Source organism: Candidatus Rokuibacteriota bacterium (genome assembly GCA_030647435.1).
In the GTDB taxonomy this organism is placed as follows: domain Bacteria; phylum Methylomirabilota; class Methylomirabilia; order Rokubacteriales; family CSP1-6; genus AR37.
In genome coordinates this window covers 112,377-154,140 of record JAUSJX010000078.1, presented here as the reverse complement: position 1 = coordinate 154,140, position 41,764 = coordinate 112,377, and the positions used below count along the sequence as shown (strand labels likewise).

The 41,764-nt window shown below is 69.0% G+C and carries 42 protein-coding genes; 16 read left to right on the top strand and 26 right to left on the bottom strand.

Annotated elements, in window-relative coordinates; translation table 11 throughout:
* The coding region (locus tag Q7W02_14705; GenBank protein ID MDO8477416.1) for a transcriptional regulator at nt 1–192 on the top strand (192 nt) is incomplete at its 5' end.
* 38 nt (nt 193–230) lie between these two features.
* On the opposite strand, the gene Q7W02_14700 is transcribed toward Q7W02_14705, so the two are convergent.
* From Q7W02_14700 to cofH, 23 genes are all read right to left on the bottom strand, one after another.
* The gene (locus tag Q7W02_14700; protein MDO8477415.1) at nt 231–599 is read right to left on the bottom strand and encodes a CoA-transferase; all 369 of its coding nucleotides are present in this window, start codon (nt 597–599) and stop codon (nt 231–233) included.
* A gap of 2 nt (nt 600–601) precedes the next feature.
* Nucleotides 602–1,636 (bottom strand): zinc-binding dehydrogenase, encoded by a 1,035-nt coding sequence (locus tag Q7W02_14695; GenBank protein MDO8477414.1) that lies wholly within the window; start codon nt 1,634–1,636, stop codon nt 602–604.
* Complete coding sequence (locus Q7W02_14690) at nt 1,633–2,412, bottom strand: 5-oxoprolinase subunit PxpA (protein ID MDO8477413.1); 780 nt, start codon at nt 2,410–2,412, stop codon at nt 1,633–1,635. The genes Q7W02_14695 and Q7W02_14690 overlap by 4 nt, the downstream gene beginning before the upstream one ends.
* A 186-nt stretch (nt 2,413–2,598) precedes the next feature.
* On the bottom strand, nt 2,599–3,645 hold the full coding sequence (locus Q7W02_14685; protein MDO8477412.1) for a PLP-dependent cysteine synthase family protein: 1,047 nt from the start codon (nt 3,643–3,645) through the stop codon (nt 2,599–2,601).
* 79 nt (nt 3,646–3,724) lie between these two features.
* Entirely contained in the window at nt 3,725–3,904 is a 180-nt protein-coding gene (locus Q7W02_14680; GenBank protein MDO8477411.1) for a twin-arginine translocation signal domain-containing protein, read from the bottom strand.
* The gene (locus tag Q7W02_14675; protein MDO8477410.1) at nt 3,901–5,424 is read right to left on the bottom strand and encodes an AMP-binding protein; all 1,524 of its coding nucleotides are present in this window, start codon (nt 5,422–5,424) and stop codon (nt 3,901–3,903) included. Before Q7W02_14675 ends, Q7W02_14680 begins: the two co-directional genes overlap by 4 nt.
* Complete coding sequence (locus Q7W02_14670; GenBank protein ID MDO8477409.1) at nt 5,421–5,852, bottom strand: cupin domain-containing protein; 432 nt, start codon at nt 5,850–5,852, stop codon at nt 5,421–5,423. The genes Q7W02_14675 and Q7W02_14670 overlap by 4 nt, the downstream gene beginning before the upstream one ends.
* A 10-nt stretch (nt 5,853–5,862) precedes the next feature.
* The gene (locus Q7W02_14665) at nt 5,863–6,942 is read right to left on the bottom strand and encodes an LLM class flavin-dependent oxidoreductase (GenBank protein ID MDO8477408.1); all 1,080 of its coding nucleotides are present in this window, start codon (nt 6,940–6,942) and stop codon (nt 5,863–5,865) included.
* A gap of 284 nt (nt 6,943–7,226) precedes the next feature.
* Nucleotides 7,227–9,608: a xanthine dehydrogenase family protein molybdopterin-binding subunit gene (locus Q7W02_14660; GenBank protein MDO8477407.1), complete on the bottom strand. Its 2,382-nt coding sequence runs from the start codon at nt 9,606–9,608 to the stop codon at nt 7,227–7,229.
* A gap of 12 nt (nt 9,609–9,620) precedes the next feature.
* Nucleotides 9,621–10,121, bottom strand: coding sequence for a (2Fe-2S)-binding protein (locus Q7W02_14655; protein MDO8477406.1), 501 nt, complete (start codon nt 10,119–10,121; stop codon nt 9,621–9,623).
* A gap of 8 nt (nt 10,122–10,129) precedes the next feature.
* Complete coding sequence (locus Q7W02_14650) at nt 10,130–10,996, bottom strand: xanthine dehydrogenase family protein subunit M (GenBank protein ID MDO8477405.1); 867 nt, start codon at nt 10,994–10,996, stop codon at nt 10,130–10,132.
* A 13-nt stretch (nt 10,997–11,009) separates the two neighbouring features.
* Nucleotides 11,010–12,260, bottom strand: coding sequence for an ABC transporter substrate-binding protein (locus Q7W02_14645; protein ID MDO8477404.1), 1,251 nt, complete (start codon nt 12,258–12,260; stop codon nt 11,010–11,012).
* 58 nt (nt 12,261–12,318) lie between these two features.
* A complete protein-coding gene (locus Q7W02_14640) occupies nt 12,319–13,059 on the bottom strand; it encodes an ABC transporter ATP-binding protein (protein ID MDO8477403.1) in 741 nt (246 codons plus the stop codon).
* Nucleotides 13,056–13,814, bottom strand: coding sequence for an ABC transporter ATP-binding protein (locus Q7W02_14635; protein MDO8477402.1), 759 nt, complete (start codon nt 13,812–13,814; stop codon nt 13,056–13,058). The genes Q7W02_14640 and Q7W02_14635 overlap by 4 nt, the downstream gene beginning before the upstream one ends.
* Entirely contained in the window at nt 13,814–14,851 is a 1,038-nt protein-coding gene (locus Q7W02_14630) for a branched-chain amino acid ABC transporter permease (protein MDO8477401.1), read from the bottom strand. Before Q7W02_14630 ends, Q7W02_14635 begins: the two co-directional genes overlap by 1 nt.
* Before the next feature lie 7 nt (nt 14,852–14,858).
* Complete coding sequence (locus Q7W02_14625; protein MDO8477400.1) at nt 14,859–15,731, bottom strand: branched-chain amino acid ABC transporter permease; 873 nt, start codon at nt 15,729–15,731, stop codon at nt 14,859–14,861.
* Between the two features lie 18 nt (nt 15,732–15,749).
* Nucleotides 15,750–16,802 (bottom strand): peptidase M29, encoded by a 1,053-nt coding sequence (locus tag Q7W02_14620; protein ID MDO8477399.1) that lies wholly within the window; start codon nt 16,800–16,802, stop codon nt 15,750–15,752.
* Nucleotides 16,789–16,953 (bottom strand): hypothetical protein, encoded by a 165-nt coding sequence (locus Q7W02_14615; GenBank protein ID MDO8477398.1) that lies wholly within the window; start codon nt 16,951–16,953, stop codon nt 16,789–16,791. The genes Q7W02_14620 and Q7W02_14615 overlap by 14 nt, the downstream gene beginning before the upstream one ends.
* Nucleotides 16,950–17,627 carry a flavin reductase family protein gene (locus Q7W02_14610; GenBank protein MDO8477397.1) on the bottom strand — a complete coding sequence of 226 codons (678 nt, stop codon included), beginning with the start codon at nt 17,625–17,627 and terminating at the stop codon, nt 16,950–16,952. The genes Q7W02_14615 and Q7W02_14610 overlap by 4 nt, the downstream gene beginning before the upstream one ends.
* A gap of 196 nt (nt 17,628–17,823) precedes the next feature.
* Nucleotides 17,824–18,960: an aromatic ring-hydroxylating dioxygenase subunit alpha gene (locus Q7W02_14605; protein ID MDO8477396.1), complete on the bottom strand. Its 1,137-nt coding sequence runs from the start codon at nt 18,958–18,960 to the stop codon at nt 17,824–17,826.
* Between the two features lie 41 nt (nt 18,961–19,001).
* The gene (locus Q7W02_14600; GenBank protein ID MDO8477395.1) at nt 19,002–19,220 is read right to left on the bottom strand and encodes a hypothetical protein; all 219 of its coding nucleotides are present in this window, start codon (nt 19,218–19,220) and stop codon (nt 19,002–19,004) included.
* Between the two features lie 267 nt (nt 19,221–19,487).
* The gene (locus Q7W02_14595) at nt 19,488–21,137 is read right to left on the bottom strand and encodes an acyl-CoA synthetase (GenBank protein ID MDO8477394.1); all 1,650 of its coding nucleotides are present in this window, start codon (nt 21,135–21,137) and stop codon (nt 19,488–19,490) included.
* On the bottom strand, nt 21,134–22,411 hold the full coding sequence (cofH, locus tag Q7W02_14590; protein MDO8477393.1) for a 5-amino-6-(D-ribitylamino)uracil--L-tyrosine 4-hydroxyphenyl transferase CofH: 1,278 nt from the start codon (nt 22,409–22,411) through the stop codon (nt 21,134–21,136). The genes Q7W02_14595 and cofH overlap by 4 nt, the downstream gene beginning before the upstream one ends.
* A 175-nt stretch (nt 22,412–22,586) precedes the next feature.
* On the opposite strand from cofH, the gene Q7W02_14585 reads away from it, so the two are divergent.
* Genes Q7W02_14585 through Q7W02_14515 form a run of 15 tightly spaced genes read left to right on the top strand, consistent with a single transcriptional unit; the run spans nt 22,587 to nt 38,197 of the window.
* A complete protein-coding gene (locus Q7W02_14585; protein ID MDO8477392.1) occupies nt 22,587–23,090 on the top strand; it encodes an Lrp/AsnC family transcriptional regulator in 504 nt (167 codons plus the stop codon).
* Nucleotides 23,087–24,349 (top strand): CoA transferase, encoded by a 1,263-nt coding sequence (locus Q7W02_14580; GenBank protein MDO8477391.1) that lies wholly within the window; start codon nt 23,087–23,089, stop codon nt 24,347–24,349. Before Q7W02_14585 ends, Q7W02_14580 begins: the two co-directional genes overlap by 4 nt.
* Nucleotides 24,349–25,560, top strand: a complete 1,212-nt coding sequence (locus tag Q7W02_14575) for a CoA transferase (protein ID MDO8477390.1) — start codon at nt 24,349–24,351, stop codon at nt 25,558–25,560. The genes Q7W02_14580 and Q7W02_14575 overlap by 1 nt, the downstream gene beginning before the upstream one ends.
* A gap of 8 nt (nt 25,561–25,568) precedes the next feature.
* Nucleotides 25,569–26,507 (top strand): amidohydrolase family protein, encoded by a 939-nt coding sequence (locus Q7W02_14570; protein MDO8477389.1) that lies wholly within the window; start codon nt 25,569–25,571, stop codon nt 26,505–26,507.
* Between the two features lie 38 nt (nt 26,508–26,545).
* Nucleotides 26,546–27,568: a TIGR03617 family F420-dependent LLM class oxidoreductase gene (locus Q7W02_14565; protein ID MDO8477388.1), complete on the top strand. Its 1,023-nt coding sequence runs from the start codon at nt 26,546–26,548 to the stop codon at nt 27,566–27,568.
* Nucleotides 27,569–27,597: 29 nt separating this feature from the next.
* Nucleotides 27,598–29,973 carry a xanthine dehydrogenase family protein molybdopterin-binding subunit gene (locus Q7W02_14560; protein MDO8477387.1) on the top strand — a complete coding sequence of 792 codons (2,376 nt, stop codon included), beginning with the start codon at nt 27,598–27,600 and terminating at the stop codon, nt 29,971–29,973.
* Nucleotides 29,970–31,127: an ABC transporter substrate-binding protein gene (locus tag Q7W02_14555; GenBank protein ID MDO8477386.1), complete on the top strand. Its 1,158-nt coding sequence runs from the start codon at nt 29,970–29,972 to the stop codon at nt 31,125–31,127. Before Q7W02_14560 ends, Q7W02_14555 begins: the two co-directional genes overlap by 4 nt.
* 24 nt (nt 31,128–31,151) lie before the next feature.
* A complete protein-coding gene (locus tag Q7W02_14550; GenBank protein ID MDO8477385.1) occupies nt 31,152–32,018 on the top strand; it encodes a branched-chain amino acid ABC transporter permease in 867 nt (288 codons plus the stop codon).
* Complete coding sequence (locus Q7W02_14545) at nt 32,015–33,814, top strand: branched-chain amino acid ABC transporter ATP-binding protein/permease (protein ID MDO8477384.1); 1,800 nt, start codon at nt 32,015–32,017, stop codon at nt 33,812–33,814. Before Q7W02_14550 ends, Q7W02_14545 begins: the two co-directional genes overlap by 4 nt.
* Before the next feature lie 2 nt (nt 33,815–33,816).
* On the top strand, nt 33,817–34,224 hold the full coding sequence (locus tag Q7W02_14540; GenBank protein ID MDO8477383.1) for a Rid family hydrolase: 408 nt from the start codon (nt 33,817–33,819) through the stop codon (nt 34,222–34,224).
* 19 nt (nt 34,225–34,243) lie between these two features.
* The gene (locus Q7W02_14535; protein ID MDO8477382.1) at nt 34,244–34,957 is read left to right on the top strand and encodes an ABC transporter ATP-binding protein; all 714 of its coding nucleotides are present in this window, start codon (nt 34,244–34,246) and stop codon (nt 34,955–34,957) included.
* A 60-nt stretch (nt 34,958–35,017) separates the two neighbouring features.
* Nucleotides 35,018–36,043: a TRAP transporter substrate-binding protein DctP gene (dctP, locus tag Q7W02_14530; protein MDO8477381.1), complete on the top strand. Its 1,026-nt coding sequence runs from the start codon at nt 35,018–35,020 to the stop codon at nt 36,041–36,043.
* Between the two features lie 2 nt (nt 36,044–36,045).
* Nucleotides 36,046–37,347 (top strand): TRAP transporter large permease, encoded by a 1,302-nt coding sequence (locus tag Q7W02_14525; GenBank protein ID MDO8477380.1) that lies wholly within the window; start codon nt 36,046–36,048, stop codon nt 37,345–37,347.
* An 8-nt stretch (nt 37,348–37,355) separates the two neighbouring features.
* On the top strand, nt 37,356–37,871 hold the full coding sequence (locus Q7W02_14520) for a TRAP transporter small permease subunit (GenBank protein ID MDO8477379.1): 516 nt from the start codon (nt 37,356–37,358) through the stop codon (nt 37,869–37,871).
* Complete coding sequence (locus Q7W02_14515; GenBank protein ID MDO8477378.1) at nt 37,868–38,197, top strand: hypothetical protein; 330 nt, start codon at nt 37,868–37,870, stop codon at nt 38,195–38,197. The genes Q7W02_14520 and Q7W02_14515 overlap by 4 nt, the downstream gene beginning before the upstream one ends.
* Before the next feature lie 1,134 nt (nt 38,198–39,331).
* On the opposite strand, the gene Q7W02_14510 is transcribed toward Q7W02_14515, so the two are convergent.
* From Q7W02_14510 to Q7W02_14500, 3 genes are all read right to left on the bottom strand, one after another.
* Nucleotides 39,332–40,504 (bottom strand): cation:proton antiporter, encoded by a 1,173-nt coding sequence (locus Q7W02_14510; GenBank protein ID MDO8477377.1) that lies wholly within the window; start codon nt 40,502–40,504, stop codon nt 39,332–39,334.
* Between the two features lie 23 nt (nt 40,505–40,527).
* On the bottom strand, nt 40,528–40,872 hold the full coding sequence (locus tag Q7W02_14505; GenBank protein MDO8477376.1) for a hypothetical protein: 345 nt from the start codon (nt 40,870–40,872) through the stop codon (nt 40,528–40,530).
* Between the two features lie 214 nt (nt 40,873–41,086).
* Entirely contained in the window at nt 41,087–41,383 is a 297-nt protein-coding gene (locus Q7W02_14500; GenBank protein ID MDO8477375.1) for a hypothetical protein, read from the bottom strand.
* Nucleotides 41,384–41,764 lie beyond the last annotated feature (381 nt).

The window sequence follows — 41,764 nt, the reverse complement described above, 5'->3', positions numbered from 1 at the left end:
TTCACGCCCTACATGTACGCGATGAGCGTGATGCACTGCATGACGGTCTCGCTGGCGGCGGGCGGCGCAGGCCTCGGCACCGCGTGGGGTGAACAAACGGCGCGGCGGATGCTCGGGGAGGCGGGATTCAAGAGCGTCGAGGTCGTCGAGGCCCCGGGGCCCCAGAACAGCATCTACATCTGCCGCACCTAGCAGACCTCAATGGTGGGGCCAGGTTGAGGTAGCCCGGGCTACCTCACCTCCACGCGCACCCGGTCGCCCTCGACCAGCTCCCGCACCGGCCTCGAGAGGCCCCAGGGGTGGCCAATGCCGATCCAGCTCGTCACGACGGTATCCGAGGCCCCCGCGGTCATGAACCACTCGCCCTCGAAGCAGGTGGGGTTGCGCGAGAGCGTGAGGCCCTTCGGTCCCCGGCGGAGAACCTCGCGGAGAAGGGCCAGCGGCGTGCGGGAGAAAAAGCAACCTCCGATCGCCACATGGTCGCCGTCCTTCACGAGGCCCGCCGCCTCCTCGAGGCTCGTGAGCTTCTCGCCGACCTTCTGGGGCTTGGCCTCGAGCCGCCGTCTGGCCTCCACGAAGTCCCCGGGGCCCACGGCCATCGTCAGTGCTCGGGGACCAGAACGACCTTGCCGAAGACCTTCCGCCCCTCGAGGAGGCGGTGTCCCTCCCGCGCCTGGGTGAGCGGCAGCACGCGGTCCACCACCGGGCGCAGCTTGCCCGCCTCCAGCAGCTTCACCAGCGTCTGCAGCTCGCGCTTGGTGCCGTGGTTGGAGCCGATGATCGAGAGCTGCTTGTGGAAGATGTAGGCGACGTCCGTGGTCACCTGGTAGCCCGAGGTTCCGCCGCAGGTGACGAGCCGCCCCATGCGAGTGAGGGAGCGGACGGCGCGGTCCCACGTCTCCGTGCCGGTGTTCTCGAAGACCACGTCGACGCCGCGCTTGCCCGTGATCTTCATGACCTCCTCATAGAAATCGTTCGTCCTGTAGTTGATGAGGACGTCCGCCCCGAGCTCTCGCAGCCGCGGGAACTTGTCGTCCGAGCCGACGCAGGCGATGACCCGGCACCCCATGAGCCGGCCGATCTGCACGGCGGCCACGCCGATCCCGCTGGCCGCCGACAGGACGAGCAGGTCCTCGCCCGGCCGGAGGTTGGCCCGCGTGATCAGCATGTGCCACGAGGTCAGGAACGTCAGGTTGTAGGCGGCCGCCTCCTCGTAGGACAGCCCCTGGTAGAGGGGCACCAGGTTCTCCTCGGGGACCTTCACGTACTGGGCGTAACCGCCCCACACGTGCGCCCCCACGTAGCGGTACTCCACGCAGCAGTTCACCTCGCCGATCAGGCACTGCTCGCAGCGGCCACAGCCCAGGGCGGCGTACACGACCACCGGGTCCTGCGGCTTGAGGTGCGTGACCTCGGAGCCGACCTCGGCCACGTCCCCGGCGATGTCGCCACCCAGGATGTGGGGCAGGCGCTCGTTGGGGCGGTAGGTGCCCGCGCGCGTCATGACGTCGTAGTAGTTGAGGGCCGTCGCCCGCACCTTGACGAGGACGTCCCGTGGGCCGAGCGTGGGCGTCTCGATGTCCTCGTAGCGGAGGACGTCGATGTCGCCGTACTCGTGGAAGACGACGGCCTTCATCGACCGAACCACTCGCGCAGCGGGCGCACGATCAGGCCGGCCTTCTCCAGGCCCTCACGGACCGCGCGCACGATCTTGTGCGCGGCGGGGCTGTCGCCGTGGATGCAGATGGTCTGGATATCGACGTCGATGAGCTTACCGTCGATGGTGCGGATCTTCCCCTCTTTCGCCATCATGACGGCGTGGTCGGCCGCCTGCTGGGGGTCGGTGATCATGGCATGCGGCCCGGCCTTGCGTGGCACCATCTGCTTGTCCGCCTGGTACATCCGGTCGGCGAACCCCTCGCTCACGATCCGGACCCCGGTCTTCTTGGCCTCGGCCTCGTACTTGGTGTCGGAGAGCGTGAAGAGGAACAGGTTCTTGTCCATCTCCATCACGTTCTCGGCCGTCGCCCGGACCAGCGCGGGATATTGCTCGAACATCGAGTAGTGCACGCCGTGCGGCTTGACGTGCTGGAGCTCGACGCCGGCCGCCTTGCAGAAGGCCCATAGCGCGCCGGTCTGGTAGCGGTGGTAGTCCTTCATCTCCTGGGGCGTCACGTCGATGGCGCGCCGCCCGAAGCCCATCAGGTCAGGCATGCCGGGATGAGACCCGATGGCGACGCCGTGCCGGACGGCCAGCTCCACCGTCCGGCGCATCACGTGGGGGTCGCCGGCGTGGAAGCCGCAGGCGATGTTGGCCGACGCGATGTTGGGCATGACCTCCTCGTCGTGGCCAAGGGTCCACCGGCCGTAGCTCTCCCCCATGTCGCAGTTGATGTCGATGTACTTCGCCATCGTCTCCCTCCCTGAGGTTGTCGCCATGGCCGGGGGCACGGCGTCCTGAGAACGTAGTCCTTGCCTGAAGCACGGGTCAATGAGGCGGCTGCACCGGGTCCTCCACGCTCGCCCGCTTCTCCCCTGCCGACTTCGCCTTGCCCTCCAGCCGGCGGCGCGCGGCGACGAAGTCGTACCAGGATGCCTTTAGCGCAGGAGCTCCCAGCGTGCCTGATAGCGGTCGAGCAGCTCGCCGGTGCGCGGGTCCATCGGGTGCTCGCGCTCGGGCACCTCCACGCGTTTGGCCTCGCCGCAGAGCGCGGTGGTGAAATACCGCTGGCCGGTGTCGTTGATCATGGTGACGATCGACGGCAGCTCCGGGTGACGGCGGGCCAGCTTGAGGGCGGCGGCCACGTTGGCGCCGCTGGAGATGCCGCAGAAGATCCCTTCCTCGGCGGCGCCCCGGCGCGCGGCCTCGATGGCCTCCGCCGTGGTCGTGGTGATGACACCGGTGAGGTGGGTGACGTCGAGGTTCTCGGGGATGAAGCCGTCGCCGATGCCCTCGATGCCGTGCGGGCCCCACGTCCGGCGGGTCAGCATCGCGCACTCGTCGGGCTCGACGGCGTAGAGCTTGACCTTCGCGTCGCGCTCGCGCAGGAAGCGCCCCACGCCGGTGATCGTCCCGCCGCTGCCCTGCACGTCCACGAAGGCGCCGACGACGCCTCCGCACTGCTCCCAGATCTCGGGGCCGGTCGTGTGGTAGTGGGCGTCGACGTTGTTGGGGTTGTCGAACTGTCCGGGCACCCAGCAGGCGCCGGGAGCGGCGCGCCGGATCTCCTCCAGGCGCTCGACGGCAAGGTCCACGTCGCTTTCCCCGCCGGGCGTGAAGACGATGTCGGCGCCGTAGGCCCGCATGATCTTCTTCCGCTCGTCGCTCATGCCCTCGGGCATGACGATCGTGCAGCGGTAGCCCTTGACGGCGGCGGCGAAGGCGCAGGCGATGCCGGCGTTGCCGGTGGAGCACTCCAGCACCCGCATGCCGGGCTTGAGCTGGCCGCTGGCCTCCGCCCGCGCGAACATGTGCAGGTAGATCCGGTCCTTCACGCTGCCGGTCGGTCCGTACCACTCGATCTTCACGTAGACGGGCGGCTTGAGTCCCGCCGTCATCCGGTTCAGCCGCACGAGCGGCGTGCGGGCGACGGCCTGGGCGATCGAATCGAGAGCAGTACGGTACGCGTCCCACTGGGTTGGCACGGCGCAGAGTGTACCAGCCCACCTTCCGCCGTTCAACGCTCAGGATGCGCTCGTGCGGCGACCACCCCTCCGGCGCCCGCTACCCGAGGGCCAGGTCCGCCTTCAAGAAGTCGCCGCTCGGGCTGACGATCGTTCCCATGTTGAGCGTGGCCGTCTTCGCCTGCGCGAAGCGCGGGCGCGCATGCAGGCCCGCCCCGCCCACAATCAGACCCGCGCCGCCTGTCTTGAGGAAGTCCCGCCGAGAAGGCCGTGCCGTCATGTCGTCTCTCCTCTCCCCGTGATGGGCGGCATCGCGGCCGCTCGGTCGCGCAGCTCGCGCCGGAGCACCTTGCCCGTCGCGCCCTTGGGGAGGGCCTGAACGAAGTCGATGCTCGACGGCACCTTGTATGACGCCATTCTGTCCCGGCAGTATGCGACGAGCTCACCCGCGGACGGCATCGCGCCTCGCTTGAGGACGACGAACGCCGCCACGCACTCGCCTCGCACCGCATGGGGCCTCGGCGCGACCGAGACCTCCAGCACCCCCGGATGCTGCGACAGCACGTGCTCGACCTCCGTGGGCGAGACCTTGAAGCCGGACACGTTGACCATGTCTTTGAGGCGGTCCACCACGTAGAGGTAGCCGTCCTCGCCAAGGTAGCCCACGTCGCCCGAATGCAACCAGCCGTTTCGCAGCGCGCGCGCGGTGGCCTCGGGGTCGCCGAGGTAGCCCTTCATGATGTTCGGCCCGCGCACGACCAGCTCGCCGACCTCGCCATCCGCCACGGGCTGGTCCTGGCCGTCCACGACCTGCACGTCCACGGACAGGATCGGGGTCCCCGCCGACCCCCGCCGCACCTCGACCGGGTGATTGTACGTCGCGAAGGCCGTCGTCTCGGTGAGCCCCCACGCTTCCTCGATCTCGACCCCCGAGCGCTCGCGCCACTCCGCGGCCACGTCCGGCGGCATCGGAGCGCCGGCGGAGAAGCAGCGGCGCAGCGACAGGAACCGGGCAGAGCCCGCGGCCTCCAGGAGCCGGATGTACATCGTCGGCACGCCGATTAGCACGGTGATCCGGTGCCGGGCGATCGCCTCCACGGCGTGCTCGGCCGAGAACCGCTCGTGGAGGAACACCGTCGCCCCGGCGTTGATCCCGCCGTTCATGAGGGAGTTCTGCCCGGTCGTGTGGAAGAGCGGCACCGCACAGAGGATGCGGTCGTCCGCCGTCATCGCGAGATAGTGGTTGGCGATGAGGGTGTTGAAGGAGACGTTCGCGTGCGTGAGCATGACGCCCTTGGTGCTGCCGGTCGTCCCTGACGTGTAGAGGATCGACGCCGTGTCGTCGCGCTCGCGGTCCACCGCCCTGAACGTGGCGGCGCGCGAGCAGTCCAGCGCCCGTGCCCCCTCGGGCGCGCCGTCGATGGTCAGGTAGTGGACGACCGACGGCACGTCCTGGCGGGGGGGCAGCGAGGGCCACGACGAGACCGTCGTGATGAGCACGGAGGGCTCGGAATTCTTCAGGACGTGGGCGATCTCGTCACGCTTGAAGGCCGAGTTGATGGAGACGACGGACGCGCCGACCTTCTGGCAGCCGTAGTAGGCGAGGATGAACTCGGGCCGCGACGGGACCAGGACCGCCACACGATGGCCCGGCTTGACGCCGAGGCCCACGAGCTGCTCGGCGACCCCGCCGGCGCCCCGGTCGAGGTCGTGGAAGGTGTACGCGCGATCCCCGAAGCAGAGGGCCACCGCGTGGGGGCGGTAGCGGGCGCGTTGCTCGAGGATCGTGGCGATGTTCATCCGCGCGAACCGCCCCCGGGCGTCAGCCGCTCGACCTGGAGCGGCCGCACTTCCTGGTACAGCCGCTCGTTGGGCAGGATCACACAGAGCTTCCGGAGCGGCCCCGCCGACGTGACGGTCCACGTCATGTCGGCGCCGGGCGGGATGATGTAGAAGTCCCCCGCCTCGACGCGCATCGTCTTCGCCTCGTCGAACCAGGGCGGCAGGGAGTACTTCACGTCGGCAGCGCCCGCGAGGATGTAGTGCGCCTCCGCGTGCCAGAACTGCCAGGTCGAGGTCTCTCCCGCGCCGAAGTCCTCGACGGCGCCGCTGCCGTGGGGCGTCACCAGGGCCCGCCCCACCGGGTAGAGGTTGCCCCGCAGCGTCCGGACGCGGCGCGTCTGCGGGGCATCGACGTCGATCCGGATCTTCTCGATCTCGCGTGCCATCGCCGTGCCGCTACGACTTCAGCATCATGGACGGCTTCCGCGGGGCGGAGGTGTCCACGGCATAGCCGCCCACCGTGTTCCCGAAGTGCGGCATGACTTCCTTGGCGAACAGCTCGATCCACTCGAAGCTCACGCTCAGCGGAACACCGGCGTAGCCCGCCCACATGACGACCTCGGTGCACGGCATGTTCGCCAGGAACTTCGTCATGAAGGCGATGCACTCCTCGGGCGTCATGATGGCCTCGCGCTCGCGCCGCTCGCGTTCGGAGGCGTCGGCGAGCAGCTGCAGCTGGTTCTTCGGCAGGTCCGCGGCCTCGTTGTACCAGCGGTCGTACCAGTCGAGGCGGTACATGATCTGCTGGCGGTACGTCTTCCACACCGCCTCGGGATCCCGGCACACGATCGGGCTGTACAGATACATCGTCGCGAACTCGTACTGCGACGGATCCCGGCCGTTCTCGCGGAGGGCGTCGGTGTAGAGCTTGTACGTCCCCGGCCCGCCGAACGGCAGGAGATGACAGCCGAGGCGCGCCGCGCGCCGGATGGCGGCCGCCGTCTGCGCGCCGATGTAGATCGGCGGGTGCGGGACCTGGATCGGCCGGGGATAGAAGGTCAGGTCCTTGAGCTTGTTGAACCGGCCGTCGTACGAGAACTTCTCCTCGGTCCAGCACTTCCTGATGATGTCGATGCCTTCCTCGAGCCGGGCCCCCCGCTCCTTGCGATCGATGCCGTGCGTCCGGAACTCCTGGACCCGGTAGCCGACGGCCACGCCGAGCCGGATCCGGCCGTTCGAGAGGTAGTCGAGCACGGTCACCTGCTCGGCCACCCGCACGGGATCGTGGAAGGGCAGCGGGATGATGTACGTGCCGATCTTCACGCGTTGGGTGCGCGCCGCGATCGCCGCCGCGAGGGTCAGGCCCGCGGGGATCCATCCGTCGTCCTCCGAGTAGTGGTGCTCGCAGACCCACACGCTGTCGAATCCCAGCTCCTCGACGGCCGCGGCCTGGTTGACGCATTCCTGATAGAGCTTGTTGAACGGCACCATCCACCGGCGCGGATTGCGGAGATCGTACGCTATGCCGAATTTCATGTCTTTCTCTCCCTTTCTCGGAGGTGAGCTTCTCGTTCCATGCGCGCCGTCGCCTCGCCCGCTTTATTCACGAACGCATGCTCTGCGTCGTACGCTCCCCCTCACCCTGCCCTCTCCGCCTCGGCGGGGGAGAGGGTGGCAAGGCAGGCTCCCTCTCCCTCACGAGGGAGATGGTCGGGGTGAGGGTGCCCGCTGTTGGTTCACGACTTATCCGGGCTAGCCTCGCCGAGCGCGGGCGACGGCCCGCCCTTCTCACTCTCCCTTGAGTGTGTGCGGCACGGCCGTCAGGCGCCTGAAGCTGCGCCCTCGATGAGCGCGAGCACGCGGTCAGGCGTCAACGGAATACGGTTGACGTTCACTTTAAAGCTTGCGAGAGCATCGGCCACCGCATTGGTGATGGCCGGCACGGCACCAATGACCCCTCCCTCGCCGACGCCCTTGAACCCTCCCGCCGTGTCGATGGACGGGCTCTCGATGTGGTCGATAGTCAGGGCCGGCATGTCGGCGGTCGTCGGGAGCAGGTAGTCCATCAGGGTGGCCGTCTGGCACTGCCCGTCTTCACCGTACACCATGAGCTCCATCACCGCCTCGCCGATGCCCTGCGCGGTGCCGCCCTGGATCTGACCCTCGACGAGCATCGGATTGATGACCCGCCCGCAGTCGTGGGCGATCGCGTAGCGCTCGATCTCCACCCGGCCGGTCCGCGGGTCGACGGCGACCGCGGCCACGTGGGTCCCGTTGGCGATGGTGACGAGGGGAGGATCGTAGTAGTCGGTCGCTTCCAGCCCGTACTCTTCACCGTCGGGCAGCCCCTTCGACGACATCGAGTAGGCGTTCTCCGCGATCTGGCGCACCGTCACGCGGCTCGAGGGCATCCCGCGGACGGTGGCGTAGCCCGCGTCGAGCACGATGTCCTGCGGTGCCGCCTCCAGGAGGTGGGCGGCGATCCGTTTCATCTTGTCCCGCAGCTTCGCCGAGGCGCGGACGATGGCGCCACCGCCCGTCACCACGCTCCGGCTGGCGAAGGTGCCGGTGCCGTAGGGGCCGCCAGCCGTGTCGCCCTCGATCACCGTGATGTCGCTCAGCGGGATGCCGAGCTCCTCGCCGATGAGCTGGGCGAACGTCGTCTCGTGCCCCTGGCCCGCGCCGGCGGTACTCACCACACAGGTGACCTTACCGGTCGGCTCGATCTTGAGGAGCGCGCTGTCGAAGCCCGGCACGCGCGTGAGACCGCGGGCCCGCCAGCCGGGCGCGCCGGTGCCGGTGATCTCCGTGAAACAGCAGATGCCGATGCCCCGGTACTTCCCGTCCTGGAGCCGCCCGGGCGTCTGGTGCTTGCGGAACTCGTCGTAGCCGGCCAGCTCCAGCGCCCGCCGCAGCGACTGCACGTAGCTGCCCGTGTCGTAGCGGACACCCACTACGTTGACGTACGGCATCTCCTCCGGCTGGATGAGGTTGCGGAAGCGGACCTCGGCGGGATCGATGCCGAGGGCGCGGCCGATGCGGTCCATCATTCCCTCGATGGCCATGAAGGCGCTCGGCTGCGCCACGCCCCGGTAGGCCCCCGCCGGGCACGTATTGGTCGTGATGGCGTAGCACTCGTAGGCGTAGTCGCGGATCCGGTAGGCGCCGGGGAGCATCCGCGCCCCGCCGGTCGGCTCCAGCGTGCAGCCGAAGGGGAACGACGAGTAGGCGCCGGCGTTGGTGAGGATCCGCGCCCTCACGCCCTTGAGCACGCCATCGCGGTTCACGGCCACCTCGAGCTCGTAGACGTGGTCGCGGGAATGGATGTCGGTCAGGAGCTCCTCGCGCCGGTCCTGCACCCACTTGACGGGGCGACCGACCTTGAACGCGAGGGCCGCCGTCACGATCTCCTCCGGATAGACGTGGGCTTTGGTGCCGAAGCCGCCGCCGACCTCGGGAGTGATCACGCGGATCTTCGGCTCGCTGAGCTCCGGCTCGATGAGGAGGTCCGCCAGCGCGGTCCGCACCATGTGCGGGATCTGGGTCGACGTCCAGAAGGTCAGCGTCCCGCGCCCCCGCTCGACGGCGGCCACGCAGCCGCGCGGCTCGAGGGGCACGCCGGCGACGCGGCCGGTCCGGAAGCTTTCCTTGAGGACCAGGTCCGCCGAGGCGAAGGCGCCATCGACGTCCCCCGCCTTGAACTCGCTCTTGAAGAACACGTTGTCGGCGAGCTCGGGATGGGCCAGCGGGGCCGTGGGGTCGAGCGCCGCTTCGACGTCGACGATGGCCGGGAGGGGCTCGTAGTCGACCTCGACCAGGTCGGCGGCATCCTCGGCGATGTACCGGCTCTCCGCCACCACCACGGCCACGGCGTCGCCGACGAACTTCACGGCGTCGACGGCCACGACCGGGCGCGCGGGCGCCTTGTACGAGGGGAAGGCGATCTCGACGCGCATCGGTTTGCAGAGCGCCTCGAGGTCGCGGCCCGTGAAGACGGCGAGCACGCCCGGCAGCGCCCTGGCCCTCTCCGTCCGGATCGCGCGGATGCGCGCGTGCGCGTGGGGGCTCCGGGCGAACGCCAGGTGAACCAGCCCGGACAGATGGAGGTCGTCGACGAAGATGCCGAGCCCTTTCAGGAGCTTGTCGTCCTCCACGCGGAGCACGTCCCGCCCCACGTAGCCGGTGGTCGTACCATGTGCCATGTCGATCTCCTGCTAGCGTACGGCCGGTCGCAGCCCGGCCGCGCGCAACCGGCCGGCCGCATCCTGCACGGCCTTGAGGATGTTGAGGTAGCCCGTGCACCGGCAGAGGTTGCCCGAGAGCGCCTCGCGTACCTCCTGCTCGGTCGGCTCCGGGTTGTCGGCCAGGAACTCGTACAGCGTGATCAGGAACCCCGGCGTGCAGTAGCCGCACTGGAGGGCGTGGTTCTCGTGGAACGCATCCTGGATCGGCTGCGAGTCGCCGTCCCGGACGAGCCCCTCAACGGTCGTCACGCGGGCACCGTCGAGCTGGGCGGCGAAGAGCAGGCAGCTCCGGGCGCTGGCGCCGTCCACCATGACCGTGCAGGCGCCACACACGCCGTGCTCGCAGCCCACGTGCGTCCCCGTGAGCTCGAGCTCGTGACGGAGGAAGTCGGCCAGCAGCAGCCGCGGCTCGACCTCCCGTTCGTGGACGATGCCGTTGACCGTGATGCGGATCGGAATCTTTTGGGACATCGGCGTCCTCATGCGCTCGGGCCGAGCACCTGGCGACCCGCGTCCTCGAGAAGCACGGCCGTCAGGCGCCGGCGGTAGTGGCTCGTCGCGTGAATGTCGCTCGGTGGATCGATCTCCTTGGCCGCGATCTGGCCGGCCTCGCGGAAGAGGGCCTCGCTCGCCACCTGGCCCTCCAGGCAGCGCTCGGCCTGCACGGCGCGCACCGGCCCCGGTCCCACGCCGACGATCGCCACGCGCGCAGCGCGGCACCGGCGGCCGCTGTCGAGGTCCACGGAGAGCGCCACGCCGACGATCGCGAAGTCCCCGTGCCGACGGGAGATCTCGACGAACGCCGAGCGCATGCTCGACGTGGCCCGGGGCAGCCGGACCTCGACCAGCACCTCGTCGGGCTGGAGTGAGGTGGTGAAGTACGACACGAAGAACTCGGACGGCTTGGCGACGCGCTGACCGCCGGGGCCGGCGATGACCAGATCGGCGTCCAGCGCGGTGGCGACTGCGGGCAACTCGGCGGCCGGGTCCGCATGGGCCAAGCTTCCGCCGATGGTGCCGCGGTTGCGGATCGCCGGGTGGCCGATGAACGGAAGCGCCCGGGCCAGGAGCGGCACATCACGCCGTACGGCGTCGGACCGCTCGGCGGCGCGCTGGTGCACGAGTGCGCCCACGGCGAGGTGGCCGTTGGCCTCACGGATGTAATCGAGCTCGCTGACCCGGCCGAGATCGATCAGGACCTGCGGCCGGGCCAGGCGCAGGTTCATCGCGGGCACGAGGCTCTGGCCGCCGGCGAGGAGTTTCGCCTCCCCGCCGGCCTGCCGGAGCCGCGCCAGCACCTCGTCCAACGTTCGTGGAGCGTGGTACTCAAAAGGCGCTGGCTTCACCGATGTCCTCCTGCTACGCCTTCTTCCACAGCGGGAACGGGTGCATCGGCTTCGCCGTCGCGAGCTGGGGCGGGTACACGAGATGGATCTTGCCGTCGTGCCACTGCCCCGGGTAAATGGTGTGCTGCGGGTTAAGGCCGATGTCGTTGAAGGAGACCTTCGAGAAGAACGTCTCGCCCTGGAACTCGAGGAAGGCCTTCCGGATCTTCGCCGGGTCATCCACCACGCCCGCCTTCTGCAGGACCTGGACGTAGACGAGCACGTTGTGCGACCCGAGCGGGGCGACGAAGTCCACCACGTCCTCCTTGTGCTTGTCCTTGTAGATGCGCGCGAACTCCTTGTTGCTCCCGATGTACGGGTCCTTGGGCCCGGTCAGGCTCTCGTGCCACATCAACGGCACGAACGCGCCGTTGATGGCGGGGCCGAGGGCGTCGTAGAGCTTCGTCGGCGCCTCGACCACGAGCAGCGGCGGGAAGAGCTTCGTCATCTGCATCTCCTTGAAGATCGCGATGATGTCCGGCGTGTAGGCGTTGATGACGATCCCGTCGGGGTTGGAGCGCCGGATGCGCTCGAGGGCGCCGACGTACTCCTGGGTCTTCGCCGGGTACAGCTCGGCGGCGGCCAGTTGGAGCTTCGCCCGCTTCAGGTCGTTCGGGAAGTACTCCTTGAGCGCGGACACGCCCAGCTCGTCGTTCGGCGAGAGGATCGCCACCTTCCCGATCTTCGGGTTGTCGAACTTCGCCGCCATCTCCATGATCAGCGTGTAGAACCCGCTGAACCCGTTGAGGGCCGAGAAGAGCCAGGGGTCGCCCTTCTGGGCGGCGAAGACGCTGTCAACGTGAGCCCAGTGGGCCATCATCGGGAAGCGCAGACGCTGGGCCACCGGGATGCACGCCTTCACGAGCACGCTGCCCAGGGGGGCCAGGACCATGTGGGCCTTCTCCGTGGTGACGGCGCGCTCCACGAGGCGGGCGGCGGTGGTGGCGTCGGTCTTGTCGTCGTAGTGCTGGACGTCGACTTTGTAGGTCGTGTCCCCCACCCTGACGCCGCCGGCCGCGTTGATCCGCTCGACCGCGATGTCGGTGCCGCGCTTCAGGTGGTCGCCGTAGCTGGCGAAGTTCCCGCTCAGGCTCACCACGGAAGCGATTTTCAGCGTGCCGGCCTTCTGCGCGTAGACGCGGCCGGGGCCGAAGACCGACGCGGCCGTCGCCGCCGCGCCCCCGAGGAAGGTCCGTCGTGTCGTCCCGTGTCTCTCAGTCGTCACAGTTGCCTCCTTGTCGCTGGTGATGTTCTGCCGTCGCCGAGGGCCACCCGCCGCGCCCTCACTCGCCGAGGTAGCTCCGCACGATCGCCTCGTCCTTCGCCAGCTCCCGCGCCGGGCCGCTGAGGGTCACGCGGCCCGTTTCGATCACGAACGCACGATCCGAGATCTGGAGCGCCACGCTGACGTCCTGCTCGATCAGCACGATGGTGGTGCCCGCGCCCTGGATGTCGTGCAGGATGGGGATCAACTCCTCGACGACGACGGGCGCCAACCCCAGCGAGAGCTCGTCGATCAGAAGAAGCCGCGGGTCTCCCATGAGCGCCCGGCCGATCGCGCACATCTGCTGCTCACCGCCCGAGAGCGTCCCCGCGATCTGCCGCCGCCGGTCACGCAGACGCGCGAAGTACCCGTACACGCGCTCGAGGTCCGCGCGGACGGCCGCCCGGTCCTTGTGCGCACGGCCGTACGCCCCCATGCGGAGGTTCTCCTCGACGGTCATGCCCGAGAAGAGGCGCCTGCCCTCGGGCACGTGGCCCATGCCCAGGCGCACGATCTCGGGGCTTCGCGCTCCCGCGATGTCGCGGCCGGCAAACCGGATCCGGCCGCTGGTCGGGACGATGAGCCCGGACAGCGTGCGCAACAGCGTCGTCTTGCCCGCGCCGTTGGCCCCGACCACGGCCAGCATCTCGCCGGGCAGGACGTCGAGCGTCACGCCCCAGAGGACCTGCGTATCGCCGTACCCCGCCTCCAGGTTTTCCACGACGAGGAGCGGCTCGCGCAGCTGCCCGTTCCCCGTCATCGGGTCCCGCCGGCCGCGTAGCGGGCGGCCGTCGCCCGCACGTCGCCCAGGTAGGCGCGCTTGACCTCGTGGTGCGCCAGGATCTCGGCCGGCGTGCCTTCCGCGATCTTGGCGCCGTTGGCGACGACGACGATGCGGTCACTCACCGCGGTCACCGCCGGCACGATGTGCTCGATGAAGACGATCGTAATACCGGACCGGTTGATCTCGCGGATCATCCCCAGCGCCTCGTCGACCTCGCGGCGATTGAAGCCGGAGAGCGGCTCGTCCAGGAAGAGGAGGCTCGGCGAGGTCGCGAGGCAGCGGGCGATCTCCAGCCGCTTCTTGCCGGCGTTGGTGAGGGCGGAAGCGCGCACCGCGGTCATCGCGGTCAGGCCGACGCGATCGAGGATGCGGCGGGTCTCGGCGCGGGCGGCGTCAAGCCCGAGCCGTCGGCCGCGTCGACCGAAGAGCGCGCCGGCCATCACGTTGTCGTGGACGGTCATCGACAGGAACGGGCGCGCGATCTGGAAGGTGCGGGCGAGCCCCAGGCGGTTCCGGGCCTGCGGCGGGCTCGCGGTGATGTCCCGGCCGAGGTACGCGATGCGCCCGGAGGTGGGGAGCTGGTGGCCGGTCAGGAGGTCGACGAGTGTGGTCTTGCCGGCGCCGTTCGGACCGATCAGGCCGACGATCTCGCCCTCGGCGACACGGAAGTCGAGGCCGTTCACGGCGGTGACCCCGCCGAAGCGCTTGACGAGCTGGACGGCCTCGAGCACTACCGCACCTTGAAGCGCCGGAGGTTCTGGGCGAGCCGTGCGGGGTGCAGGCTGCGCGGTCCTTCGGTGAAGACGCGCACCAGCCCCTCGGGTAGGAACAGCACGACGAGGACCACGATGAGTCCGGACGTCACCAGCGTGAGCTCGGCGAACTTGATCCCGAAGTATTCGCCCAGGAGCAGGATGAGGAGGACGCCGAGGGGCGGCCCCCACACCGTGCCCATGCCGCCGAGGAAGACCATCACGATCACCTCGAACGTGATGGCCGGGTTGTACGCTTCGTTGGTGTCGACGACGCCGAGCCAGAGCGCCCACGCGGTCCCGATGAACGCCGTCAGCAACGCACTGAGGAGGAAGGTCAGGAGACGCACGCGCGGGGCGTGGATCCCGAGCGCCCGTGCGGCCGACTCGTTGTCGCGGATCGCACGGAGCGCGTAGCCCCAGCGCGACCGGTCCACGGCGATCACCAGCCCCATGCAGGACAGCGCGAGCGCGAGCATCACGAAGTACAGGAGGTGCCCGTGCCCGACGCCGGGAATCATCGGCACGAATCGGAAGATGTTGGCCGCGACGCCGCCGTTGTACCCGAACGCGTCGATGTTGAGGACGGCGTTGCGGGTCACCTCGGAGATGAGGAGGCTGGCGATCACGAAGTAGTGACCCCGAAGACGGAGCGTGGGCACCCCGGTGAGGCCCGCGATCCCCACGGCCACAGCGGCGGCAACGACCACGGCGAGTATTAGCGGCAAGCCGTTGATCAGGACGATCGCGGCGGCCACCGCCCCGGTGCCGAAGAAGGCCGGGTGCGCAATGGAGAGGAGGCCCGCGTAGCCGCCGACGAGATTCCAGGCCTGGGCCAGCGCGACGTACATGAGGACCGTCGTCGCGAGCCGCACGCCGTACTGTCCGACGGCCAAGGGCAGGGCCACGGCCGCCAGCGCGAGGAGGGCCAGCCCGATCAGGTCGCGCCGATCGGTCGACGCGTCCGCCAGGGGGGCCGGCACGTCCCGCGTCGTCGCCTGCGCCTCGGCGCTCATCGCCGCCTCATCCTTCGTAGAACCGCCGGCCGAGAAGCCCGCCGGGACGCACGACCAGGATCAGGAGCACGATACCGGCGCCCACGAGGCTGCTGTAGGTCGCACCCACCAGGCTCGCCACCGCGCTGTTGGTGACCCCGACCACCGCGGCGCCCAGCAGCGGCCCCACCATGCTGCCGAGGCCGCCGAGCACGGTGACGATGAAGATCTGCATAAGATAGGAGTCGGCCATCTGCGGGCTCACGCTGTAGACGAGCGCGATGAGACCCCCGGCGGCGCCCGCCATGGCCGCGGAGATCGCGGTCGTCAGGCTGTAGATCTGCTGGACGTCGACGCCGACCAGGCGGGCCGCGTCGAGATCGAGGCGCGTGGCCCGGATGGCCTGGCCCTTCTCGGTGTGGTCCATGAACCACCAGAGCGCCGCCGTCAGCCCGAGCGCGATGACGATCGTCGCGATCCTCGCGTAGGTCAGCCTGGCGCCGCCGATGTCGACGAATCCCTGGAGGTACGGGGGGACGACGATCGAGCGGTACTCGCCCGTGAAGACCCGGAGCGCGACACCCATCAGCACCAGGTTGACGCCGAAGGTCAGCGCAATGCTCTGCGAAGGCGGCCCGTTGACCATGAAGTCGAAGACATACCGCTGGAGCAGCCATCCGAACGCGAACATCACGGCCATCGTGACCGGAAGCGCCAGCAGCGGATCGAGGCCCGCGCGCCAGAGGAGGAAGGTGCTGTAGGCGCCGAGCATGATGAAGGCACCGTGCGCGAGGTTGAGGAGGTTCAGCACGCCCCAGATCAGGGCGAAGCCGAGCGCTCCGATCGCGTAGATCCCGACCAGGAGCAGGGCGTCGAAGAAGATCTGCAGGGCGACGTGCATGCGGTCCGTTGATCGCGCTCACGCGCTCCGGCGGATGCTCGGCTCGACGATAGTCCCCTCGATGACGACGGGCGCGCCGTCCAAGAAGATGCTGCAGTTCCGCATGGGGATGTCGAAGTGGCAGAGGGTGTGCCGACCGGCGGCGTGGTTGGGGCCGGTGGAGATGAGGAAGTTGCCCTCGAACGCCCGGCCGTCGACGCCGATCATCTCCCGCTTCTCGTAGAGACTCAGCGCGTGCCACAGGGCGCGCTCGTGGAGCCCCCAGCCCACGTGCGAGATCCCGTAGGCGTTCCGCTCGCGCCAGCGCTCCATGTAGTCGCGGATCAGGTCGGCGTCGATGCCCTCGCCCTCCACCGAGGCCACGAAACCCTGGCGGAAGCGCAACATCACGCGCCCGTCGACGTACTTCTTGAAGGGGTAGACGATGTCGCCCGGCGCCAGCACCACGTCGCCCTCGGCGTCGGTCGAGACCGGATAGGCGGCCACGAGCCCCTGCCCCCAGTTGGCCCACCGTCCCCGCTCGTTACAAAAGCCCCGTGAGCCCGTGACCAGTGCCCCGGCCAACTCCACCTTGAAGTTCGTCCCCGCTTTCGAGGTGACCGTCATCGTCCTCGCGTTCCGGAGTAGCTCGACCGACCGGTCGATCCGGCCCATCCGCTCCTCCGTCGGCAGCAGCCGGGCCAGGGCGTCGGCGGGCTCCTTGATGAAGAGCATCCGGGCGCCCGCCTTGAGGATCGCTTCGGTCTCGGCCGAGTGGATCAGCCCCTCCACGGTGAGGTCGACGATGAAGTCGGTCTTCTTGAGGAGCTCCACGACGGTGGGGAGGGACTCGAGCACCGTCGAGCCTCCCGTCCCGCGGGCGACGACCGGGAGATTGGTCTCGGGCGCCACGGGCACCATCAACTGGAAGGCCCGCGCGCCGACGGCGTTGAGGGCGGCCATGCTGGCCACGAGGTAGTGCTCCTGCGAGTCGGGCTCGGTCACGATCGCGGCAGATTCGCCGCCCCGCACGTTGCACCACTCGAACTCCTTGAGAAAGAGCGCCGTGAGGGCCGCGTTAGCTTGAAGCATCGTACTCTCCACCTTCCCTCGCGAAGAACGTCTCGTCGACCTGATCGCCGAACGATGCGAGTCCGGCACTTCCCTGCTGGAGCACAGCCGGGACCTCCAGGATCCGCACCCCGCGCCCGCCCGTCGCCACCGTCGCGTAGCGCGCCGTCATCGTGCCCGCCGCACCTGCACGAAGCTATCGTACTCCATCGTGAAAATCTCGCGCGTCGACGTGTACTTGTTGCCGGCCATCCGTCCCACCGCCTGCAACCGTGTGAAGTCGACCCGCCCGTTCTCGCCCAGGATCTCCGCCGCCACGTGGAAGAGCACCACCCGCCCGAGCACGAGCGTGTAGGGCGATTCGGGCAGCGGCGTCAGGCTGATCAGCCGGCACTCCATGTTCACCGGCGACTCGGCGACCAGCGGCGCCCGCACGAGCTGCGCCGGCACAGGCGTCAACCCCGTCACCTCGAACTCGCTGACGTCCGGCGGGTAGTTCTCCGCGCACTGGTTCATTGCCCCGGCGATCGTCTCCGTCACCACGTTGACCACGAACTCGCCGGTCGCCCGGATGTTGGTGACCGTGTCTTTGTCGCAGCCATCCCGGAGCGCCGCCGAAAAGCAGACGATCGGCGGCCGGTGTGAGAGGGCGTTGAAGAAGCTGAACGGCGCCGCGTTCGGCACCCCCAACACGCTCACCGTCGAGATGAAGCCGATGGGCCGCGGGACAACGACGCCCGTCAGAAGCTTGTAGACCCGGACGTCTTCCATCCCCTGCGGCTCGAGCCGGAGCTTTGGCGTGCGCGTCGAAACCCCCTCGGAACGCCCCTCGTTGCCCCCGCTCATCGTCGCCCTCCGGCCTTCCCGTGCAGTCCCGTTCGCGCATCATGCGTCCGCAAGAAAATTGCGTGGACAAGAGAATCGGGTGGGATAGAATACAGCACTTTCGTCAGCAGCCTGTCAAGCGTAGAATTGGCCGATTTCCCGAACGTTTCTACACAACGCCCTGCCGGTACCGCCGGTCCGGAAAGAGCCCTCACCATCACCGAATCCGATCGAGGTAGTTGGTCAGCGCGTGGTGGACGGCCTTCTCCAGTCCCGCCATCGGCCCGGGCTGAAACGCACGCGTCGACATGGCGTTCTGGAGCGACTGCACCATCGACCGGTCCTCATCCAGCACGCTCGCGATGTAGTCGTGGTACACGCGTACCTTCACGTTGAAGTCCCGAAGCTCGAAGTGCTCTTTGGGGAACAGGCTGTGGTAGACGATGCGGGACCTGTCGGGCGCCAGGGGCCAGGTGATCAGGATGCGGATCTGATCACTGCGCACGAAGATCTGCATATTCGGGGGGAGGAACCCCGTCACCGCGAAGCTGTCCGGCTGGTCGGCGAGCCACGGGATCTTCCCGAAGAACGTCTTGCCGCTCGGAGTGGCGGGCGCCGAGGAGTAGTCGAAGCGCATGCCGCCGCCGGGGAGCAGCTTGAACCGAGCCGGGTCGGCGGTCGTGTACTGCCCGAAGCTGCGGACGTGGAGCGTGCCGACGTGGTACATGTCCATCAGGTTCTCGACCACGAGCTTCCAGTTGCAGTCGAGGTCGATGGTCATCTTCCCGGACATCCCGCAGTCCTCCATCCGGAGGAAGGCGAACTGCTCGATGAACGAGGCGGCCGCCTCCTCGAAGGGGGGCGTGTCCGGGTCGAGGCACACGAACACGTTCCCGGCCCAGGTCGCGAGGCGGACCGGGGCCATGCGGCAGCTCTTGAAGTCGAAGCTCTCGACGTCCTCCGTCAGCGGCGCGCCGAGAAGCTGGCCCTTCAGGTCGTAGGACCAGGCATGGTACGGACAGCTGAACACCTGGGTGTTGCCCTCTCCGGGCACCACTTCGACCCCTCGGTGCGCGCAGACGTTGGCGAACGCGTTGAGCCCTTCGCTGTCCCTGCTGATGGCGACCGGCTCGCCCAGGACGCGGAACGACTTGAAGTCACCCGGCCTCTCGTACTCCTCGGCCCGACCCGCATAAAGCCAGTCCTTGAGGAAGATCCGCTGCTTTTCCCGCGCGAGGATCTCGGGCGAGGTGTAGATGAAGCCCGGTGCGTGACGGGCCCGCTCCCGCGCCGCTTGCGTGGGCCCGAACGGGTCTCCGCCATCCATCTCGAAGACGTGCTCCGCAGTGCTCACCGCTCCACTCCTTTCTCTCGCGCGACCACTCGTGCCGCCGCTCAGACCCTGGGGACGAGTCGCTCCGCCAGCCTCGCGAGGTCCGGGGGCGCCACGAGGATCCCGTCCTCCACGATCTTCCGGCCGTCGATCCAGAGGGACTGCTCGCAGAGGACGGCGTCGGGATGATTCTCTCCGCTTCCCGGCAGCCAGAACGGGATGCCGAGCCCGACCCCATTGTTGCCGATGGCGCGCATGTCCTCGAGGCCAGGGCCGCTCACCTTTCACCCCGCACCCCCACCGAGCCACGAGGGCGTGGCGCAGGTCCTCGCCACCGTCCGCGCGCGTGCTCGCCGCCCTGCGCGGTCACCTCCTCCACCGCGAGTGCGATGCCCTCGTGGATTGCGGTCCCCTGCACACCAAACTGCCCCGTGCGCGGGTTGATTTCGCCGATCACGAGGGGTGCCCCCCCTGAGCCGGCGCGCCGGTAGCGAGCGCGAGCACCGCGAGGGCGAGGCTGGCCGACCAGCCACGGAGCCTACCCCGGCTCATCGTGCGGTCATCTCGCGGAGCAGCCGGCGGAGGAGCTTCCCCGTCCCCGGGCCGGCGGGGCCGGGCGCGCGCGGGAGGCGCTCGACCACCCGCAGCACTCGGGGGAGCTTGTAGACGGCGATGGTTCCCCGGCACGAGTCGATGATCTCCTGACGGAGGGCGGGGGAGTCGGTGGATCCCGGCTGCAGGACGATGAAGGCGCAGGTGTCCTCGCCGTGCACGGCGTGGGGAATGCCGATCACCCCCACGTCGGCGACGGCGGAGTGGCCGGCCAGGGCCTGCTCGACCTCGTCGGGCCCGATGCGGTAGCCCGAGGACTTGATGATGTCATCCTCGCGGGAGAGGAAGGAGATGTAGCCGTCCTCATCCATCGTGACGAGGTCGCCGATCCGCGACCATCCGGCCTCGACGGCCGCGCGCTGGCGCTCCAGGTCGTTCCAGTAGATGGTCCCGGTGGGGCCGCGGGCGATGAGCGACCCGACCTCCCCCGGCTTGCAGTCGCGGCCGTCCTCGTCCACCACGCGCAGCTCGTACCCGGGGACGGCGGGTCCGATGGCCCCGACCTTCACGCGGCCCGTCACCGCGGAGGACGCGAAGACGAACATCATCTCGGTCGTGCCCAGACCCTCGTAGATCTCGCGGCCGAACGCGAGCCGCCACTGTTCGTAGGTGGCCGGCGTCAGCGATTCGCCCCCGCCCGTGTAGAGGCGGACCGACCCCAGGTCGTGGCGCCGGGCGGCGTCGGGCAGCTCCAGGATTTTTCGGTAGCCGGTGGGGAGCACGGAGACCACCGACACCCGGTGGCGCTCGATCTGCTGGAGCATACCCTCGGGGCTGAAGCGCGCGAGCAGGGAGATGGGGGCGCCGAGCCGGAACGGGATGACGGCCTGAGCGGAGTATCCGGCGGCCGTGGACAGCGGCGCGGGGCTGCAGAGGACGTCCTCGGGCGTGAGGCGCCAGCCCAGGCGGCCGAAGCCGTCGGCGACGGTAAGCGCCTCGTCCATCAAATGCACGGTGCCCTTGGGCATTCCGGTGGTGCCCGAGGTGAATAGCAGAACCGACGGAGCGAGGCGATCGCGGGGGACCGCGGCCAGGCGCGCGTCGCCCCGGGCAAGGAGCTCTCCATAGGAGATGAATCCCTTGGCGCGGATCTCGGCCGGGTCGCCTCCGATAACGATGACGGGAATCGCCCCGTCCAGATCCTCGCGGGCGCGCTCGACCTCCTCGAGGAGGGAGGCGGCGACGAGGATGGCCTTCGCCGCCGTCGCGCGCGCGACGTGGGCGATCTCCACGCGGGAGAAGAGCGGCGAGATCGGCACACTGACCGCGCCGATCTTGATGATGGCGAAGTTCGCCACTAGCGACGGCGGGATCGACGGCGCCCGCAGGAGCACGCGATCGTCCTCCTCCACGCCTAGGCCCCGCAGCGCCGACCCGAGGCGGTTGACGTCCTCCTGCAACGCCCGGTAGGTGATCCGGCGGTCCTCGAAGAGGACAGCTGTCCGGTCGCCGTGCCCCGCCTCGACGTGGCGGTCGAGCAGCACCTCCGTAGAGTTGAAGCGGGCTGGATAGGCCCGGTGTTCCGCCAGCGTGTACACACGCTCGGGCCACAGCGCGCGGGGAGGAAGGTAGCGGTCCATGGTCATCGGCGGTCTCCCGGGTTCGTGAAGCGGAACTCGCCCGACGCGATGAGGCGGCGATACGAGCCGAAGCGCGCCTCCGCGTCCTCGACACAATCTAGGGCGGACTCCGTCTCGTCATCCTCGCCGTAGACGTGGAGGATGCGGTAGAGGGTGTCGCGCTGCGCGGGCACCCGGCCGGCGTCGCGGATGAGGCGGCGCAGCTCCGCGGGCGGCACGAGCTGCCCGAAGGCGGTGCCTGCAGAGGTCGAGATCCACTCGTTGATGAGGGTGCCCCCGAGGTCGTTGGCGCCGGCATCGAGGAGGATCTGCGCGAGCTTCGGGCCTTCCTTCACCCACGAGGCCTGGATATTGGGGAGCACGGGGCCCAGCATCAGCCGCGCGAGGGCGTGCATGCAAACCACCTCCACGCCGGTGGCGCCCGGCCGCACGCCGGCCACGAGCTTCTTCGCGTACATCGGCGCCTCGAACGGGATGAGGGAGAGCGGCACGAACTCCGTGAAGCCGCCGGTGTCCTTCTGGATGTCGCGCAGCAGCGCCATGTGCCGCACCCAGTGCGCGGGCGTCTCGACGTGGCCGTACATGATGGTGGACGTGGTGCGGATGCCGAGGGCATGGGCGGTGGTGATCACCTCCACCCACTGGTCCACCGTGATGCGACCCCGGGCGATGGAGTCGCGCACGGCCTGGTCGAGCACCTCCGCCGAGGTGCCGGGCAGGGTGCCGAGGCCGGCCGCCTTGAGCTCGCTCAGGTAGTCCTTGATAGGCAACCCGGAGCGCACGGAACCGTAGAGGATCTCCTCCGGGGAGAAGGCGTGCAGGTGGAGATCGGGCAGCGCGGCCTTCAGCGCGCGGCAGAGATCGATGTAGAAGCGCCCGTCCAGCCTGGGGGGCAGCCCCGCCTGGATGCAGACCTCGGTGGCGCCGAGATCCGCCGCCTCGCGCGCGCGCCGGACCACCTCCGCGATGGGCAGGAGGTAACCCTCCTCCTCGCGGTGGTCACGGCTGAAGGCGCAGAAGCCACAGTGCTTGATGCAGACGTTCGTGAAGTTGATGTTGCGGTTCACCACGAAGGTGACGAGGTCGCCGGCCTGGCGGCGCCGCATCTCGTCGGCCGCCGCGGCGAGGGCTTGGAGGTCGCGCCCGCGCGCTTCCGCGAGGGCGAGGGCCTCCGGCAGCGGGAGCTCGGCGCCGTCCAGGACTCGGGCGAGGATCGCGCGCGTGTCCCTCGAGGCTCCGTCGAGCGCGGGAGCGAGGCCATTCGCGGCGCCGGTGCTCATGTGCGTTCCTCCTCCCCGACGGAGGCCTTGACAAGTTCCGTCAGGGGAACCTACTATAGCGGCGGATTCAGCCATGGTCAAGCGTGTGGTAGCCGAAAATCGTCATAAACAGCGGCGTAGAGGCCGAAAGCCAGCGGCGAGGATGTCGCCGAATGAGCTCCCGGAGGCGGCGCCGGTGCTCGACGCCACCGACCGCCGCATCATCCAGGCGCTACAGCGCGACGCCCGTCAGTCGAATGCCGAGATGTCGCGCGGGCTGGGCCTTGGGGAGTCGAGCGTGCGCCGGCGCATCGAGTCCCTGATCGAGAACGGCGTCATCCAGGTGGTGGCGGTGGCCGAGCCGCTCAAGGTGGGCTACGCTATCTACGCCTTCATCGGTCTCACCACCGGGAGCGGCAAGACGCTGGCGGTGGCGCAGCGGCTGCGCAAGTTCCGCGAGGTCACGTGGCTCGCCGTCGTGGCGGGCCGCTACGACGTCATGTTCGCCGCGGTCTTCGAGAGGTCGAACGAGCTCATGCGCTTCCTGACGGTGTCGCTCGGCGAGGTGCCCGGCATCGAGCGCAGCGAGACCTTCTACATCCTCGACATGGTCAAGCGCGCCTTCGACTGGCGCCTGCCCGGGATGCCTGACGACGGGGGGCTCCCGGCGGGCGCCCGCGCGAGGCGGGGCGGACGATGATGGCCCCGCCGACCGCGGGTTTCCTCGCTGGCTGCCGGGTGCTCGACCTCACCGGGCACGCGGGCGCCTTCTGCGCGCGCCTCCTGGCCGACCTCGGCGCTGACGTGATCAAGATCGAGCCGCCTGCCGGAGACTCGGGCCGTCGCCTCGGGCCGTTCCGGGACGGCGCCCCCGGCGCCCCCGACGCGGAGCGCAGCCTGACGTGGACCTTTCTCAACACCGCCAAGCGTGGCGTGACCCTGAATCTTGGTGTGCCCTCCGGGCGCGCGCTGCTACGCCGGCTGGCCGCGCGGGCCGACGTGCTCGTCGAGTCCTTCCCCCCCGGGACCATGGAGGGGATGGGCCTCGGCTATTCCACGCTGGTCGGCGACAACCCGCGGCTCGTCTACACCGCCATCACCCCGTTTGGACAGACCGGGCCCTACGCGCAGTTCAAGGCGCCGGACCTTGTGCTGGAGGCGATGGCCGGCCACGTCTATGTCCTCGGCGACCCCGACCGGCCGCCTGTACGCATCAGCTTCCCCCAGTCGCACGCGGTGGCCGGTGCGCAGGCGGCGGTCGGCACGCTCATCGCTTACTACCATCGCCTGCGGACGGGGCGGGGACAGTTCGTGGACGTGTCGGGCCAGCAGGCGGTGATCTGGGTGCTCCAGGATGTCCATCTCTTCTGGGATCTCACCCGGAGCAATGTGCGGCGGTCGGGGGCGAACCGTCGTCGCCCCGACACCGGGGTCACGTTCCCGTTCGTGTGGCAATGTCGCGATGGCCACCTCTGCTTCGCCATCATCGGTGGCAGCTTCGGCGCGCGCTCCCTACGCGCGCTCACCGACTGGATGGAGGAGGCGGACGCCTCCGACGACTACCTGCGCGGCATCGACTGGATGCGCTTCGACTGGCGCGTGGTGTCCCAGGCGGACCTCGACCCCATCGTCCCGCGCTTCTCCGCCTTCTTCCGACGCTTCTCGATGCAGGAGCTGATGGAGCAGGCGGTGAAGCGCCGGATCATGCTTTACCCGGCCTTCACGTCGCGCGAGATCCTGGAAGACCCGCAGCTCCGGGCGCGGGGCTTCTGGCGGACCGTCGACGACCCGTGGTCGGGGACGATGACCTTCCCCGGCCCCCCGTTCCGGCTCGACGGGCGGGTGGTGGCCCTGCGGGCGCCAGCGCCCGCGTTGGGGCAGCACAACGCCGAGGTCTACGGCGAGCTGGGCCTCGGCGCCGACGATCTGGCCGCCCTGCGCGGCAGCGGGGCCGTCTGATGGCCGCGGGCGCGCTCGCCGACGTCACGGTAGCCGATTTCTCCCAGGTGGGCACAGGTCCCGCCACGGCGCGCGTCTTCGCCACCCACGGCGCCACCGTGGTCAAGATCGAGTCCGGCGAGCAGCCCGATCTCGCCCGCCTCGCGCCCCCTATGAAAGACAGTGTCCCCGGCCTGAACCGCGCCGGCTGGTTCAACGAGCTCAACTGCAACAAGCTCGGGATGACGCTAAACCTGAAGCACCCGGCCGGGCTCGACCTAGCCCGGCGGCTCGTGCGGTGGGCGGACGTCGTCGTCGAAAACTTCACGCCCGGAGTCTTCGAGCGGCTCGGCCTCGGCTACGAGACGCTGCGCGCGCTCAACCCCCGCGTGATCCTGTTCAGCACCAGCATCCAGGGCGCGGGCGGTCCGCATTCGGGCCACCCGGGGTTCGGCGTGACGCTGGCCGGCCTTACCGGCTTCGCGCATCTGACCGGCTGGCCGGACCGGGGTCCAGTCGAGGTCTACGGAGCCTACCCCGATTGGCTCCTGCCACCGGTCGGCGCCACCGCCATCCTCGCCGCCCTCGCGCAGCGTGAGCGCACTGGTCAGGGCGTGCACATCGAGGCGTCGCAGTACGAGGTGGCACTGAACTTTCTTGGCCCTGTGCTGCTCGACTACACCGTCAACGGCCGGGTCTGGGCGCGGCGGGGCAACCGGGACTCGGCGGCCGCCCCCCACAATGTTTACCCGTCCGCTGGCGATGACCGCTGGTGCGCGATCGCGGTCACCGAGGACGCGGAGTGGGAGGCGCTGGTGCGGGTGGCCGCCATCCCCGCGCTGGAAGCGGCGCGCTTCGCCACCGCGGAGGGCCGCAAGCGCCACGAGGAGGAGATCGACGGCCTCCTTGCCGTGTGGACGGCGGCGCGGCGGGCGGAGGACGTGGTGGGCCCGCTACAGGCGGCTGGCGTGCCCGCGGGCTTCGTGCAGCGGGGCGAGGACCTGCGCGCCGACCCACAGCTCAATCACCGCGGGCATTGGCATGTCCGCGAGCACGCGGAGATCGGCACCTGCACGCTCAGCGGCAACCCGTACGCGCTCTCGGAGACGCCGGCCGAGATCCGCCACCCCGGGCCGCTTTTCGGCCAGGACACCGAGCGCGTCTGCCGCGAGGTCCTCGGGATGTCGGACGACGAGTTCGCCACCCTGCGCGAGGCGGGCGCGTTTTCATAGGAGATCGGATGGGAGCGATCGACACGCACTGTCATCTCTACGTGACGCCGGGGGCGCTCTCGGCGCCCCTACTCGACGGCGTCACCGAGCTCTTCGGGCCGCAGCTCGAGAAGCTGGGCCGCCCGATGGCGCCGGCCGCACTGCGGGCCCATATCGAGAAGGAGTGCTTCGACCCCGCGGGCGAGGGGGCGATTGCCAAGATGGAGGCGGCGGGCATCGACACCTCCTTCGTGGTGGTGGGCGGCTTCTCCTTCGATTCCGACGCTCCGGGCGACGCCTTCGAGAGGCAGAACCGCGACGTGGCCGCGGTGGTGCGGCGCTGGCCGGGGCGTCTCGTCGGCTTCGCGGGCGTCCACCCGCGAGTGTCCGACCCGCTCGCGCTCGTCCGCCGCGCGGTGGAGGAGTGGGGGATGCGCGGCCTCAAGCTCGACCCGCTCGCGGGCCGGTATTACCCCACCGACCCCGCCATGGCCCCAGTGTACCGCTACGCGTCCGACCATCGGCTGCCGATCGTCTTCCATTCCGGGCCCCGGCCGGAGGACGCGAGCGACTGGGCGCACCCCCGGCCCATCGCGGCGGTCCTCGACGAGTTCCCCGATCTCACCGCGATCGCGGCCCACATGAGCTTCGCCTGGTGGCGCGAGTACTGCGAGGTCGCCCGCGGCAAGGCGCGGCTGCTCGCCGACGTCTCCGCCTTCCAGATGACCGCGGCGGTGAACCCCACGCAGTTCCGGCGCGTGCTCCGTCGCGTGATCGACGCGGTGGGGGCCGACCGGATCCTGTTCGGCGTGGACGGCCCCTTCTTCGACGTCTTCCTCGACCGCCGCCAGTGGCTGGAGCATGTGCGGGAGCTGCCCGCCACCACCGACGGCGACGTCGCCTTCCGCTCCGACGAGATCGAGAAGATCGTCGAGCAGAATGCCCGGGCCCTGCTCGCGACCCCGTAACCCACCGACACCGATACCCCTCAAGGAGGAAGTGCGAAATGCGCGTGTACGTTGACTCCCGTCCCAAGCACCTGGCCGACGTCCCGGCCTTCGTCCAGCGGCTGGAGCGCCTGGGCTTCGACGGCGTGACCATGGCGGAGATGACCACGCCGCCGATCCTGTCCTGCACCATGGCCGCCGCCGCCACCACCAGGCTCCGCATGGCCACGTGGATCCACGTGGCGTTCCCGCGGAGCCCGATGGTCACCGCCTACTCCGCGTGGTCCATCCAGGACCTCGCCAAGGGGCGGTTCGAGCTCGGCCTCGGCACCCAGGTGAAGGGCCACATGGAGCGCCGCTACAGCGTGCCCTACTCGCCGCCACTCCCGCGGATGCGCGACTACGTGAACGCGCTCCACGCGATCTTCGACTGCTGGCAGAACAAGACGCCGCTCAACTTCCACAGCGAGCACTACACCCACACCCTCATGATCCCGTTGTTCACCCCGGAGCCGCTCACCGTCCCCCGGCCGCCCATCTACACCTCCTGCATGAACACCGGCATGGCCGGGCTCGCGGGCGAGATCTGCGACGGCGTCTTCTTCGGCGACCCCGTGACCAACCGCTGGGTGCGCGAGCGGCTCGTGCCCGCTTTTTACGCGGGTGCCAGGAAAATGGGCCGCGACCCCAAGAGCGTCGACATCAGCAACGGCAGCTTCGTGGGGGTGGGCTCGACGCCGGAGGAGATCAAGCGCGCACGCGAGGCCATCCGGTCGCGCATCGCGTTCTACGGCTCCACGCCCACCTACCGCCCGATCTTCGAGTACCACGGCTGGGGCGAGGTGACCGCGCGCCTGCACCCCATGTCCAAGGAGGGCAAGTGGGTCGAGATGGCCAAGCTCATCACCGACGAGATGGTCGAGAACTTCTCGGTAGTGGGGCGCTACGAGGAGCTGCCCGACCTCATCAAGGACCGGTTCGGCAGCTACGCCAAGCGCGTGCATCTCGGCTACCCCGACTGGACGTTCGGGGACACTGATGAGCGCGTGAAGAAGCTTGTCGCCGCCATCCAGCAGATCTGATCGCTACGGCCGGCGCGAGGGAGGGCACGATGACGCAGGTGTCGTCGAAGCACGTGGGAGCGCGGCAGCCGCGGGTGGAAGACCCGCGGCTGGTGGCGGGGAGGGGGCGGTACGTCGACGACATCACCCTGCCGGGGATGGCGCACGTCGTCTTCGTCCGCTCCCCGCACGCCCACGCCCGCGTAAGGGCGATTGACACCGCGGCGGCAGCCCGCGTCCCCGGCGTGGTGGCCTGCCTCACCGCGCGCGACCTCGATGGAGTCAAAGTGATGCGCGCGGACGACATGCAGCTCACCGACTACAAGGTGACGGAGTGGCCGGCCCTTGCCAGCGGGAAGGTGCGCTACGTCGGCGAGGCGGTAGCAGCGGTGGTGGCGGAGGACCTCGCCGCCGCCGAGGATGCCGCCGCGCGGGTCGCGGTGGACTACGAGCCGCTGCCCGCCACCGTCACCATCGAGGACGCTCTCGCCGCGGGTGCCCCGCGGGTCCACGGCCACTGGGCCGATAACGTCCTCATGCGCGCGAAGGGCCAGGGCGGCGACGTGGACGCGGCGTTTGCGCGGGCGGCGGTCCGGCTGACCGAGACCTTCCGCTCGGCCCCGGTGACAGCGGCGCCGCTGGAAACGCGCGGGTGCGTGGCCCAGCACGACGGCGGAAGCGGGCAGTTGACGCTGTGGACCTCCCACCAGAGCCCCCACGTCGTACGGACGCTGCTCGCCGAGCTGCTCGACCTTCCCGAGCACACCATCCGCGTGATTCCCCCGGACATCGGCGGAGGGTTCGGCATCAAGCTGCACATGTATCCCGAGGACCTCGTCGTCGCCTGGGCGGCGCACCGCCTCGGACGGCCCGTCAAGTGGGTGCAGGGACGCCTCGAGGACCTGCAATGCAATGTCTACTGCCGCGACCACCGCATCACGGTGGAGCTGGCCGCCACCGCCGACGGCCGCATCGAGGGGATGCGGGCCCGGGTGGTGACCAATGCGGGCGCCTACTCGATCTTGCCCTTCGGCTCGACGTTGGAGGCGACGGGCGCGGCCCGGCAAATCCTCGGCCCCTACCGCGTTGCCAGCTACGCCTACGAGGCAACCGCGGTGGTGAGCAATACGCAGCCGCGCGGGGCATACCGCGGCGTGGCGATGGTGACGACGACATTCTCGATGGAGCGGATGATGGACCTCCTCGCCGAGCGCCTCGGCCTGGACCCGGCCGAGGTCCGGCGCCGCAATCTGATCGCCGACGCGGAGTTTCCCTACACGAACGCGCTGGGCGTGAGTTACGAGCGCGCGAGCTTCCAGGAATCGCTGCGCGTCGGCCTGCGCGAGCTCGGCTACGAGGCGCTGCGCGAGGAGCAGGCGCGCGGGCGCGCGGCGCGGCGCTATCTGGGGATCGGCATCTCCTGCTACGCCGAGTTCACCGCAGCCAGCGCCAAGGCCCTCCTCTGGCGTGGCATCGTGCGCGTACCCGGCTTCGACGCCGCCACGGTCCGCGTGGATCCGAGCGGTGTTGTCCGCGTCTACACGAGCTGCACCGCCATGGGCCAGGGGATCGAGACCGCGCTGGCCCAGCTGGTGGCCGACGAGCTGGGCGTCGGGCTCGACCGCATCCGCGTGAGCTGCGGCGATTCCACCCTCGCGCCCTATGGGAGCGGGTCGTGGGGGAGCCGGGGGGCGGTGGTTGGCGGCGGCGCCACTATCCTGGCCGCCCGGAAGGTGCGGGACAAGGTGCTCGCGATCGCCGCCCACCGCCTGGAGGCGCTGGCGGCCGACCTCGAGCTCAAGGACGGGCGCGTCGCCGTCAAGGGGGCTTCCTTCCGGTCGGTGGCCTTTGCCGACCTCGCGAAGCAGGCGTACATGGTGAGCCCCGTCGCGCTTCCGGACGGGATCGCGCCGGGCCTGGACGTCACCGAGTACTACGACCCGCCCATCCAGACCATCTCCAACGGCGCCCACTTCGCCGTCGTCGAGGTCGACGTCGATACCGGCGTCGTCCGGCTGGTGCGGTACCTCGTCGTGCACGACTGCGGCACCGTCATCAATCCCCTCATCGTGGACGGCCAGATCCACGGCGGAGTCGCCCAGGGTGTGGGCGAGGCGCTCGGGGAGGGCGCGCGCTACGACGCGCGGGGGCAGCTCCTCACCGCCTCCTTCATGGACTACCCGCTCCCCCGGGCCACGGACCTGCCCGGCGAATTCGACATATTCCACCTCGAGACACCCTCGCCGCTGACGGTGGGCGGCATCAAAGGCATGGGAGAAGGAGGGACGATCGGGGCGGTGGCGGCGGTAGCGAACGCCGTTGCCGACGCGCTCCGCCCGTTCGGGGCGCACATCGCTCACATTCCACTCACCCCGGAGGACGTCTGGCGGACAGCGTCGCGGGGCACAGAAGGGGCACGCTCATGAAGCGGAAGTCTTCGATCGCAGTGCTGCTCGTCTTCGCGGGCTCACTCCTCGGCGGGTGGCTGGCCTGCGCCGACGCCCAGGCCCAGGCCCCGCTGCGCGTCGGCGCGGTCCTCGCCGTGAGCGGACCGGCCGCCTTCCTCGGGGAGCCGGAGCGGAAGGCCATCGTGCTTCTCCAGGAACAGATCAACGCCGCCGGCGGCATCAACGGGCGGCCGCTCGAGGTGGTCATCTACGACAGCGAGGGCGACCCCACCAAGGCAGTGACCGCGACCAAGCGACTCATCGAGCTCGACAACGTGCTCGCCATCGTCGGCCCCAGCACCACCGGCGAGGCGCTCGCTGCCTACCCGCTCGCCGAGCGGGCCAAGGTCGTCATGGTCTCGGGGGTCGGTTCCAGCGCGCTCACGCACCCCGTCAAACCGTGGGTCTTCCGGCCGGTGGTGGGCAACGATGTCGTCGTCACGAAGGTCCTGGAGCACATGAAGAAGCTCGGTCACGGCAAGGTGGCCACCGTCACCCCGGCCATCGCCTACGGCGAGGACGCCCGCACCGAGTTCGTGGCGGCGGCGCCGAAGTTCGGCGTGCAGGTGGTGGCCCAGGAGACCTACCGCACCGCGGACACCGACATGACGGCGCAGCTCCTGCGCGTCAAGGCGAGCGGGGCCAACGCCATCCTCTCGTGGAACGTGCATCCCTCCTCCGCCCTCCTGGTCAAGAACGTCAAGCAGCTCGGCCTCGACGTGGCCGTGTACCACACCCACGGCTGGTCGTCGCCTCGATACCTGCAGCTCGCTGGCCCCGCCTCCAACGGGAACCTAGTCCCCTCGCCGAAGGTCAACCTTCCCGACGCGCTCGCGGCCAATGACCCCCAGCGCGCGCTGATCCTGCGGTTCCGCGACCAGTTCCGCTCCAAGCACAACGAGGACGTCGAGTACTTCGCCGGCGTCGGGTACGACACGCTCCTGGTCGTGGTGGAGTCTATGCGACGGGGTGCCACCGATCGTCAGCAGATCCGCGATGGGATAGAGAAGCTCCGCGGGCTTGTTGGCCTGACCGGCGTCTTCAACTTCTCGGCGCAGGACCACTCCGGCCTCTCCGTCGACTCTCTCATCATGTTGCGGGGGCAGGACGGCAAGTTCGTTCTCGCCGAGTAGCGCGCGGGAGGCGTAGCGAGCGCGGTGGACATCAACGTCGTCCAGCTCCTCTTCTCGGGGCTCACGGTGGGCGCGGTCTACGCCGTGACCGCGCTCGGGTTCACCGTGGTGTACAACGCCACCGGTGTGGTGAACTTCGCGCAGGGCGAGTTCCTCATGCTGGGTGCGATGCTGGCCGCTACCGGCGTCCTGCATGGCGTGCCGCTCCCGTTTGCCGTCGTCCTCGCGGTGGGGGCGGTGGTCGTCATCGGCGTGGCCATGGACGTGCTGATGATCGCGCCCCTCGGTCGGTCGCATCTCGTAGCTACCGTCATCATGACCATCGCTGCCTCGATTGTGTTCAAGGGGGTGGCGCTCCTGGCCTTCGGCGCCAATGCTCGCCCCCTCCCCGCCTTCTCGGGGGAGGCATCGCTCTGGCTCTTCGGCGCCGCGATCTCGCCGCAGGGGCTCTGGGTGGTGGGGACGGTGCTGGCCCTGCTCGTCCTCTTCTGGCTGGTCTTCCGCGGCACCATGCTGGGCTGGTCGCTCCTCGCGGTGTCCGACCACTCGGAGGCGGCGGCCCTTATGGGAATCAGCGTCCGGTACGCGACCGCGCTCGCCTACGCGGTGAGCGCGGGCTCGGGGGCGATCGCCGGCATCGTGGTGGCGCCCATCACGTTCGCGACCTGGGACATGGGCACCATGCTCGGCGTGAAGGCCTTCTCCGCCTGCGTCCTCGGGGGCATGGGGAACCCGGTGGGCGCGGTCGTCGGAGCGGTCGCCCTCGGCGTGGTGGAGGCATTCGCGGCGGGCTTTGTCTCCACCGGCCTTCGCGACGCCTTCAGCTTCGGCATCCTCCTGGCCGTGCTCGTGCTGCGGCCTTCGGGCCTCTTCGTCGCGGCGGCCCGATGAGCCGGGCGCGCGGGCTGCGGCGCGACCTCGGCCTCCTCGCGGGGCTGGTGGTGGCGCTCGCGCTGACGCCCGCCGTCTTCTCCAACCCGTACTACGTCAACGTGATGGTGGTCACCGGCCTCAACGTGGTGCTGGTGACTGGACTGAACCTGATCCTCGGCTGGGGTGGTCAGATCTCGCTCGGCCACGCCGCCTTCTTCGGTATCGGCGCCTATACCTCGGGTATCCTGTGCCTGCACTACGGCCTCGCGCCATGGGCGGCCATGGCAGTCGGCGTGGTCCTCACCATGGTGGTGGCCCTGGTGATCGGCCTGCCCGCCCTCCGGCTCCGCGGCTACTACTTCGCGATGGCCACCCTCGGGGTCGGGATCATCGTGCAGATCCTCCTCGAGGAATGGAAGGACATCACCGGGGGAGCGTCCGGGCTCGCCGGCATCCCGCCGCTGTCGCTGGGCGGCTGGACGGCGGGCTCCGATCTCCACTTCTTCTACGTCGTCTGGGGACTCTGGGCGCTGTGCCAGCTCGCCGCGATCGGGCTGTCGTGGTCGGTGACGGGGCGGTCACTCCGGGCGCTGCGCGACGACGAGGTGGCGGCCGAGGTGGCGGGGGTCGACACCTTCCGCCAGAAGCTCGGCGTGTTCGTCCTCGGGGCGGCGTGGGCGTCGTTGAGCGGCAGCATCTACGCGCACTACATGAGCTTCCTCGATCCGCCGACCTTCGGCGCCTTCCCCGGCGTCAAGCTCGCGACGATGGCGGTCGTGGGCGGTATGGGAAGCCTGTGGGGCCCGATGGTGGGAGGCGCCGCGCTGACCGTGCTGCCTGAGTACCTGCGCGCCTACAAGGAGTACGACGTCATCCTCTTCGGCGTTGTGCTCGGGGTCGTAGTGATGTTCCTCCCCGACGGGCTCGCGGGCGCACTCGGCACTCTCGCCCGCCGCGGCTCACGGACGGTGGCGCCCGCCGTGCCGGCGCCCGCGGGATCCGTACGGGCCGGGACATGGTCCACCGGGGGCGGGTCCCTCCTCGAGGTGTCGGAGGTCAGCAAGGCCTTCGGAGGCGTGCGAGCGCTCGCGAAGGTATCCTTTGTCGTGCGGCCAGGCACGGTCACCGGCGTCATCGGCCCGAACGGGGCGGGGAAGACGACGCTGTTCAACGTGCTGAACGGTCTCGTACCGCCGGACGGGGGGCGGATTACCCTCGACGGGGCGCCGCTCGTGGGTCTGCCCCCGCACCAGATCACCCGGCGCGGCATCGGGAGGACGTTTCAGAGCGTGCGGCTCTTCCCGCAGCTCCCGGTGCTGGACAACGTCGCGGTGGCGCTACAGCTTCCCTGGTTGTCCGGACTCGCGCGCGGCGCGGTCAGCGCGGTGGTGCCCCTCGGGCAGGAAGCGGCCATGGAGGCGCGCGGGCGCGAGTGCCTCGCCATGGTGGGGCTCGCCGGGCTCGAGGGCCGCCGGACGGCCGACCTGTCGCTCGATCAGCAGCGGCGGCTGGAGCTGGCGCGGGCCCTCGCCCCGCGGCCGCGTGTGGTGCTGATGGACGAGCCCGGGGCTGGACTCAACGACACCGAGCTGGCGGCGTTCGGGCGGCTCATCCGCACCATCCGCGCCGCCGGCGTCAGCGTGGTCCTCATCGAGCACCGCATGGAATTCGTCATGGGCATCTGCGATACCGTCGTCGTCCTCGACCACGGCACGAAGATCGCGGAGGGTTCGCCGGAAGCGGTCCGAGGCGACCCGCAGGTCATCGTCGCCTACCTCGGCGACGAGACCCCCCTGAATCTCGCACGGAGGTGACAATGCGACACGAGGCGATCACTCCAAACTGGCCGCGCTTTTCGCGGTTCACCTTCTCGGCGGCCGTGCGGGCCGAGGACCTGGTCCTTCTCTCCGGGATGACGGCGGTGGACGAGGCGACAGGGCGGCTCGTGGGCGAGGGCGACATCGTGGCCCAGACCCGCTTCATCTACGGAAAGATGGCCGAGGTGCTGGCGGCCGCGGGCGCCTCCCTGGCTGACGTCGTCTTCACCCGCGACTACGTCATAAGCACCGAGAACTACGCGGGCACGGCGGCGGTGCGGCGGGAAGTTTTCGGCTCCACGTTCCCCGCGGCCACCGGCGTGATCGTCGCGGGGCTCTTGCGTCCGGGCGCCCTCATCGAGATCGACGCCATCGCGGTGAGTCGGCGCGGGCGCTCGGCGGGATAGGCGCCGTCTGTACACCCCGATGCTCGAGCTCCACGAGGTGTGGAGTGGCTACGGCGGGATCGACGCCGTTCGGGGCGTATCCATGCGCGTCGCGGCCGGGGAGCTCGTCACCATCATCGGGGCGAACGGCGCCGGCAAGACCACTCTGCTTCGGACGATCTCCGGCCTCACCCGCTGCCGCCGGGGTGACATCCGGTTCGAGGGCCAGAGCATCGCCACTCTCGCCCCGGACCGCGTCGTCGCGCTGGGAGTGGTCCACGTGCCCCAGGGCCGCGCCGTCTTTGCGAGCCTCGACGTCAGGAAGAACCTGCTCCTTGGCGCCTACCGCCAGTTCTGGCGCGACCGGCCCGGCGTGATGCGCGAGCTGGACCGTGTCTACGAACTCTTTCCGGTGCTCAGGCTGCGCGCAGAGCAGCTCGCGGGAACGTTGAGCGGCGGCCAGCAACAGATGCTCGCTATCGGGCGCGCGCTGATGTCGCGCCCGCGCTTGCTGCTCCTCGACGAACCGTCCATGGGGCTCGCCCCCACGGTGGTCCGGGAGATCTTCACCTTCATCGCCGGCCTGGCGCGGGAGGGATTGACCATGCTGCTCGTGGAGCAGAACGCCCGGCTGTCGCTGGAGGTGGCTGATCGCGCGTATGTCCTGCACGGCGGCGTGGTCGCGATGGAAGGCCCCGCTTCCGAGCTCGCCGGGCGGGCGGAGGTGCGGGAAGCGTACCTGGGCGGTCGGTGAGGCGCCGGCGCGGGAGCCGGGCCACCGCCGCGGACGATGTGCACACGAGAGGAGACTGACATGCGAAGGATTGCGCTGGTCGTGATGGTGCTCGTGCTGGCGGCGGCCGCCGCCTGGCCCGGTCGGATCGAAGGACAGGCCGCGAAGGTGGACGGGAAGATCGTGTGGCGCGCCGATTCAATATTCGCGGCGAGCCATCGTATCCAGACGGAGCTGCTCGAAACGTGGGCGGCCGAGATCGGGAAGCGCTCGCAGGGGCGGCTGGAGATCAAGTGGTTCGCGGGCGGGCAGCTCGCGCTGGGCGCGGCCAACTCCCTCCGCGTGCTCCAGGCGCGCTCGGTGGACGTCGTCGGCCTCGTGTACAGCGCGGCCGCGGGCGACATGCCCGCGCTCAGCTTCCCGTCTCTGCCGATGCTCTTCTCGGAGCGGGGGCCCGACGGGGTGGCGGAAATGTGGCGGAAGACGCGCGCGATCTGGGAGCGGGAGTTCGCCAAGTGGGACATCATTCCGCTGCTGTACTACATGGCGGACGAGCAGATCATCTACAACGGCCGGCGCCCGGTCAACAAGCTGGAGGACCTCAAGGGCCTCAAGCTGCGCTTCTACTCCCGTGAGCACGCGCAGTTCCTGCAGGGCCTCGGCGCCAGCCCCACCTCGGTGTCCTACAACGAGATGGTGTCGGCGGCGCAGCGCGGGGTGATCGACGGTGTGATCACCGGCGGCTATACCGGCGTGTCGTTCAGCCTGTGGGACGCGCGCCAGAAGTTCGCGCTGGTCGACGTAGGTCTCGATTATGTGCCTCTCATCGTCGGCGTGTCGCGCAAGGCGTGGAACGAGCTACCCGCGGATCTGCAGGCGATCGTGCGGCAGGTGACCGAGGAGTCGGAAGCCCGGGCGGCCGGCATCGCGAAGACGATCCAGCGTGATTCGTGGAAGACACTCGAGTCGCACGGGGTCACGCTCACGCGGCTGAGCGCGGCCGACCACGCCAAGGCACGGTCCGCGGGCCAGGAGATCATCGAGGCGTGGGTGACCAAGGCCGGGCCGGTGGGCAAGGAGCTGATCGAGGCGACCCGGAGCCGCTGACCATGTCCGACGCGGGGTTCCTGCTCGTGACGTTCGGCCCCATGCTCGCGCTGCTTCTGCTCGGGGTGTCGTTCCCCTTCGCGATGGGCGTGGGGGGTCTGTGCGGAGCGGTATTCGGGCTGGACGGGAACCTGTATGCGATACGGGTCATCCTGTGGAACGTCGCGAGCAACCCCGCGTATCTCTCCATCGGGCTGTTCCTTCTCATGGCGGAAATCCTCGTCGCCGGCGACGTGAGCAGCCGCTTCTATCGGGCGGCGGCGGCGTGGTTGAACCGCATCCCGGGCGGGCTGCTCCACGTCAACATCATCGCCAGTACCGTGTTCGCGGCGGCGTCCGGCTCGAGCGCCGCCACCGCGGCCGCCTTCGGCAAGGCGGCTCACGTGGAGGGCCGGGCCCGTGGATATCCGACCCAGCTCAACATGGGCAGCCTGGCGGGGGGTGCCACGTTGGGCATCCTCATCCCGCCGAGCGTGCCCATGATCGTCTACGCGATCATGACCGAAACCTCGATCGCCGACCTCTTTGCCGCCGGCGCTGTTCCCGGTCTCATCACCTCGCTGGGCTTCATGCTGTGGATTTTCGTGCGCTCGCTGCTCCGCCCCGACCTGCTGCCGAGAGACACTCGCGAATACACCTGGCATGACCGGTTCGTCGCCAGCGCCGGCGTCGTGCCTTGGGTCCTGCTGGTGGGCGGCGTCCTCGGCATGATCTACGCTGGGGTGGTGACGCCCACCGAGGCGGCGGCGGTGGGGGTCGGGATCGCGCTGGTCCTCGCCATGTTCTACCGCGCGCTCACATGGCGGACGCTCGTCGCGGGCACGGCGAACGCGGCGCGCGTCACATCCATGGTGGTGCTTCTCCTCGTAAGCGGCTCTCTCCTCAGCTACGTCTACACGACCAAGGGGGTAACCGACCGGCTGGTAGCGCTCGTTGTCGGCTCCAATCTTCCCGGCCCCCTCATCGTGGCCATCGCCCTGGCTGGCCTGGTCGTCCTCGGGTGCTTCCTCGATAGCTACTCGATTATCGTGCTGACGGTTCCCCTCCTGGCCCCGGTGATGGTCACCCTTGGGTATGACCTCGTGTGGTTCGGTGTGCTCGTCACCATCTGTGTGGAAACCGGCCTCATCACCCCGCCGTTCGGCATCAACCTCTTCATCCTGGACGGTGTGCTCGGAGGCGGGCATATCGAGGCGGTGGCTAGGGGTGCGGTGCCGTACCTCGTCGTCCTCCTGCTGATGATCGTCCTAGTCGCGTGCGTCCCCCGGCTCGCCCTCTGGCTGCCCGCGCTGATGCGGACGTGAGAACCCCCATGAACACGCTGGAGAAGATCATGCGCGCGGTGGCGAACGGCGGTCTAGCCGCGTCGGGGGCGACTCTCTTCCTGGGCGCGTTCGTCGTGTTCGCGCAGGTTATCATCCGGTACGGCGAGCTCGCCCCGATCTCCTTCGGCGACGAGCTGTCCGGGTACATTCTCGCATTCTCCGCCTTGGTGGCGGCGGCCGCTGTCTTCCGCTCGGGCACACTCCCGCGGCTCGTGATTCTCGCCGACCGTCTCGCTGGCTGGAAGCGCGAGGCGGTCGAGCTGCTCAACCTGCTCGCGGCGCTCGTCTTCTGCAGCGTCCTCGTCTTTCAGTCTTGGGGACTCTTCGCCGAGTCGTGGCGCTACGCCGCAACGAGCATCCTGCTCGAGATTCCGCTGGCCATTCCCCAGGGCGCAATGCTGCTCGGCATCCTGAGCCTGTGGGGCGCCGTCGCGGTCGCCCTTGGCGCATGGATCGCTGCCCGATCGAGGATTCGCAGATCGACGCCGGAGGAGGAACGATGAGCGAAGCATTGCTCGAGCAGTACCTCGTCGCGCGGCGCGCACTGGACGTGGCCGCGGGGCGTGCGGCGGAAACAGTCGAACGTGTTCGGCGGGTGGCAACGATGCTGGGAGGGGACTGGCGGGATGTTGCCGTCCTGGCCGGTAAGAGTTATGTCCCGCTGCGGCTCCTCCACTCCCCGGCCATCACCCGGGACGAATGGCCGTCGATAGACGAGATCGCGGACGTGCTCGGGGAATGGCATCGGGCCTACGACGCTGTGGTCCGCGCGTGGGCTGCGCTGCCGGAAGACCGCCGCCGAGAAGTGACGTCACCGGGAATCCCTTGAATCGGTCTGATGGCGACTGGCAGGGCGAGTCGTGTGCTGCTTCGGCGGTGGTCTCGTGGAACGCGCTGCGGATGCCTTTTGCAGTCCCGTTGTCTTGCCCGGAGTCAAGCAGGCTTCAGGCCATTCAGGTTCGCGTCGCGAGAACGCGTTGACGATGACTCAAACCCGAACAAGGCGAGAGACACCCTGTAGAGCGGTAGCCTTGAGCCGGCGCACCAGTCCGGGGACGGAGCACTCTACAACCTCACGGAGTGAGGGCATATGAAGTTTGACTCTACGGCAAGAGACTGGCGGGCCAGACCGTGACGCCGGAACAGGTCAAACCGCTGCGGGACACCCTGACCGCGCCCGCCCAGCCTAACCTGTCCCGCTTGTATCCCTGATATACTCCGGCCCACGCTGCGTCACTGCTTCTGGATGGTTCCGTCCAACTAACCCGGTTCCGGACGGATGCCGTCAGCCACCGAACGGTTAGTGGCGGTCGATTTCGCCGCGTCGTAGCCGCGCGGCCAGGCAGTGTGTCAGTTTGAAATCCGAAGGTTGGCTTGCCCTGGTCCGGTGCGCCCGCTCGTGTGACCTACTCGGAGGGCATAAGAAACATTAGGACCCTCAGCAGCTTCCGCACGGCCGATCTGAGCTGGGCGGCGCTCATACCCCCGCGGAACTCCAGAGTACAAGAGGCATCGAATCCCCTTGGCGCCCAGAGCGGCGCGCCCTACGCCTTGACGACGCCGGCCCGCGAGGTCCTGGCGCCGCGTGAGGATAGCCAACACTAGCCCCCTCCGGCACCGCCCGCCCCCCTCGGGGCCCCCGTTCCCGTGACATAATCGCCCATACTCAGACACTGGCCGCCCCAGGAGCCGCTGCCACAGCGATGGTGCAGCATGCTGGTGCTCATTTCAGCTTCGTTCAGGGTGTTGTGGGCGCAAAATGGGCGCAGACGCCAATCTGCTTCACTCCGTAAATCTTTCCGGCATCTCGCGCTCCGTCGGGATGGAGCTCGCGGCCACAAGACCGCGGCCGAGTACCGCCGCTACGCGATCGTCCCCGAGAGACGATCTCCGCGACGCAAGACAAAGCGAGAAGATTCTGGGGTGAGGTGAGGTTCGACGGTCCGAGCAGCGACACCCGAGTTCACTCACGCCGACGCCTCGCCTTCTTCTCGCGGTAGAGAGCCTTCAGCCCTGGGGGAGCCGCGAACGTCGTGAGCATCACCACGACCACGAGCGCCGAGTACAGGTCCTGCGCGATCACTCCCGCCGACAGACCGGCCCCGGCGAATATCAGGCCGACTTCGCCGCGCGGCACCATGCCGACCCCGACCACCCACCGACGCACGGTTCTCTGGTAGACCGCAAGGCCGGCTGCCAGTTTCGAGATGACGGCGACAGCGGTCAGGAGCATCGCGATGCCAAACTGCGCGTGCTCCGCGAACGGGTTCAGCATCTCGGGCTGGACCTTCATCCCCACGCTGACGAAGAAGATCGGGACGAAAAGGTCAGCGACCGGCTTGATGCGATCCTCGATGTGTTCCCGCCGCTCAGTCGTCGCCAAGACCAGCCCGGCGGCGAACGCCCCAACGATCGTCGCCAGACCGACCAGGTCTGCCAGCGCGGCAAGCGCCACCGCGAAGACGACCGAGTAGACGATGAGGGTGCCCCGCGCCTTCATCCGTCCTATCCAACCGATGATGATCGGGGCGAGACGAATCCCAACCAGGATCGCGACCACCAGGAAGACGACAGCCTTCCCGGTGAGCAGGCCGACGGCGGCAAAGGACACCCCTCCCGTCTGCGCGATCCCGGTGACGACCGCCAGGATGATCAGGCCCAGGATGTCATCCACGACAGCCGCTCCGAGCACCACCCTGGCGGCAGCATCCTGAAGCCGCCCGAGATCAGCGAACACACGCGCCGTGATACCCACGCTGGTGGCGGTGAGGGTCGCGCCGACGAAGACGGCCAGGAGCGCCGAGTGGCCGAACCAGCGCATGACGCCGAAGCCGAGGGCCAACGGCAGTACCACTCCGACCACCGCGACAAGCGTCGCTTGGGCGCCAGCCCGCAGCAACTGGTTGAGGTCCGATTCCAACCCAACCTCGAACAGGAGGATGAGGACACCGAGTTCGGCCAGCGCGTGCAGAGTGTCCGACTCGTGCACGAGCCCGAGGCCACCAGGCCCGATGAGCACCCCGGCCAGCAGTTCGCCAAGGACGGCGGTCTGGCCGATGCGCTCCATCCCCTCGCCGGCCACCTTGGCCGCAATCCAGACGAGGACGAGGCCCACCAACAGCTCGCGGAACTCCATCACTGGGTTCCTCCGGCGCCGGCCTATCGGATCGACATCAGCGCGGCACAGCTGGTCTTCACTTCAGCGACCGACTTGCCACTCTTGACGTGCGCCACGAAAGCTCCCAGTGCCGTCGCCTCGACGTTTCCCGGCCGGGCGTCCCGGGTCAGGTGGGTGAGCGCGGCCCTGCCCTCCGGGTTATCCAGGTCCCAGGTAAAGATACGGTCGGCAGCAAAGGGCATGAACTTCAGGACCTCGATCGTGACCCTACCGTCTTTGAAGCCACTCCCCGCGTGATTGACCAGGATCTTCTCCCCGCTGTCGAGAGTGATCTGGCAGTACGCGCCAGCCTTGGGATCGGTGACGAACCGTCCGACTTCGGCCATAGTCGCCCTCCTGTGACCGTGCGCGATTTGGTGGACTCAGAAGAGGAGCTTGGCGATGGCGATGAGGACGAAGGCAGTCAACAGCATCAGCACGCTGATCGTGATGCCTTCGTAACCTTTCTTCATGGCTCGCCCTCCGCGAGACGTAACCGTGAGATGGACGGAGCGGCCCCCCAAGAACGGGGTCGCCGAGGATCAACCGAGCGGACGGGGTTTAGTGAGGGTCTTCGGAGGGTGGAGCCGGATCGAGGGTCGCCCGTGGCAGCCGGTTCAGTATGGGGTGACCAAGAAGCGCGACGTTGCAATTCGCCGCCAAGCGATCCCTGAGATCGATAGGGGGCTGCGACACACCGAACGAATCTCTGGCCAGCGCCGGCAGCACAGAGATCTCGGCCTTGCCCTCGCCCGCGCGGCCACTGCTGATCTCAAGCGAATCGGCGGACTCGAACACGAAGGCACCAGGTATCGTCGGCACCGAAAGGTCAAGCGTGACGTAGAGGAGAATGGCCAAGAGCATTCCGCGACGACACTTCATTCCCGGATTCTACCCGATGGCACGGCGATCGTCCAATGGCTTGAGGGAGCGTATCTGGTCCAGTTACTCTGGGTAAAGCTGCTTCGCGGCGTCCCCGAACGATCTGACTGACACGTCGCTGTGAGACGGGTACCCCGGGCCGCCGCGTCCGAGAACAGGCGTATGTTACTTACGCGCTACAGATGCGTGGACAGGAGCCGGGGCGCAGCTGGTGACGTGGTCACCATGGCAGCGCGCTTGTCAGGGACTTCAGTGATCATGGGCCACTCCGAGGTTGACGAGCTTGCGGAGCTTGCTATACCCGCTCTGTGCACTTGCGCCCCGCTCGATATGCCGAAAGGCATCGGGCGGGGTTAT

Coding starts and splice junctions, on each gene's coding strand:
- Q7W02_14595 (MDO8477394.1), bottom strand. CDS start 21,137: ATGACCATGGACCGCTACCTTCCTCCCCGCGCGCTGTGGCCCGAGCGT.
- Q7W02_14620 (MDO8477399.1), bottom strand. CDS start 16,802: ATGCTTCAAGCTAACGCGGCCCTCACGGCGCTCTTTCTCAAGGAGTTC.
- Q7W02_14695 (MDO8477414.1), bottom strand. CDS start 1,636: ATGAAGGCCGTCGTCTTCCACGAGTACGGCGACATCGACGTCCTCCGC.
- Q7W02_14640 (MDO8477403.1), bottom strand. CDS start 13,059: ATGACGGGGAACGGGCAGCTGCGCGAGCCGCTCCTCGTCGTGGAAAAC.
- Q7W02_14515 (MDO8477378.1), top strand. CDS start 37,868: ATGAGCGAAGCATTGCTCGAGCAGTACCTCGTCGCGCGGCGCGCACTG.
- Q7W02_14665 (MDO8477408.1), bottom strand. CDS start 6,942: ATGAAATTCGGCATAGCGTACGATCTCCGCAATCCGCGCCGGTGGATG.
- Q7W02_14700 (MDO8477415.1), bottom strand. CDS start 599: ATGGCCGTGGGCCCCGGGGACTTCGTGGAGGCCAGACGGCGGCTCGAG.
- Q7W02_14670 (MDO8477409.1), bottom strand. CDS start 5,852: ATGGCACGCGAGATCGAGAAGATCCGGATCGACGTCGATGCCCCGCAG.
- Q7W02_14610 (MDO8477397.1), bottom strand. CDS start 17,627: ATGAGCGGGGGCAACGAGGGGCGTTCCGAGGGGGTTTCGACGCGCACG.
- dctP (MDO8477381.1), top strand. CDS start 35,018: ATGCGAAGGATTGCGCTGGTCGTGATGGTGCTCGTGCTGGCGGCGGCC.
- Q7W02_14570 (MDO8477389.1), top strand. CDS start 25,569: ATGGGAGCGATCGACACGCACTGTCATCTCTACGTGACGCCGGGGGCG.
- Q7W02_14675 (MDO8477410.1), bottom strand. CDS start 5,424: ATGAACATCGCCACGATCCTCGAGCAACGCGCCCGCTACCGCCCCCAC.
- Q7W02_14505 (MDO8477376.1), bottom strand. CDS start 40,872: ATGGCCGAAGTCGGACGGTTCGTCACCGATCCCAAGGCTGGCGCGTAC.
- Q7W02_14525 (MDO8477380.1), top strand. CDS start 36,046: ATGTCCGACGCGGGGTTCCTGCTCGTGACGTTCGGCCCCATGCTCGCG.
- Q7W02_14580 (MDO8477391.1), top strand. CDS start 23,087: ATGATGGCCCCGCCGACCGCGGGTTTCCTCGCTGGCTGCCGGGTGCTC.
- Q7W02_14535 (MDO8477382.1), top strand. CDS start 34,244: ATGCTCGAGCTCCACGAGGTGTGGAGTGGCTACGGCGGGATCGACGCC.
- Q7W02_14690 (MDO8477413.1), bottom strand. CDS start 2,412: ATGGCGAAGTACATCGACATCAACTGCGACATGGGGGAGAGCTACGGC.
- Q7W02_14625 (MDO8477400.1), bottom strand. CDS start 15,731: ATGCACGTCGCCCTGCAGATCTTCTTCGACGCCCTGCTCCTGGTCGGG.
- Q7W02_14540 (MDO8477383.1), top strand. CDS start 33,817: ATGCGACACGAGGCGATCACTCCAAACTGGCCGCGCTTTTCGCGGTTC.
- Q7W02_14555 (MDO8477386.1), top strand. CDS start 29,970: ATGAAGCGGAAGTCTTCGATCGCAGTGCTGCTCGTCTTCGCGGGCTCA.
- Q7W02_14615 (MDO8477398.1), bottom strand. CDS start 16,953: ATGACGGCGCGCTACGCGACGGTGGCGACGGGCGGGCGCGGGGTGCGG.
- Q7W02_14545 (MDO8477384.1), top strand. CDS start 32,015: ATGAGCCGGGCGCGCGGGCTGCGGCGCGACCTCGGCCTCCTCGCGGGG.
- Q7W02_14680 (MDO8477411.1), bottom strand. CDS start 3,904: ATGACGGCACGGCCTTCTCGGCGGGACTTCCTCAAGACAGGCGGCGCG.
- cofH (MDO8477393.1), bottom strand. CDS start 22,411: ATGAGCACCGGCGCCGCGAATGGCCTCGCTCCCGCGCTCGACGGAGCC.
- Q7W02_14655 (MDO8477406.1), bottom strand. CDS start 10,121: ATGTCCCAAAAGATTCCGATCCGCATCACGGTCAACGGCATCGTCCAC.
- Q7W02_14520 (MDO8477379.1), top strand. CDS start 37,356: ATGAACACGCTGGAGAAGATCATGCGCGCGGTGGCGAACGGCGGTCTA.
- Q7W02_14565 (MDO8477388.1), top strand. CDS start 26,546: ATGCGCGTGTACGTTGACTCCCGTCCCAAGCACCTGGCCGACGTCCCG.
- Q7W02_14510 (MDO8477377.1), bottom strand. CDS start 40,504: ATGGAGTTCCGCGAGCTGTTGGTGGGCCTCGTCCTCGTCTGGATTGCG.
- Q7W02_14575 (MDO8477390.1), top strand. CDS start 24,349: ATGGCCGCGGGCGCGCTCGCCGACGTCACGGTAGCCGATTTCTCCCAG.
- Q7W02_14630 (MDO8477401.1), bottom strand. CDS start 14,851: ATGAGCGCCGAGGCGCAGGCGACGACGCGGGACGTGCCGGCCCCCCTG.
- Q7W02_14560 (MDO8477387.1), top strand. CDS start 27,598: ATGACGCAGGTGTCGTCGAAGCACGTGGGAGCGCGGCAGCCGCGGGTG.
- Q7W02_14660 (MDO8477407.1), bottom strand. CDS start 9,608: ATGGCACATGGTACGACCACCGGCTACGTGGGGCGGGACGTGCTCCGC.